This window comes from Actinocorallia populi (assembly GCF_002995495.1).
Classification (GTDB): Bacteria; Actinomycetota; Actinomycetes; order Streptosporangiales; family Streptosporangiaceae; genus Actinocorallia; species Actinocorallia populi.
On record NZ_PVZV01000005.1, the window covers coordinates 628,114 to 684,026 of the forward strand.

At 71.3% G+C, this 55,913-nt stretch carries 54 protein-coding genes and 2 pseudogenes (1 of these 56 running past the window's edge); 27 read left to right on the top strand and 29 right to left on the bottom strand.

From position 1 onward, the window contains the following. The first annotated feature begins 227 nt into the window (after positions 1-227). Complete coding sequence (locus C2865_RS23010) at positions 228-1,499, top strand: PucR family transcriptional regulator (protein ID WP_106400603.1); 1,272 nt, start codon at positions 228-230, stop codon at positions 1,497-1,499. Between the two features lie 36 nt (positions 1,500-1,535). Next, on the top strand, positions 1,536-2,123 hold the full coding sequence (locus C2865_RS23015) for a TetR/AcrR family transcriptional regulator (protein ID WP_232835762.1): 588 nt from the start codon (positions 1,536-1,538) through the stop codon (positions 2,121-2,123). 387 nt (positions 2,124-2,510) lie between these two features. Here C2865_RS23015 and C2865_RS23020 read toward each other — a convergent pair whose 3' ends face one another. Further along, a complete protein-coding gene (locus C2865_RS23020; RefSeq protein WP_106400604.1) occupies positions 2,511-3,569 on the bottom strand; it encodes an NAD(P)H-dependent amine dehydrogenase family protein in 1,059 nt (352 codons plus the stop codon). Positions 3,570-3,992: 423 nt separating this feature from the next. Here C2865_RS23020 and C2865_RS40910 point away from each other — a divergent pair, with 423 nt between their 5' ends. From C2865_RS40910 to C2865_RS23050, 5 genes are all read left to right on the top strand, one after another. Continuing rightward, positions 3,993-4,376 carry a hypothetical protein gene (locus tag C2865_RS40910; protein WP_106400606.1) on the top strand — a complete coding sequence of 128 codons (384 nt, stop codon included), beginning with the start codon at positions 3,993-3,995 and terminating at the stop codon, positions 4,374-4,376. Positions 4,377-4,380: 4 nt separating this feature from the next. Further along, a complete protein-coding gene (locus C2865_RS23035) occupies positions 4,381-5,061 on the top strand; it encodes a TetR/AcrR family transcriptional regulator (protein WP_106400607.1) in 681 nt (226 codons plus the stop codon). 132 nt (positions 5,062-5,193) lie between these two features. Then, entirely contained in the window at positions 5,194-6,006 is an 813-nt protein-coding gene (locus C2865_RS23040) for an SDR family NAD(P)-dependent oxidoreductase (RefSeq protein WP_106400608.1), read from the top strand. 151 nt (positions 6,007-6,157) lie between these two features. After that, a complete protein-coding gene (locus C2865_RS23045; protein WP_198653521.1) occupies positions 6,158-7,063 on the top strand; it encodes an LLM class F420-dependent oxidoreductase in 906 nt (301 codons plus the stop codon). A 54-nt stretch (positions 7,064-7,117) separates the two neighbouring features. After that, positions 7,118-7,747: an isochorismatase family protein gene (locus tag C2865_RS23050; RefSeq protein ID WP_198653522.1), complete on the top strand. Its 630-nt coding sequence runs from the start codon at positions 7,118-7,120 to the stop codon at positions 7,745-7,747. 521 nt (positions 7,748-8,268) lie between these two features. On the opposite strand, the gene C2865_RS41860 is transcribed toward C2865_RS23050, so the two are convergent. Then, positions 8,269-8,628: a transposase family protein gene (locus tag C2865_RS41860; protein ID WP_106400611.1), complete on the bottom strand. Its 360-nt coding sequence runs from the start codon at positions 8,626-8,628 to the stop codon at positions 8,269-8,271. Next, the gene (locus C2865_RS41985; protein ID WP_232835763.1) at positions 8,615-8,842 is read right to left on the bottom strand and encodes a hypothetical protein; all 228 of its coding nucleotides are present in this window, start codon (positions 8,840-8,842) and stop codon (positions 8,615-8,617) included. Before C2865_RS41985 ends, C2865_RS41860 begins: the two co-directional genes overlap by 14 nt. Positions 8,843-8,905: 63 nt before the next feature. Between C2865_RS41985 and C2865_RS41990 the strand changes: the two are divergent. Beyond that, positions 8,906-9,312, top strand: a pseudogene (locus tag C2865_RS41990) (IS30 family transposase); the annotation flags it as partial. A 382-nt stretch (positions 9,313-9,694) separates the two neighbouring features. On the opposite strand, the gene C2865_RS23070 reads toward C2865_RS41990, so the two are convergent. From C2865_RS23070 to C2865_RS23105, 10 genes are all read right to left on the bottom strand, one after another. Then, a complete protein-coding gene (locus C2865_RS23070; RefSeq protein ID WP_232835764.1) occupies positions 9,695-10,057 on the bottom strand; it encodes a nuclear transport factor 2 family protein in 363 nt (120 codons plus the stop codon). 210 nt (positions 10,058-10,267) lie between these two features. Then, complete coding sequence (locus tag C2865_RS40145) at positions 10,268-10,891, bottom strand: erythromycin esterase family protein (protein WP_198653523.1); 624 nt, start codon at positions 10,889-10,891, stop codon at positions 10,268-10,270. Then, the gene (locus tag C2865_RS40150; RefSeq protein ID WP_198653524.1) at positions 10,888-11,379 is read right to left on the bottom strand and encodes an erythromycin esterase family protein; all 492 of its coding nucleotides are present in this window, start codon (positions 11,377-11,379) and stop codon (positions 10,888-10,890) included. The genes C2865_RS40145 and C2865_RS40150 overlap by 4 nt, the downstream gene beginning before the upstream one ends. 556 nt (positions 11,380-11,935) lie before the next feature. Beyond that, positions 11,936-12,157: a hypothetical protein gene (locus C2865_RS23080; protein WP_106400613.1), complete on the bottom strand. Its 222-nt coding sequence runs from the start codon at positions 12,155-12,157 to the stop codon at positions 11,936-11,938. Further along, the gene (locus C2865_RS41505) at positions 12,154-12,279 is read right to left on the bottom strand and encodes a hypothetical protein (protein ID WP_269802738.1); all 126 of its coding nucleotides are present in this window, start codon (positions 12,277-12,279) and stop codon (positions 12,154-12,156) included. Before C2865_RS41505 ends, C2865_RS23080 begins: the two co-directional genes overlap by 4 nt. Beyond that, on the bottom strand, positions 12,272-12,838 hold the full coding sequence (locus C2865_RS23085) for an HAD domain-containing protein (protein ID WP_106400614.1): 567 nt from the start codon (positions 12,836-12,838) through the stop codon (positions 12,272-12,274). The genes C2865_RS41505 and C2865_RS23085 overlap by 8 nt, the downstream gene beginning before the upstream one ends. Beyond that, positions 12,831-13,193, bottom strand: coding sequence for a beta barrel domain-containing protein (locus C2865_RS23090; RefSeq protein WP_106400615.1), 363 nt, complete (start codon positions 13,191-13,193; stop codon positions 12,831-12,833). The genes C2865_RS23085 and C2865_RS23090 overlap by 8 nt, the downstream gene beginning before the upstream one ends. 354 nt (positions 13,194-13,547) lie before the next feature. Further along, on the bottom strand, positions 13,548-14,864 hold the full coding sequence (locus C2865_RS23095; RefSeq protein ID WP_232835765.1) for a vWA domain-containing protein: 1,317 nt from the start codon (positions 14,862-14,864) through the stop codon (positions 13,548-13,550). After that, positions 14,861-16,144 carry an AAA family ATPase gene (locus C2865_RS23100; RefSeq protein ID WP_106400712.1) on the bottom strand — a complete coding sequence of 428 codons (1,284 nt, stop codon included), beginning with the start codon at positions 16,142-16,144 and terminating at the stop codon, positions 14,861-14,863. Before C2865_RS23100 ends, C2865_RS23095 begins: the two co-directional genes overlap by 4 nt. A gap of 90 nt (positions 16,145-16,234) precedes the next feature. Then, positions 16,235-17,638 carry a hypothetical protein gene (locus C2865_RS23105; protein ID WP_106400714.1) on the bottom strand — a complete coding sequence of 468 codons (1,404 nt, stop codon included), beginning with the start codon at positions 17,636-17,638 and terminating at the stop codon, positions 16,235-16,237. Positions 17,639-17,905: 267 nt separating this feature from the next. Here C2865_RS23105 and C2865_RS23110 point away from each other — a divergent pair, with 267 nt between their 5' ends. Beyond that, positions 17,906-18,814: a polysaccharide deacetylase family protein gene (locus tag C2865_RS23110; protein WP_157963880.1), complete on the top strand. Its 909-nt coding sequence runs from the start codon at positions 17,906-17,908 to the stop codon at positions 18,812-18,814. 416 nt (positions 18,815-19,230) lie between these two features. Then, positions 19,231-22,050: a helix-turn-helix transcriptional regulator gene (locus tag C2865_RS23115; protein WP_106400617.1), complete on the top strand. Its 2,820-nt coding sequence runs from the start codon at positions 19,231-19,233 to the stop codon at positions 22,048-22,050. Between the two features lie 229 nt (positions 22,051-22,279). Here the strand turns inward: C2865_RS23115 and C2865_RS23120 are convergent, their stop codons facing one another. Next, positions 22,280-22,462: a hypothetical protein gene (locus C2865_RS23120; RefSeq protein ID WP_106400618.1), complete on the bottom strand. Its 183-nt coding sequence runs from the start codon at positions 22,460-22,462 to the stop codon at positions 22,280-22,282. Positions 22,463-22,569: 107 nt separating this feature from the next. Continuing rightward, positions 22,570-23,022: an STAS domain-containing protein gene (locus tag C2865_RS23125; protein ID WP_157963881.1), complete on the bottom strand. Its 453-nt coding sequence runs from the start codon at positions 23,020-23,022 to the stop codon at positions 22,570-22,572. Between the two features lie 222 nt (positions 23,023-23,244). Between C2865_RS23125 and C2865_RS23130 the strand changes: the two genes are divergently transcribed. Together C2865_RS23130 and C2865_RS41870 are read left to right on the top strand one after the other, a co-directional pair. Continuing rightward, positions 23,245-23,928, top strand: coding sequence for a sigma-70 family RNA polymerase sigma factor (locus tag C2865_RS23130; RefSeq protein ID WP_106400620.1), 684 nt, complete (start codon positions 23,245-23,247; stop codon positions 23,926-23,928). Between the two features lie 214 nt (positions 23,929-24,142). Next, positions 24,143-24,325, top strand: a pseudogene (locus tag C2865_RS41870) (helix-turn-helix domain-containing protein); the annotation flags it as partial. 160 nt (positions 24,326-24,485) lie between these two features. Here the strand turns inward: C2865_RS41870 and C2865_RS23140 are convergent. Beyond that, positions 24,486-24,737: a hexameric tyrosine-coordinated heme protein gene (locus tag C2865_RS23140; RefSeq protein WP_106400715.1), complete on the bottom strand. Its 252-nt coding sequence runs from the start codon at positions 24,735-24,737 to the stop codon at positions 24,486-24,488. Between the two features lie 277 nt (positions 24,738-25,014). On the opposite strand from C2865_RS23140, the gene C2865_RS23145 reads away from it, so the two are divergent. The 3 genes from C2865_RS23145 (at position 25,015) to C2865_RS23155 (ending at position 31,601) form a co-directional block, all read left to right on the top strand. Beyond that, positions 25,015-25,272, top strand: a complete 258-nt coding sequence (locus C2865_RS23145; RefSeq protein ID WP_106400621.1) for a helix-turn-helix domain-containing protein — start codon at positions 25,015-25,017, stop codon at positions 25,270-25,272. 442 nt (positions 25,273-25,714) lie between these two features. Continuing rightward, a complete protein-coding gene (locus C2865_RS23150; RefSeq protein WP_157963882.1) occupies positions 25,715-28,483 on the top strand; it encodes a helix-turn-helix transcriptional regulator in 2,769 nt (922 codons plus the stop codon). A 346-nt stretch (positions 28,484-28,829) separates the two neighbouring features. Continuing rightward, a complete protein-coding gene (locus C2865_RS23155) occupies positions 28,830-31,601 on the top strand; it encodes a helix-turn-helix transcriptional regulator (protein WP_106400623.1) in 2,772 nt (923 codons plus the stop codon). 15 nt (positions 31,602-31,616) lie between these two features. On the opposite strand, the gene C2865_RS23160 is transcribed toward C2865_RS23155, so the two are convergent. The 5 genes from C2865_RS23160 to C2865_RS23180 all read right to left on the bottom strand — a co-directional run bounded on the left by C2865_RS23160 (position 31,617) and on the right by C2865_RS23180 (position 39,436). After that, positions 31,617-33,350, bottom strand: coding sequence for an L-aspartate oxidase (locus C2865_RS23160; protein ID WP_106400624.1), 1,734 nt, complete (start codon positions 33,348-33,350; stop codon positions 31,617-31,619). Positions 33,351-33,368: 18 nt separating this feature from the next. Then, positions 33,369-34,067 (bottom strand): sigma-70 family RNA polymerase sigma factor, encoded by a 699-nt coding sequence (locus C2865_RS23165; RefSeq protein WP_232835766.1) that lies wholly within the window; start codon positions 34,065-34,067, stop codon positions 33,369-33,371. 130 nt (positions 34,068-34,197) lie between these two features. Next, entirely contained in the window at positions 34,198-35,001 is an 804-nt protein-coding gene (locus C2865_RS23170; protein WP_106400625.1) for an alpha/beta fold hydrolase, read from the bottom strand. A gap of 341 nt (positions 35,002-35,342) precedes the next feature. Beyond that, positions 35,343-38,111, bottom strand: coding sequence for a helix-turn-helix transcriptional regulator (locus C2865_RS23175; RefSeq protein WP_106400626.1), 2,769 nt, complete (start codon positions 38,109-38,111; stop codon positions 35,343-35,345). An 83-nt stretch (positions 38,112-38,194) separates the two neighbouring features. Next, positions 38,195-39,436 carry a low temperature requirement protein A gene (locus C2865_RS23180; protein ID WP_106400627.1) on the bottom strand — a complete coding sequence of 414 codons (1,242 nt, stop codon included), beginning with the start codon at positions 39,434-39,436 and terminating at the stop codon, positions 38,195-38,197. Positions 39,437-39,637: 201 nt separating this feature from the next. Here C2865_RS23180 and C2865_RS23185 point away from each other — a divergent pair, with 201 nt between their 5' ends. The 4 genes from C2865_RS23185 to C2865_RS23195 all read left to right on the top strand — a co-directional run bounded on the left by C2865_RS23185 (position 39,638) and on the right by C2865_RS23195 (position 41,857). After that, positions 39,638-40,381 carry an SDR family oxidoreductase gene (locus C2865_RS23185; protein ID WP_106400628.1) on the top strand — a complete coding sequence of 248 codons (744 nt, stop codon included), beginning with the start codon at positions 39,638-39,640 and terminating at the stop codon, positions 40,379-40,381. A gap of 75 nt (positions 40,382-40,456) precedes the next feature. Beyond that, positions 40,457-41,500 (top strand): class I SAM-dependent methyltransferase, encoded by a 1,044-nt coding sequence (locus C2865_RS23190; protein ID WP_157963883.1) that lies wholly within the window; start codon positions 40,457-40,459, stop codon positions 41,498-41,500. 13 nt (positions 41,501-41,513) lie between these two features. After that, complete coding sequence (locus tag C2865_RS40155; RefSeq protein ID WP_198653552.1) at positions 41,514-41,699, top strand: hypothetical protein; 186 nt, start codon at positions 41,514-41,516, stop codon at positions 41,697-41,699. Beyond that, a complete protein-coding gene (locus C2865_RS23195; protein ID WP_232835767.1) occupies positions 41,696-41,857 on the top strand; it encodes an alpha/beta fold hydrolase in 162 nt (53 codons plus the stop codon). The genes C2865_RS40155 and C2865_RS23195 overlap by 4 nt, the downstream gene beginning before the upstream one ends. 66 nt (positions 41,858-41,923) lie before the next feature. On the opposite strand, the gene C2865_RS23200 is transcribed toward C2865_RS23195, so the two are convergent. Next, positions 41,924-42,355 carry a nuclear transport factor 2 family protein gene (locus C2865_RS23200; RefSeq protein ID WP_106400630.1) on the bottom strand — a complete coding sequence of 144 codons (432 nt, stop codon included), beginning with the start codon at positions 42,353-42,355 and terminating at the stop codon, positions 41,924-41,926. Between the two features lie 9 nt (positions 42,356-42,364). Beyond that, a complete protein-coding gene (locus tag C2865_RS23205) occupies positions 42,365-43,432 on the bottom strand; it encodes an NAD(P)H-dependent amine dehydrogenase family protein (RefSeq protein ID WP_106400631.1) in 1,068 nt (355 codons plus the stop codon). A 120-nt stretch (positions 43,433-43,552) separates the two neighbouring features. Between C2865_RS23205 and C2865_RS23210 the strand changes: the two genes are divergently transcribed. From C2865_RS23210 to C2865_RS23225, 3 genes are all read left to right on the top strand, one after another. Further along, positions 43,553-44,284: a TetR/AcrR family transcriptional regulator gene (locus C2865_RS23210; protein WP_106400632.1), complete on the top strand. Its 732-nt coding sequence runs from the start codon at positions 43,553-43,555 to the stop codon at positions 44,282-44,284. Between the two features lie 828 nt (positions 44,285-45,112). Continuing rightward, positions 45,113-45,514, top strand: a complete 402-nt coding sequence (locus C2865_RS23220) for a VOC family protein (protein WP_106400633.1) — start codon at positions 45,113-45,115, stop codon at positions 45,512-45,514. Positions 45,515-45,815: 301 nt separating this feature from the next. Beyond that, positions 45,816-46,652, top strand: coding sequence for a class I SAM-dependent methyltransferase (locus C2865_RS23225; protein ID WP_106400634.1), 837 nt, complete (start codon positions 45,816-45,818; stop codon positions 46,650-46,652). 499 nt (positions 46,653-47,151) lie between these two features. On the opposite strand, the gene C2865_RS23230 is transcribed toward C2865_RS23225, so the two are convergent. After that, a complete protein-coding gene (locus C2865_RS23230; RefSeq protein WP_106400635.1) occupies positions 47,152-47,757 on the bottom strand; it encodes a TetR/AcrR family transcriptional regulator in 606 nt (201 codons plus the stop codon). 75 nt (positions 47,758-47,832) lie between these two features. Between C2865_RS23230 and C2865_RS39545 the strand changes: the two genes are divergently transcribed. Together C2865_RS39545 and C2865_RS23235 are read left to right on the top strand one after the other, a co-directional pair. After that, entirely contained in the window at positions 47,833-47,976 is a 144-nt protein-coding gene (locus C2865_RS39545; protein ID WP_157963884.1) for a hypothetical protein, read from the top strand. Positions 47,977-48,151: 175 nt separating this feature from the next. Then, on the top strand, positions 48,152-49,321 hold the full coding sequence (locus C2865_RS23235; protein WP_106400636.1) for an alpha/beta hydrolase: 1,170 nt from the start codon (positions 48,152-48,154) through the stop codon (positions 49,319-49,321). A 3-nt stretch (positions 49,322-49,324) separates the two neighbouring features. Here C2865_RS23235 and C2865_RS41750 read toward each other — a convergent pair whose 3' ends face one another. Then, on the bottom strand, positions 49,325-49,798 hold the full coding sequence (locus tag C2865_RS41750) for a Tn3 family transposase (protein WP_110554886.1): 474 nt from the start codon (positions 49,796-49,798) through the stop codon (positions 49,325-49,327). A 46-nt stretch (positions 49,799-49,844) separates the two neighbouring features. Beyond that, positions 49,845-50,423, bottom strand: coding sequence for an EF-hand domain-containing protein (locus C2865_RS23240; RefSeq protein WP_198653527.1), 579 nt, complete (start codon positions 50,421-50,423; stop codon positions 49,845-49,847). Between the two features lie 85 nt (positions 50,424-50,508). Between C2865_RS23240 and C2865_RS23245 the strand changes: the two genes are divergently transcribed. Both C2865_RS23245 and C2865_RS41995 read left to right on the top strand, forming a co-directional pair. Further along, positions 50,509-50,721: a hypothetical protein gene (locus tag C2865_RS23245; RefSeq protein ID WP_106400637.1), complete on the top strand. Its 213-nt coding sequence runs from the start codon at positions 50,509-50,511 to the stop codon at positions 50,719-50,721. Between the two features lie 519 nt (positions 50,722-51,240). Continuing rightward, a complete protein-coding gene (locus C2865_RS41995) occupies positions 51,241-51,780 on the top strand; it encodes a DNA-directed RNA polymerase subunit alpha C-terminal domain-containing protein (protein WP_198653528.1) in 540 nt (179 codons plus the stop codon). 151 nt (positions 51,781-51,931) lie between these two features. Here the strand turns inward: C2865_RS41995 and C2865_RS23255 are convergent, their stop codons facing one another. The 3 genes from C2865_RS23255 to C2865_RS23265 all read right to left on the bottom strand — a co-directional run bounded on the left by C2865_RS23255 (position 51,932) and on the right by C2865_RS23265 (position 55,088). Then, complete coding sequence (locus tag C2865_RS23255; protein ID WP_106400638.1) at positions 51,932-52,948, bottom strand: pentapeptide repeat-containing protein; 1,017 nt, start codon at positions 52,946-52,948, stop codon at positions 51,932-51,934. Between the two features lie 539 nt (positions 52,949-53,487). After that, the gene (locus tag C2865_RS23260; RefSeq protein ID WP_232835768.1) at positions 53,488-54,075 is read right to left on the bottom strand and encodes a transposase family protein; all 588 of its coding nucleotides are present in this window, start codon (positions 54,073-54,075) and stop codon (positions 53,488-53,490) included. A gap of 368 nt (positions 54,076-54,443) precedes the next feature. Next, a complete protein-coding gene (locus C2865_RS23265) occupies positions 54,444-55,088 on the bottom strand; it encodes a TetR/AcrR family transcriptional regulator (RefSeq protein WP_106400640.1) in 645 nt (214 codons plus the stop codon). Positions 55,089-55,233: 145 nt separating this feature from the next. Between C2865_RS23265 and C2865_RS23270 the strand changes: the two genes are divergently transcribed. Further along, positions 55,234-55,913, top strand: partial view of a glucose 1-dehydrogenase gene (locus C2865_RS23270; protein WP_106400641.1) — the 5' portion only. 100 nt of this gene lie beyond the right edge of the window; 680 of the gene's 780 nt are visible here — the first part of the coding sequence; it begins with the start codon at positions 55,234-55,236; its stop codon lies off the right edge, out of view.

Genomic DNA, 55,913 nt, shown 5'->3' on the forward strand with positions numbered 1-55,913 from the left:
TGCCGGGGACGGCGACGGTGCGGGGCGCACGTCCGCCGGGGAGGGGGCGGGAGGTCGCCTCCGGACACGGAGGTGATCCTCTGGTCTCCCGCCACCGCTCCTCCTCCCGCCGAGGTGGTTTCCGGCCAGGGGAAATCGTTCTGGAAGCGTGCCGAGCTGTTAAACGATCGGCTAGAAGTTTCTTAGCCGATCGTCTAGTCTCTGGGCTCGACATCGAGAGGACTCCCATGTTCGAGCATTGGAGCGACGTGGTGGACCCCGGCTCTGCGGGACTGGAGATCGCAGCCCTTCTGCACCCCGAACTGCCCGCTTTGGCAGAGGAGATCGTCCACGAGATCCGGGAGCAGATCCCCGAATACGCCGCCCCGCTGCGGGGAGCGCTCGGCGATACCGTTCGGATCGGCATCGAAAGGGGGCTGCACCAGTTCCTCGCGCAGTTCATCGCCGACTCGCCCATCGAAAACCAGCACGCCGAGTTCTACCGAGCCCTCGGTCGCGGTGAGTTCCGTGAGAACCGCAGCCTGGACGTCCTGCAGACCGCCTACCGGATCAGCGCCCGGCTCACCTGGCGGCGTTTCGCTCAGATCGGACACCAAGCCGGTATCGCTCCCGACCGGATGTACCTGCTGGCCGACAGCGTCCTCGCCTTCACCGAGGAGATGGCGGAACTGTCGGTCGGTGCGTTCAACGAGCTGAGCGCCCAGGCATCCGGGGCCTTCGAGCACATGCGGCGGCGGCTGCTGCACCTTCTGCTGACCGAGCCCGCCCGGACCGTGCGGACGCGGTTGACCGAACTCTCCCGGCAGGCGCGATGGCCGCTGCCCAACAGCGTGGCGTGCGTGGCGGTCGGCGAGGGCTACGACGCCCGCCGTGTGATCCCGCCAGCGCTGGATCCCGACGTCCTCGTCGATCTGGAGCGGCCGGATCCGTGCCTCCTCATCCCCTCGCACCCCTCGCCGGCCCGCTACCACCATCTGCGTCGTGCGTTCAAGGGCGTGGTGTTCGCCCTCGGGCCCACCGTCCCGCTGGAGGAGACGGCGCACTCCTTCGGCCTGGCCCGCCGAGCACTGGTCATGAAGTCCCAGGGCGTGCTCCCCGCCGAAGAGCACATCCGCTGCGAAGACCACCTCGCCACGATGCATCTGTTCAGTGACGACGCCTGCATGCGGATCCTCTGCCAACGCGCGCTGGCACCCTTCGCCGAACTCAACCACGACCAGCGCGACCTCCTGTGCGAGACGCTGCTCGCCTGGATCAGCACCGGCAACTCGGTCATCGAAACCGCGACCCTGCTCCGGGTCCACCCCCAGACGGTCCGCTATCGGATGCGCCGCATCGCAGAACTGTTCCCCGACCGCCTCAACGACCCGGACTGGCGCTTCGAGATGCAACTCGCCCTGCGCGCCCGCCAGCTGACGCTTCCCCGCCGAAGACGAAAGCAACGCAAGAACTCCGGTCCGCGAAAGCAGAAAGCAGCCACCGCCAGGTCCTTCGGGTGATGCCATTGACCGCACCGAGTTGCTAAGGTGCGGCAAATGGCCCGGAAGAACCCTGCGGGAACCGCACGAGAACGGCTGATCGAAGCCGCCATGGGCCTGTTCGCGCGGCGTGGCGTCAACGGCACCTCACTCCAGATGATCGCCGACGAGATCGGCGTCACCAAAGCAGCGGTCTACTACCACTTCCAGAACAAGGACGATCTCGTCGAGGCCGGGATCACCCCTTATCTCCGCTGCCTCGCCACCGTCGTCGAGGCCGCCGAAGGCCGACTCCGCCGGAAAGACCAAATCGACACCCTCCTGAACGGCGTCATCGACCTTCTCATCGACAACCGCGAACTCCTCATCGCCCTGCAGTTCGACCCGGTCATCCAGCAGCACCTGAAGACCAGGTCGGACATGCGCGACCTCCAGCAGCGCGTCGGCGTCCTCCTGATCGGCCCCCGTCCCCACACCCAAACCCTGGTCATCGCGCTCATCGTCAGCGGCGGCCTCGCCTTCGCCACCGCCAACCCCCTCCTGGCCGACCTCGAGGACACCGAGCTACGCCGCGAGCTGTACACCATCGCCCGTCGCATTCTGCGCATCAGAACCCCGATCCCCACCGCCCCGCACCCCGACTGAGCCTCCCCGCGGCAAGAACGCAGACCGGCCGTGCTCGCCTGGGCGTGTACCGAATACGAGGGGAACCGAACACGCCCCGCATGGCTCGGCCCTGCTGTGGCCGAACGCTCCGCATAAAGACCGTGAACGTCTCGGTGCGGCTCGGATGCGGGTCGAGCGGTCAGTGCGGTGACGGCTTCGGGACCGCTGTGTTTCCAGGCCGACGGAATCGGGTCGGGAGCGTCGTCGCCTGTCGTCGGACTGCCGCGTCGGGGTCCAGCGTCAGCTTTTGGAGCCGGGAACGGAGCTGTTCCCCGCTGTCGACGAGCCACCGGGGGCCGCTGGCCAAGGCTTCGCCGGACGGTGGCGGAGGACGTTTTCTGGCGCAGAAGGTGTCGGGGTTCTCGGTCAGGGGAGTACGGCGGAGGGGACGGGCAGGTCCGCGTAGGTGACGATGCCGGGCCGGGCCGCCACCACGTGCCGGATGGCGTGCACGACGGGCATCGCGGTGATGGTCATCCCGATGCCGTGCATGTCCTCGATGGTCAGGGTCTCCAGCGGCTGGTCGGGGAGGATGCCCAGCGTGAGGGTCACCTGCGGCGAGCCGTCGACCTCGATGCGGTAGCCGTGGTCGACGGGCATCGGGGGGTCGAGCTCGCGGTCCATCGCCCACCGCTGGTGGAGTTCGACGACCTCGCGGCCGTCGGCGATCCCGACGAAGCGGACGTCGATCCCGGCGACGGTGCCGCGGGCGATGGGACGTCCGGGCAGGTCGAGGTCGCGGACGGCCGCGCCGAAGCCGATCCGGCAGTCGACCCGGTCGAGCTCGAGGGCCAGGCAGTCGGCGAGCACGTGGACGCCGTCCTCGAAGACGGCGACGGCCGACCGCACGTCGTCGGCGTGGCCCTCGTCGCCGATCGGCCGGCCCCAGCCGAGGCCGTCCATGTTGGAGTCGGCGGCGAAGCCGCTCACGTCCACCGACTCGACCGACCTGACGTGCCGCACCTCCTGGCAGATCCCGGTCGCCACCGCGGCGAGCAGCTGCGCGTAGCCCGGGTTCATGCCGCTGCCGAAGAGGCTGGCGCCGCCTGCCCGCGCGGCCGCCTCCAGGCGCTCCCGCGCGCCGGGCAGGCTGTGGCCGGTCAGGAACTCGGCGGTCGTCACCACGTTGACGCCCGCTCCGAGCATCCGTTCGACGAGGTCGACGTCCATGTGCAGCGGGGTGTACACGACGCAGTCCGGCCGGGACTCCAGGAGCGCCTCGACGTCGTCGGTCGCCGTGACGCCGCACGGTTCGGGAAGGCGGCAGAGCTCCGCGGCGTCCCGGCCCACCTTGTCGGGACTCCAGGCGTAGCAGCCGACCAGCTCGAGGTCGGGCCGGCGGAGGATCGCGCGGACGGTCGCCCGCGCGACGTTCCCGGTCGTCCACTGGACGACGCGGACAGGGCGTTCGGGGAGGTGGGTCACGGCGTCATCTCCGGTTCAGGGTGGGGCGGTGACCGTTCACGGGCATCGCTGGACCAGGAACATAAAATATGCAATGTTTTGCCGGCAAGCCCGCGACAGGAGCGAGAGCATGGCACATCGCGTCATCCAGCTCTCCACCGGCAACGTCGGACGCGAGGCGCTGCGCATGATCATCGAGCGCCCCGACCTCGAACTCGTCGGCGTGCACGCCTCCTCGCCCGCCAAGGCCGGCCGGGACGCCGCCGAGCTCTGCGGCCTGTCCGAGCCCACAGGTATCGCCGCGACCGGCGACCGGGACGAGCTCGCGGCCCTCGGCGCGGACTGCGCCGTGTTCACCGCCCAGGCCGAGACCGGCCCCAGGAGGCTCTGGCCGACCTGTGCGCGTTCCTGCGCGCCGGCGTCAACGTCGTCTCGACGTCCCTGGTGTGGCTGGTCAACCCCCGCAGCGCCGACGCCTGGCTGGTCGAACCCCTCGAAGAGGCCTGCCGTGCAGGCGGCAGCTCGCTCTACGTCAACGGGATCGACCCCGGATACTCCGGCGACATCCTCGCGCTGGCGGCGTTGAGCCTCGCGGAGACGGCGACCCGTGTCGCGGTGCAGGAGATCTTCGACTACGGCGACTTCACCGGCGTCACCTTCGGCTTCGGGACGGCGCCGGAGGCCGGACCGGTCATGATGGCCCTGCCCGGCGTGGTGGCGTCCGCGGCGCGCGTCGTCAACGCGATCGAGGCGGTCTGCGCGGCCGAGCCGGGACTGCTCACGGTCGCCGACCTGCCTGCCGTGCTGGTGGGCCGTGTGATGCGCTGACGCCATGGAGAGACGACCGCCCGCCCCGCTCGGCCGCGCCCGTCCGACGCGACCCGGCACCGGTCGCCAGGCACGTGCGGAGGCCACCCGCGCGCACATCATCGACGAGACCGTCGCCTGCGTTCTGGAGCGAGGGTTCGGCGCCGCCAGCGCGCGGCACATCGCCGAACGCGCGGGTGTCACCTGGGGTGTCGTGCAGTACCACTTCGGCGACCGCGACGGCATCCTCGCGGCCGTGCTCGAGGCAGGGCTGCGCGAACTCGTCGCCGCGATGGGCTCGATCGACGTTCCCGACGTTCCCGACGGTCCGCCGCGCGCCCGCGTCGAGGCCCTGGTCGAGGCGGGCTGGCGCGCCTACACCACCCCGCTGTCCCGCGCGGGACCGGAGATCCACGTGGCGACTCGGACCGAACGCGGCCGCGTCCTCCAGACGCGGCTGGAACCGTTCGGGACCGAGGTGGCCCGCCTGGCCCGAGCCGTCTTCCCGGACGACGACGGCACCGCCGGACGTGTCCTGTTCCTCGCCCTGCGCGGCCTGGCCCTGGACCGGCTCCTGTTCCCCGCCGAGATCGACAGCCGCCGCGACCGCGCCGCCATCGTCGACGCGGTCCTCCGGCAACTCGGACCCGCGCCGAAGGACACCTCTCTGCCGGAGTCCGCCTGTATCCCTCCTGTGAATGATTAAATACAATATCCAATATGGTCATTCTTGAACGCGGGCCGTAAGCCGCGGAGGCCGCCGACCGGTTGAGCGCCCGGTCTGCCTCCAGGGTCGGCGGCCCTCGCCTTCGAACCCGCATACCAGGAGGAGCAGCTGATGGATCTCGGACTGGGCGGCGCGGCCGTCGTCGTCAACGGAGGGTCCAAGGGCATGGGCCGCGCCGCCGCTGAGGTCATGGCCGGGGAAGGCGCCCGCGTCGCGTTGCTGGCACGCGGTGCGCAGGCGTTGGCCGACACCGCCTCCGCGCTGGAGGCCCTCGGCTCGCCCGAAGTGCTGCAGCTCTCCACCGACCTCACCGACCGCGCCGGGGTCGACGCCGCGTTCGCCGAGATCGGTGCGCGCTGGGGCGAGATCAACGTCCTGGTCAACGCCGCAGGCCCTGTCGACGTCGGTGTCGGCCGCCGCTTCGACGAACTCGACGACGACGAATGGCAGGCGACCTTCGACATCGGCACTCTCAGCGCCGCACGGTGCGCCCGCGCCGCGCTCCCATGGCTGCGCAAGGCCGCGTGGGCGAGGATCGTCAACGTCTCGGCCCACTCGGTGCGGCGCCAGTCGGCAGGGTTGGTCGCCTACACCGCGGCCAAGGCGGCTCTCACCAGCTTCAGCAAGAACCTGTCCCTGACCCTCGCCGCCGAGGGCATCCTCGTCAACACCGTCTCTCCCGGCTCGTTCCTGTCCGAGGGCATGAAGGGCTATCTGGCGGCGCTCCCGCCCGAACGGCGCATCGACCTCGACGACCTCCATGCCGCGATGCGGATCATCGGCGAGGACTTCGGCCACCCCGCCCACCTCGGCCGCGTCGCCCGCCCTTCCGAGATCGGCCCGGTCATCGCCTTCGCCGCCTCCCGGGCCAACACCTACATGACCGGTGCCGACATCAACGTCGACGGGGGCTCCGACTTCTGAGCGCAGACGGCGCCGCACTCAGCGGGTCTCGTACGGCTCTCCGCCGAGAACCGATCGGCTGAGGACGGAATCCGCCTGCCGGTCTGCCGTGTTTCCGGCGTCTCTTGAAAGAAAGGTCCCCATCGTGCCGGCTCCCGCACCTCGTTTCTCCTTGGCGTTGCCGACCGACCGGGTGGACGCCGGGGCGGAGTTCGTGTCCGCTCCGGCGATCGCCGAGGTGGCCAGGGCCGCCGAGTCCGCCGGATTCTCCGCCTGCAACGTCACCGACCACCCGTTCCCGCCCGGGGCATGGGTCGACGGCGGTGGGCACCACGCCCTCGATCCGTGGGTGGCGCTCTCCTTCGCGGCGGCGGCGACCACCGTCCTGCGGCTGCACACGAACGTCCTGATCGCCGCCTACCGCAACCCCTTCCTCACCGCGAAGGCGGCGGCGACCCTCGACGCGCTCAGCGGCGGGCGCCTGATCCTCGGTGTCGGCGCCGGTTATCTCAAGGAGGAGTTCGCGGCACTCGGAGTGCCCTTCGAGAACCGCGGGCGCCGTCTGGACGCCACGCTGGAGGCCGTCGTCCGGGCATGGAGCGGCACACCGATCAGGTCCGAAGGCCCCGGCTGGTCCGCCGACGGCAACGTGATGCTGCCCATGCCCGAGTCCCTGCCGCACCCGCCGATCTGGATCGGCGGCAACTCCCCGGCGGCCCGCTCGCGCGTCGTGCGCCTCGGCCAGGGATGGATGCCCTTCCCGGCGGGGCGCGCGCTGGCCGCCGCCACCGGCACCACGCCGCTGCGCGATGTCGAGGAAGTGGCCCAGGCGATCGAAGGACTCAGATCCGAACTGTCCGAGGCGGGACGGACCGATCCCGTCGACGTGTGCTGCCCGCTGTTCACACAGCGTTTCTCCGACCGCGCCCCGATCGACCACGCCGCGGTACGGGACGAGGTGGCCCGCCTCGCCGCCGCAGGAGCGACGTGGATCACCGTCTTTCTCCCCGCTGCCGACCGCCGTGCGCTGCTCGGCGCCATCGCGGCCTTCGGCCGCGAGGTCATCTCCGCGCCCTGATCCTTCCGCGCCGGACAGCCGGGCGGACGAAGACGACTCCAGGAAGTGAGATCCATGAATCGTTCGAAGCAAGGGATGAGCGAACGCCTGCTCGGGGAGGTCGCTCTGGTGATCCAGGAGTGCCAGAAAGGGGTCATCGGCCCCGATTCGCTACTGCCGCTCCTCGCTGAGGCGGCCGCTCCCGTCGTACCGAACATCGCCGCGCTGGCGCACGGGGCACGTCAGGCCGGCATACCGGTCGTGCACGCGATCGCGACGACCCGGGAGGACGGCTACGGCGAGCCCCGCAACGCCCCCCTCTTCGCGATGGCCGCTCGCGCCGGGCGGCCGCTGCTGGCGGGCACGCCCGCCGCCGAGGTCCTCGACGAGATCGGCCTCGACGACCGCGACCTGGTCCTCCCGCGGCGAGGCGGCCTCAGCCCGATCCACGACACCGGGCTGGTCTCGCTCCTCCGCAACCTCGGGATCCGGACCGTCGTCGTCGCCGGGGTGTCGGTGAACGTCGCGATCCTCGACCTCGTCCTCGGAAGCGTCAACGCAGGCTTCTCCGTGACCGTGCCCCGCGACGCCGTCGCAGGAGTGCCTTCGTCCTACGCCGAATCCGTCATCGACAACACGTTCAAACTCCTGGCCGACGTCGTCCACACCAAGGACGTCCTCGCCACGTGGACGCGCAGGGAATGACGGGTTCCGGTAGCGATCGCGGACCATCCGACGAACCGAACGTTGACCTGCGTCTTCTCAACGGTTCGGAGGGCCAGCGGGGTCGCCGTTGCGCTGCGGGGCAGGTTCCGGTGGTGATGCGAGTCGCGAGCTCTTCGTCGGTGCGGGGGGCCTTCCGCCTCGGGCATCGGACCGCTTCCTGGCCGGCGTTCGATTGCAGTCTGAAATCTGGTGAACGGTCCTGATCGCTGCTTCTCGCCCTCACCCTTTGGATCGGCGGGTTCTGGGTCGTGAGGTGGTGCGGTCGGCCTGCCCCCGGCCTCGCTTAGAAATCTACAACGTAAAGGCTGCGGCTAGGGATCGTCCTTTCATGAGGCATGACATCGAAAATCCTCCGGTCTGGCCGGTATCTGGCGCTGGGTGGTGAGTGAGCCTTTTCATCCTCGGGCTGCTTCGCGGTTTGCCAGGACGGCGATGGTTTTGACGAGATGGCCGGTCTTGCCAGGGCTGCAGCGGAACTTGTGCAGGAGCTTCCAGCTCTTTCAGCCGGGCCATGGCACGTTCACCGGGGGCTCGGAGCTTGGCGTGGGAGCGGTTCGCCTGCTTCTGTGAGGCCGGCTTGCCTTGGTCTCGAGCAGTTCGGCGGCCCCGAGGCGGCCTTTGTCCGCCAGGACGAGCAAAGAACCCTGCACCAGGGTCCGCGGTATGCCCCAGATCCTGGTGGTTGTCAGGGCGTGGACGCTGCCGGGCATGGCCCCCGACGTCCAGACGATCGATCCGTCGGCACCTGCGATGACCTGGACGTTCATCCCATGGGCGCGGTGCTTTCCAGAGAAGCGGCATCGGTCTGCTCGTAGCCGGTCGGTTCGGGCAGGGCCCTTTTCGGCCTCAGAAGGGGGGATCGTGGGGGAGGTGGTCGTGGTCTTCCCCGGTCAGGGCGGCGGGGCCGTCCAGGATCTGTCCGGTCGTGGGGCGGATGGCGGGGTCCTTGGCCATGGCGGCGCCCACGAGGCGTCGCATGTGGGCGTGTCCCGGTTCGGTCGAGAGGACCGTCATGAGCTCGGACGTGTCGGGGGTCTCGGTGAAGGGGCGGCCGCCGCGGGCGCTGAAGGCCACGGCATGGCCCCAGGCGTAGACGTCGCTCTTCGAGCTCGGGAACGTCCCGCGGAAGAGTTCCGGCGTCCCCCCGAGGTCGAGGATCGAGTCGCTCCGGTCCACTGGGAGGGTGACCTCGTCATGGGCACACGTCCCTCGGCGGGCCTTGAGCATCCCTTCGCCGCTGCGTTCGTCCATGACCTGGGACTGCGGACGGGAGATGGCCGACCACCTGGCCTTCACCGCCGAGACTGGCATGCCGGTCTACTTCTGCGAAAGCCGAAGCCCTGGCAACGAGGCTCGAATGAGAACACGAACGGCCTCCTCCGCCACTACCTGCCCAAGTACCACGACCTCAGGAGGCTCATCCAGGCCGACCTCGATGCGATCGCTGCCGAACTCAACGGCCGGCCCCGCGAACCCACGGCTTCCTGTCACCCAGCGAGGTCTACTCTGACCTTTGCGGGCAAGCCGATGCATTGACCCGCTGAGGCGCCTTCTCATTCCGACACCCTCGTGAAGTGCCTCGGCGAATCACGACCTGCTTTGAGGTTGGGGACACCTTCGGAAGCGGAGGGCCGAGAAGGCCCAGAGTTCACGCGAACCGAAGGTTCTTCAGCGGGAACTCACGTGGGTTCGGCATCTCAAGGCCTGTTTGCTTCGTGGGTTCAGCGAATTGAACGTTGCCAAGAGGGTGTCTCTGATCCCTCTGGCTTTGATTTTTTCGTACATGGGCCGGAGCTGGGATACCGAGATCCAGTCCTTGACCTTGCCGGGATGGCCTGGCTTCCAGCGTCGGCCCCCCCCGGGGGGCGGTCGAACCTCGCCGGCGACCATCCGGCTGGCCGGTCGTCGGACAACGTGTCGGCTATGTCAATCGGTCGTGCTGGCGTGCACGGCGATGATTCGCCAGCCGTGCGTCTCGTCGTATAGCCAAGTACGGGTGTAGCGCATCCTGGCCGCGAACGGCGCACCGGAGACGGTCCCTTCGACGGTGCCGAGAAACCACGTCACCCCGGTGCGCCCCTCGGCGAAGACGGTCAACTCCTCCTCGGCCACCCTCGTCACCACCTGCGTCCGAGTGCGGTGCAGCTCCAGGTCGTCCGCCTTGGTCGCAACGTTCGCACCGAAGACAAAGATCAGCCGATCATCCAGCAGCCGATCCAGCGCCTCGACATCTCCAGCAAGCTGCGCGGCCTGGAGTCGGTGCTCGGCGTCCCGCAAGTCTTCCATCATGAGGTCCAACCTCCCAGCCAGCGCAGTATCCGCGCCAGGACGTTCACGCTCGGCTGATCTTTGCAGTCCGATCCAGGGACTGCGCACCGGTTCCAGCCCCGAGACTCGGCGAGGGCAGCGGCCGCCGCGCGGGCTGGATCTCACATGATCCTTGCTATGCCGTTGGAGGGGCGGGAGGCGTCTCCGATGCGGCTGTCCTCCGCTATACCGTCAATCGAGTGGGCGGGCCGGTGTCACGCGGCGGCGGTGGACGATGACGTCGAACCATTCGGCGGGTGAGCCGCCGGTCATGTGGTGGGCGGCGTCGTTGTCCGGGTCGTAGACGGGGCCGATGGCCCGGAACCTGGCTGTCCGGCCGAGTAGTTCGGTGACCGCGGCCGGCCGTTTCGCGCGCAGGTCGAGGAAGTAGTCGCCGAGGCCGTTCGCGCCGAGGATCGACTCGAAGAGTTCGGGCGCGGCGCCCGGTATGTGGAAGGTCTTCGATCCCGAGTAGGTGGTGAGTTCTCCTGCGTGGAAGGTGAGTCCGATCGAGGCGTAGCCGGCCCCGAGGCGTTCTCGCAGGAAGCCGCCCGCGTTGGGCAGCGCCTCTGGCGGCGCGGGCGGAAAGCTGATCGCTCTTCCCGGCCCGTTGGAGGAGTGCGAGCTGGACGTCCACCACAGGACCTTCTGCCCGGTGTGCTGGTGCCACCAGACGGTGTTCTCGGCGAAGGATCGCTCGAAGTAGGCCATGTTGTGCGGGTCGTGCGATGGGGCGTCATGGTCGTGGAGCTCGTAGAACTGGACGATCATCCGCGCGGTCTGCATCGCCCATGCGTCACCGGTGAGGCTCGTCACCAGGTTGTAGGCGGAGTGGGCGCGGTCGATCCAGATCTTCCTGTCGGGAAGGCTCCGGAAGCGGCCGATGTGGGCGTGGACGTCTGGTCCGGATGGTCTTGGTTGAAGTCACGCATCCACTCGAGAAGACCGAGTACCTCCTCGGTGGCGGCGAACGGCTCCGCCTCCTCCAGGAGTGCCCGCAGATTCCCCTCCCCTGTACGGACGCACTCGTCGAGCCGGACGCCCAACGTCCAGTCCTGATCGAGCGCGACGGCGCGAAAGCCGCCCTCTTCCACCAGAAGCCGTGCGATGCGCGCCTGCAGCGTGAACAACTCGTGCGCCCCACGTGTCCCGGCGCCGTAGCCGACGACCGACGCCTGACCGAGCATGCCGAGCAGCGGACGCAGGTCGTCCAGCGGCGCCGCCGGTTCCACCGTGGCCAAGGGGTAAGACGTCTTTTTGATCCACTCGAGCGTCGTCTCGCGTTCGGTTGCGGTGAAGATCATGAAGCGAGCATCCAACTTCAAGTGCACTTGAAGTCAAGCACGCGCTGCGGGGCCAGCACTCGTACCCGACCACGACACTCTGTTTCACAGACGATCGCTCGAGAAACGCAGCACCGCCCGGCGGCCAAGCAGAGGATCCGCTTCTGCGCGATGAGCTGATCTCTGGTCGAGATCTCCACGAGCATTGGGGCGAGAACATGCCGGTCTTCAGGAGCCGAGCGCGTCCTAGGAATCCAGCGCGCCCTTCTGGCAAGCGCTTCGCTGAGCGGAATCCAGGTCGGGGCCCGTACTGCTGGTGGGCGTGGGATGGCGCGGTGGGCGCGAAGCTGCTGCCCAAAGCGTCGGCCCAGGACGTGCATGGGTTGGTGGATCAAGCGTTGGCGCGCGTCGCAGAAGACTACTCTGACCAATTCCAGTCGGTTCCTCCGCGCGGGCCTTCGTCTTGGCTCCAGACCGACGGGCACTGGTGGCCGAAGCCGCCAGCGTCAACAGACTGAGCCAGCGAGTGCGGGTATGAGCGAGGACCCGCCGTAGCAGGGGCCTCGGCGGTGCAGGATCAACCAGGCAGCTCGTTGGGTTCCAAGCTGAAGAACAGCACCATGCGGTCGACGGGAGCGCGCTTGGCTCCGATCTGAGCGAGCGCGGTGTCAACAGCCATGGTGTAGAGCTCCTGACGGGTGGTTCCCGGCTCAGCCTTGATCAGGCCGTCGCACGTCTGGATCCGCTGGAGGCCCCGGTCTGGCACCTGGATGGTGATCACGAAGTGGTAGACGGTCACAAGTCCTCCTCCGCAAGGAAGTTGACTTCCTCGAGCGTCTTCAGCGCGGACAGGTGGGTGATCAGGGCGGGCAGGTCCCGGACGAGACGCTGGGCGTTGCGGCGGGCGATCGCGTCAGCCACCGGCCTGCTCCTTGGCATCGTGGCAACTGGCCGGCGTGCCGTTCTGCGCGAACCACTGCGCGGCCTTGGCGAGGTGGCGGTCGCGGAGCCCGGACTTCGGCGACACCTGGATCACGAGGTGCGCCCCCACCTCGCCGGCCTTGCGCCGCTTCTCCAGCTGGCTGGCGACGTTGTGCTCGTCGTCCAGCCACACGAACCGCCGCTGGAGTCCGGCCCAGGCGGCAACGTGCTGTGCCTTCCACGCCCCGATGCTGAGCACCGAGTCCGGACCCCGGCGGGGCAGCATCGGGATCGGGACGACCGGCAGCTCCGGCAACCCGATCACGGGGCCGATCATCGTGTTCGCGTCGTCGACCCAGGTGGTCGCCCACACCAGTTCGACACCGTTGGCGGCGGCGAACTCGAGCAGCATCGCCCCGTGGGCGGGGTTCAGCGCAACGCTCAAGGTCCGCGTCCAACCGGTCGGCTGGAGCTGGTGCACGGTGAAGCCGGCGCCGCGGTGGCGGCCGGGATTCAGGACCCCGTCGACGTCGATAAGGAGGGTGGGCCGCTCAGCCATCGGCCTTCTCCTTGAAGGTGTCGATGAGCGTGGCAATCTGCTCGAGCTGCTCGGTGGTGTAGGCGTGCCCATGCCGGGTGGTCGGACCGCGGTCTTCCAGCGCCCTGCGGGCCGCGGTCCCACGCTTCTCCATGGCGTCCTGGGCGAGGGGGCGGAAGCGGGTGGCGTACCCGTACGCGGGTTCGTTGAGCCGCTGAGTGTCCGGACGGAAGGTCGTGGTACGCGAACCCTGGCCGTGGCGCAAGTGGACGAGGGTCCGGCCGATCTCCTCAACGGTCGCACGGTAGCTGCTGAGCCCGTTCGCGTAGACGGCCACCTCGTCACCGGGCTTCAGCTCACTCTTCAGGTCGGCCATGGGGATCTCCTGTCGGGGGTTCCAGTGTGGCGGTTTGGGACGGTGCAAGTCCTGTGGTCTTGCGGACTGAACGGGGCCGGTGCGGGACCGGCCCCAACGGTCTCAGTAGGAGGAATTGGCCTGGTAGGCAGCGAAGACGGCGTTCCTACGGGTGCGGAACCTGAAGCGCTCCGGGTCTGATGGGGACTCGATTCCCTGAGAGGATCGAGTCATGGCACGTCTCTCCCCCCGACCCGCTTGAGCTTCGTGAGCGTGCGGTGCGCTGGGACGAGGTCGATGCCGGTCAGCGTCCGGGGACGGGCTCGGCGGAGGTCGAGGAGATCGAGAAGCTGCGAGCCGAGGCTTTGTCGTCTCTCACGCGATGGTGACGACGCGGGCCCAATGCGGTGGGGTTTCCGGGGTGTAGTCGGGGTCTTCCTCGTCCACCGGGCTTGCCGGGCGCGGGAAGAGGCCCACCACGGTGCGGCAGGAGGGTTGCTCGGAGGGCCAGGGGGTCTGGCCGTCCGTCAAGGCGACGATCACGTCCGGGCGGGGCCGGGAGCGGAGCGCCCGGGTGAAACCCGAGCGCAGATCCGTGCCTCCGCCACCGATCAGCTCGATGTTCTCGGCTCGGCAGAGGGGGACGGCGATCCCGGCCGTCGCGTCGCAGGAGATCACCGACACCAGGTCGCGCCGGCCGCCCACCGCCCGCGAGATCGCCGCCACCTCCAGCAGGGCGCTGCCCAGTTCGGCGTCGCTCACGGAGCCGGATGTGTCGATCACCACGCAGACCCGGGGCGGGCTCCGGCGCAGGCTCGGCAGGAGCACACCGGGGACAGAGGCCGAACGCCGGGACGGACGCCGATAACTGTGGTCTTCTCCTGCCCCCGGGGCTCCCGCCGCCGAGCGGACCGCCGCCCCCAGCAGCTGCCGCCACGGCTGAGGCGGATGGAACGCCTCGTCCGCCCAGCGGCGCCAGCCTTCCGGCGCGTCGCCCGGCCGGCCCTTGATCGCCTCGGCGACCCGGAAGCGCACCGCGTCCCGCTGCTGCCTGCTCAGACCGTGCGCCCCGTCGGGCCCCAGCTCCCACGGACGGTCCTGGCCGTCGGCACCGCTGCCGCAGTCCAGCCAGGCCAGGTCCGGGGTGAGCCCGGACAGGGAGGCCGTGCGCAGGTACTCCTCCATGAGCATCCCGTCGGACAGCCCCAGCATCGACGGCAGGACCGCCCCGGCGGGCAGGGGGAGACCGTCACCGTAGATGTCGTCGTTGATCTCGAAGTCGGCGGCGATGTTCCGCCGCAGCCGCTCGCCCGGTCCGTCCTTCCCCTGCTCTTTCGCGTACCGCTCCCCCCGTCCGTGATGGTCTCGGAGCAGATGGGACACCTCGTGCACCCAGACGCCCGCCAGCTCCTCCACCGGGGTGCGCGCGACGAAGCCGGGGGAGACGTAGCAGCGCCAGTGCGCGTCCACCGCCATCGTCGGCACTGAACGGTCCTCCACGACGTGCAGCGCGAAGAGCGCGCTCGCCAGGTAGGGGCGGACCTTCACCGCGTGCAGCCGAGCGGTCAGCAACTTCTCCAGGTCCAACGGGAGGCCGGGCTCGCCGGAGCCGCTTGGGCGTGCCGGAACGGAGGCCCGCACCCGGCGCGGCGGTGCGGGCCGGCCCATCGCAGACTTCGAGGTCCCCGTCATCGGCGCGCCACCGCCGTACGCCCGGCGTCGGCCGACCCCGTGGCCCGCCGTACCGACTGGTCCGCCCGCCTGGCGAGACCGATCACTCCGGCCAGCCGTTCCACCGCCTCCGGCACTTCCCAGTCGTCACGCCGCAGCGAGGCCAGGACCGTCGCCGGGGCGACCAGCAGGTCCGCGGCGCCGGTCTCCAGCGCCCGAACCAGTACCGCCCAGCCCGCCTCCCAGCGCTCCCGCTGCGGCCGTGCGCCCACGGCGGCCACCACCGCCTCCAGCGTCGCCTGACGTAGATCTCCCCGCACCGGCAGCTCGGCGGAAGCCGGATCGGCCAGCAGTGTCTCCGGGTCCGGCAGATCCATTCGGTCCAGATGGGCGAGAAGTTCGAGGCCGGGACCGTCCCCCACCGCACCCCGTATCAGCAGCGCCAGCACCTCCCGCGAGACGGACGCCGCCGTGCCGAAGGCCAGCAGGGTCAGCGCGGCCTCCCAGCTCCGGGGTGAGGGCCAGGCGCCGCCGCGTCGTGTCTCGGTGCTCGGCAGCCGATGGATGAGCGTCGGCCGCGCCTGCAGGAATCCACACACCGCGCGTCGGGCGTACGTCACCGCCTCTGGCAGCTTCTCCGGTTCCAGCCGGGGCAGCTGCGCCCGGGGCCAGACCCCGCCCAGTCCGCGCACCACCGTGTCCCGGTCGTGGACCCAGTACAGGTGCACGAACCGGTTGGCCAGCGGCGGGCTCAGCTCCCACCCGTCCGCCGCCGAGGCGCGCGGATTGGCGGCGGCCACGATCCGTACCGCCGGCGGCAGCTGCAACGCGCCGACTCTCCGCTCCAGGACGACCCTGAGCAGCGCGGCCTGGACGGCCGGAGTGGCGGTGGAGAGTTCGTCCAGGAAGAGCAGTCCCCGTCCGGCACGTACGAGGTCCACCGCCCACTGCGGCGGCGCCATGGGCACTCCTCGCGTCGCAGGGTCGTCGCCGACGATGGGCAGCCCGGAGAAGTCCGTCGGCTCGTGGACGCTGGCGATCACAGTCGTCAGCGGCAGGTCGAGCGAGGCGGCGAGCTGCGTCAGAGCCGCGGTCTTGCCGATGCCCGGTTCACCCCACAGCAGCACGGGCAGGTCGGCCGCCACGGCCAGGGTGAGCGCTTCGAGCTGCTCGTCGGGGCGCGTCTCGGTGGTGGTGGTTCGCAGCAGGGCCAGGAGGTCGTCGGCGAGGGCGAGTTGCGGGTCGGTTCCGGCCGCGTCGGCGGTCAGGGCCGGGTGGGGCAGAAGGGCACTGGGGATCATGGGCATCACCTGGGGTCATCGGAAGGGACGGCATGGCCGGAAGACGGAGGGCCATGCCCGTGCGGAACGGATGGTTCGAGCGCGGGACGGTCAGCTTGCCCGTGCTGGGCCGGTACGGAGTCGCGCCCGGCCGCGCCGTTCGGGACGCGTCGCGGCGGGGTGTACGGGGCGCAGCCCGGAGCGGAAGAATCCGTGGTCGAGACGGCGGGCCGCAGCCGACTCCAGCGCCTCCCGTAGCGGCCCGTCGCGCAGGACCGCACCAGGACCGAGCAGGCCTTCGACCACGGCCAGTGCCCCCGAGACATCGCCGTGGCCGAGCCGCTCCCGGACGGCGGGCAGTGCCTGCGGGTCGCGGTGCACCGCGTCGATCGCCCGAAGACACGGCAACGCGGGGCCACCGAGCGCCACGAGCAGCTCTTCCCGGCGCAGCTGCGCCGCGTCGTGGTCGATCGCCGTCAGTACCCCGTCCCGCAGCGCGATCCGGTGGATGTCGCCCCGGCACTCCACTCTGTGGGGGTCGCCGGGCTGCGGCTCGGGGGCAGGAGCGGGTTCCGCTCCGGACGCCGACAACGCCTCGGCTACGAGCGGATGCAGGCGGTCGGCGGTGATCAGCCCGGCACGCAGCAACGCCAGATCCGGAAGAATCCGGGCCGCCGCTTCCGGTAGCACCGGCAGCGCCGCGACCACCTGAGGCGGCAGCACCTCTCGAAGCGGTCGGAACGTCGGGGCATGGCTGTCATCGGGGGCGACGAGTTCGAGCACCCTGCGGTCGCGTGCGCCGAGCCTGACGGTGAAGGCCCCGCGAGGACGGCCCTCCGCCTTCAGCAACAGCTCGGCCTCGGCGGCCCACCGTGCCGACGCCCACAAGTGATCATCGACATTGGAGGAATCGGGCCGGACCGGACCGTTCGGCCAGGCGAGCGAGCGAGGCGGGTCGGGGGGCGCCGGGACCGGCACGGCGTCCGCACCGCAGCGCCATGCCAGTTCGCCGCACCGGCTGGAGTCCCATAGATGCCGGTGCAGGTCGAGCCGAAAGCGCCGGGAGGGACGCGGGTGCGGATGGTGCCTCGGGGCGCCGCCGTCGTGCCCCTCCCAGAGAGCCAGGGACATCCGTTGGCCGGCGTCCGCCCAAGCCGGCGGCGTCCGCACCACCAGCTGCAACGGCATGGTGCCGTAACGGCTGAGAGAGATGGTCAGGCCGGGTCTGATCCGCCCGTCGGGAGCGATGCGGGGCATGTGCCAGCGAAGCAGATCCGGTGCCAACCGACGCAGATCCGCTCTGAGGCGGGTGGCGAACTCGGTGCCGTGGCGGTCGCGCACGGCGTGCAGATCGAAATCGATGTCGATCCGAGCGGCGGCGCAGGCACCCGCCCAGTCACCGACCGCACGCCGTGCGGTCGCGGTTTCGATCATGGACAGTGGTACGGCGTACTCACGCACGCGCTGCCACATCAGCAGATGGGCCGGAGTCACATTCGCGAGGTGGGGTGCCATCAGCACTCACCTTGCGCGAACGATTCCCCCGATCTGTATGAGGAGTTGTTCTTCATCCCGGACATCATAAGCACCTGAACGTGGATCTGTCAGTCCGGCCCTTGCCCGATCAGCCCAGCGTGCAAAGAGCGTCTGAGGTGCCCCGAAGGTCGTCCGGACCCTTCGGGGTCGACGCCTTGATGGGCGACTTCGCCGCCTGGCCTAGAGTCTTCGGTGCGCGGAGACCGATGCGGAGCAAGCCGCCCGCATTCCTGAGAGAGGATCGCAGTGACCGAAAGCAACTTGCAGGCAGCAGGGTCCGGGCTGACCGTCTGTCTCTCCTTCGACTTCGACGCGCTGAGCGGCTGGGTCGCCGGTTCCAGGAACCCCGCCGACGTCTCCCGTGGGGAGTTCGCCGCCGTCGCGGTGCCCCGTGTCCTTGACCTCCTCGACCGGCACGGCATCGAGGCGACCTTCTTCGTCCCCGGCCACACCGCGCTGGCCTACCCCGCGCAGGTGCTGGACATTCAGCGTCGCGGGCACGAGATCGGGCACCACGGGTGGGCCCACGAGGCCGCGGGGGAATTCAGCGACGAAGAGCAGCGCGAGATATTCCGCAAGGGAATCGAGGCTCTGGAGAAGGTGACGGGAGAGCGCCCGGTCGGCTACCGAGCGCCTCGGGGAAGCTACAGCACGACGTCGATCGACATCCTTGTGGAGCACGGCTTCCTCTACAACTCGCATTTCAGCGCGTCAGATTTCCGCCCTTACTATCTGCGGCAGGGCGACCAGTGGTCCGATGCCGGTGAGTACGTTTTCGGGCGTACCGTCGATCTCGTCGAGATGCCTTTCGCGTGGCACATGGACGACTTCGTGCACTTCGAGTTCTACCCGGGCTTGGCCAACACGCTCAACGCGCCGTCGGCGGTACGGGAGGTCTGGCAGGGTGAGTTCGACTACGCCTACCTGCACGAGCCCGGGGGAGTCGTGGTGATCTGCATGCACCCCGAGGTGATCGGACGCGGCTCGCGCATCTCGATGCTCGACGAGTTGATCGGCCATATGAAGAGCCGTCCGGGCGTGCGCTTCGCCCGAATGCGCGACCATGCCGCCGCATGGCGGGAGGCCACCCCGGTCGAGGCCTGGCTGGCCTCCGACTCACCGCTGGTGCCCAGACCCTTCGAGAGCCGGCCCTGACCAGGCGGCGCGCGTCGTCGATGGGCACGAACCGGCCGGGACCACCGTCGGCACGGTGACGCCGAGCCGCAGGCCGGTGCGCCGCATGAGGTCGAGGTCCGCAGGCGGCCGGCCGAGCCGAGGCCGGTCGGCGCGGGCCACCGGGTGGCGGCGCGGCGGCCGCGACGGTCTCGGTGAGGACCCGGCTGAGGCCCATGGCCGACAGCATCGAGGCGGCACGCCAGCGCCAGGGCGGCGCCGAATCCCCGCACAGGGAGGGAGGCCGGGAAGAGCAGCGGTCCGGTGGGCGATCAGGGTGGTGATGGCGAACGTGGTGGGTCGTTTTGCGCCTGGCAGGTCGCTCTGCGAGAATTTTTAGTCAATTGGTAATCACCTCCTTACGCAGTGCTCGCACGACGACATCGGCGTCCGGCGGCATGCCGTATGACCTCAGGGAAGGCCACACATGCCGTCGCCGTCACGGGTGCGCCGCTTTGGTTGACACTCACCTCTCGCGGACGAGGTTCCTCGATCGCAGCGATGAGCGGGACACGCTGGATCGACTGGTCGCGGGGGTTCGCGCGGGCCGGAGCGGAGTGCTGGTCCTGCGCGGCGAGGCCGGAATCGGCAAGACGGCGCTGCTCGGTTATCTGTCGGCCTGTGCGGAAGGATGCCGGATCGTCCGGGTGGCGGGCGTCGAGTCCGAGATGGAGCTCGCATTCGCCGGGTTGCACGCATTGTGCACACCGGTGCTCGACCATCTCGATCAGCTGCCCGTCCCCCAGCGCGCCGCGCTGCGCACGGCGTTCGGCATGAGCGCCGGTCCGCCTCCCGATCGTTTCCTGGTCGGCTTGGCGGTCCTGAGCCTGCTGGCCGACGCGGCGGAGGAGCAGCCTCTGGTCTGCATCATCGACGACGTGCAGTGGCTCGATCAGGTGTCGGTGCAGACCTTCGCGTTCGTGGCGCGCCGCCTGTTCGCCGAACGGGTCGGACTGGTGTTCGCGCTGCGCGCCTCCGGTGAGGGACATCTCCTCGAAGGGCTGCCGGAGCTGGTGATCGAGGGCCTGCCCGCCGCGGACGCCGGTCAGCTGCTCGACGCCGTGGTCCCCGGACGGCTCGACGTGCCGGTGCGTGATCAGATACTCGGAGAGGCCTGCGGCAACCCGCTCGCTCTGGTCGAGCTGGCGCGCAGCGGGAAGTCGATCCTGGCCGCGGGCGGATTCGGTCTGCCGGTGGATATGCCTCTGACGAGCCGGATCGAGCAGGGCTTCGTCGACCAGCTGGAGCCGCTCCTCGCGGAGACCCGGCTCCTGCTCCTGCTGGCGGCGGTGGAGCCCGTCGGCGACGTGACGCTGCTGTGGCGCGCGGCCGAACGGCTCGGCATCGGGCCGGGGGCGGCCGAACCGGCAGAGGCGATCGGCCTTGTCGAGATCGGCACGCGCGTGCGGTTTCGTCATCCGCTCGTCCGTTCGGCGGTCTACCGCGCAGCGACCGCGTCCGAGCGGCGCGAGGCGCACCGAGCGCTCGCCCATGTGATCGACGCGCGCTTTGACCCCGACCGCCGGGCCTGGCACCGGGCTCGCGCGGCCGCCGGCCCCGACGAGAGCGTGGCCGGTGAACTGGAGCGGTCCGCGGACCGGGCGAGTTCACGGGGCGGGCTGTCGGCGGCCGCGGCGTTCCTGCAGCGGGCCGCCGTGCTGACGCCCGACCCCGCGTTGCGGGCCGAGCGCTCGCTCGCCGCGGCCCAGGCGAAGCTCGACGTCGCCGACACGGCGGCCGCCTCGAACCTCCTGGCGGCCGCGAGCGCCGGACCGGCGGACCCGCTCCGGATCGCTCGCGTGGAGCGGCTGCGAGCGCGGATCGTGTTCGACGAGCAGCGGGGTCGTGATGCGCCGCCGCTGCTGCTCGAGGCGGCCAGGCGACTGGATCCCCTCGATCCCGCGATGGCCCGGGAGACCTACCTCGAGGCGATGGCGGCGTCCATGTACGCCGGGCGCCTGGGCACCGGACCTGACGAGCGGGAGGTGGCCGAGGCGGCGCGCACGGCGGGCCATGCGCTGGGGCCGGGCGCGGCCGACCAGCTCTTCGGCGCCCTGGTGATGCGCTTCACCGACGGGTACGAGGCGGCGGCCGAGCCCCTCAGGCTGGCCCTGCGCATGTTCGGCGAACCCGACGCCGGCGGCCCGGACCGGCGGTGGACGTGGCTGGCGTGCCGCTTGGCCGAGGATCTGTGGGATGACGATCTCTGGCACGCGATCGCGACCTGCGGCGCCCGCGTGGCGCGCGAGACCGGCGCGCTGAACCTGCTCCCGAACGTGCTGAACCACCTCGCCGCGCTCCACGTCCACTGCGGGGCACTGGAGACCGCGGCGTCGCTGGTCGAAGAGGTCGACTCGATCACCGAGGCGACCGGAATGCCGCCGCTCAAGTTCGGGGCGTCCATGCTGGCCGCCGTGCGGGGCGATCGGCGCCAGGCGCTGGCCTTGCTCGACTGGGGGAGGCGCAACGTGACGGAGCGGGGCGAAGGCTCGGCGGTCAGCAGGATCTGGTGGCTCACCGCACTGCTGCACAACTCGCACGCAGACTACGGCGAGGCGCTCACCGCCGCCCGGCGGGCCGGTGAGCACGAGGACCCCATCCTGCACAGCTGGGCCCGGGTCGAGCTCATCGAGGCCTGCGCCCGCGGCGGCGGGCCGCTGGAGGAGGCGAACACGGCGCTGGAGCGCCTGACCCGGGTCACCCGGGCGAGCGGCACCCCGTGGGCGCTGGGGATCGCGGCGCGCTGCCGTGCGTTGGTGACCGACGACGAGGCGCTCTACCAGGAGTCCATCGAACGGCTCGGCCGCAGCCGCGCGGTGGTCGACCTCGGGCGCAGCCATCTCGTCTACGGCGAGTGGCTCCGCCGCGAGAACCGCCGGATGGACGCGCGTGGGCACCTGCGCACCGCCCACGAGACGTTCAGCCGGATCGGAGCGATCGCGTTCGCCGAGCGTGCTCGGCGCGAACTGTCGGCCACCGGCGAGACAGCGCGCAAGCCGGCGAAGGAGGCCTTCAGCGAGCTCACCGCCCAGGAAACTCAGATCGCCCGCCTCGCCGCGCAGGGACACACGAACCCCGAGATCGCCGCGCAGCTGTTCATCAGCCCGCGTACCGTGGAGTACCACCTCGGCAAAGTGTTCCCCAAGCTGGGCATCAGCTCGCGCAGACAACTACGCACAGTGCTCTCCGGAACGGAGGACGCCGCCGCGTTCAGCTGAACGACGGAGCCTCTCATCGCGTTCACCACAGCGAGACAAGCCGTTCGCTGCGGGTCGCTGGTGCACCTTCACCGGGGCCTTCTCCATCGGCACCGCAGCCGCAAACGGGCATCGGGCGGCCCGGTCACCGAGGACGGCCTGGTCCGCCGCGGCTTCCACGTCGACGCGCCCGTCGTCCTGTGGATCACCCACCAGGAGATGCCGCCCGGGAAAGCCCGTCCTCAGCCACTCACCGCGCAGCCCGGCGGTCGGCCTCATCCGGGGCCGACCGGCTCTCGCCAAGCTCCATGAAGCGCTCTTCGATCGCATCGAGAGGCGGCTGCCGGCCGGCGTCCGCGCCCCGACCGTACAAGTTGCGGCGGATGATCGTGGTGCTGATGTCCGCGCAAGGACGGCCGGCCTCGGCGATCAAGCAGTCGATGCGGGCAGGGCGGTCGCCGTCCGCGGGTGGTGGGAGAGGCAGCGAGTGCCCGTCTTCTCCTTGCCGCCGCCGGCGTCCGAGCAGACGTGCCGGACACGTCATGCCGTCAGCGGCCAGGGGGTGCGGTCGGGGAACGCCAGGACGGCAAAGGGGCGGGCGGGGTTCGTGTGGGCGGGCGCCGGGGTTCCGGCGGACGGCCGTCTGGGGACGGACAACAGGCCCGGGATGGTGTCCCAGCCGAGGAGCCGCAGGACTTTGGCGAGATGGGGGGACAGGGAGCAGAGCACGAGTTCGCGGCCCTGCCGGCCCAGGCGCTGGGCGGTGAGGGCGAAGAGGCGCAGGCCCTCGATGCCGCAGTAGTCCACCCCGGCGAGGTCGAGGTAGATCTCCGGGGCATCGGAGCGGATGGCGTCGGCCAGCGCGCTGGTGGCCCGGTCGATCGTGTAGAGGTCGATCTCGCCGATGAGACGCAGTCCGGGCTGCTCGGTCAGCGGGGTGATGGTGAGTACGGCGTCCATCGCGCTCGGTGTGGTCATCGCAGTCTCGCTCATGTGGACATTCTGTGAGCGCCGGGTGAGGCGCGGCATCACCCGAATGCTTGATCCTTCAACGGTCAGGTGAAGGAGGCGGCGGCGTAGGCGACCGGTACCGCGTGGCCACGGGTGTGCTCGGCCAGTGGCTCGACTCGTGATTCGACCCGGGATTTCACGGGCGCGATGGGTGGCCGCTTTCGGTGACGGTGGTGCGGACCACCGTCAGCGAGGGAGATCGTCATGCGTTTGGCCGAAGTCGATGCCGTGGCGGAGCCGGGGGCGTCGTGCCCGGGAGCAGCCGGGTGCACGGGGACCGCCGTCCCCGGCATCGGGTCCGAGGCGGTGGCGGAGTTCGAGTCCGTGCGGGACCTGCTGTTCCGGATCGCCCATCGGACCCTGGGGCATGCCGCGGACGCCGAGGACGTGGTGCAGGACGTCTGGGTGCGCTGGCAGGGTGTGGATCGGACACGGGTACGTGACCGGGTGGCGTTTCTCGTGACCATCACGACCAGGTCCGCGCTCAACGCCGCGACCTCCGCCAGAGCCCGCCGTGAGGTCAGCACCGGAGCCTGGGGCGCCGGGGTTCCGTGCGCGTCCGTCGATCCGGAACGGGAGGCCGAACGCGGGGAGGAGATGGAGTTCGCGATCCGGCTCCTGGTCGAGCGGCTGCCTCCGGTCGAACGCGCCGTGTACGTGCTGCGCGAGGCGTTCGAGTACCCGTTCCGCGAGATCGCCGACCTCCTCGGGCTCAGCGAGGCCAACGCGCGGCAGCTGGCGGTCCGGGCACGCCGGCGCGTCGCCGTCCGGCGGCACGGCCCGGTCGTACCGGGGGAGCGGGAGCAGCTGCTGGAGGCGTTCCGTGACGCGGCGCGGAACGGCGACCTGGCGTCCCTCACCGAGTTCCTGCTGAGGGGACTCCGATGATGTCCTCGGCGGTCCCGTGGTCACCGGTGGCCGACGTCACGGGCGTCAGCGATCTGGTTGATCGTTCGTACTATGCGCGTCGGTGCATGATGAGGCGCACCCGCTTCGATCGCGGGCTTTGCCCCTTTGGCCTGTGTGGTGGCGGACGACGCCCAGTGGCTCGACCGGGCCTCCGCGCAGACGCCGGCCTTCGCCGAACGCCCGTCGCGAGCTCATGACCACCGGGGAGACGATCCGGCAGCGCGCGGTCGACGTGCGCGATGCGCTGACCGCGCAGGAGGCGCAGATCGCCCGGCTGGCCGTCGTCGGCAAGACGAACTCCGAGATCGGCGCGGAGTCGTTCCTCAGCCTGCGCACCGTCGAATGGCACCTCCGCAAGGTCTTGGCCGAGTTCGACGTCAACTCCCGCAACAAGCCGGGCGGGGCGCCGGCCGCCCCTGACCCGCACGCCGCACCCGGCCCTCCCGCGGGAGCCTCTCTACCGGCTCTTCTCCCTTCCGGCCGGGAACCGCAGGACGGGAAACGGCCGCTCGGGAGAGCGCCGTTCGGGCGGCGGATCAGCGCCAGTAGTGGTTGGCGGCCGCGATGGTCTGGAACTCGAGGGAGACGACCTGGACGGCGGCGATCAGCTTCGCCGCGTCGCCGGCGTACTGCGGCCGCCCGGCCTGGAGCACCTCCAGCTCGGGCTGGAGGGTGTGGACGGTGTTGCGGGCGATCGCTATGGCCAGTGCGCGGCCCTCTTCGGGGGTCTCGGTGATGAGGGTGCCACCGGGCACCAGGACGAGCGCCTCGTCCGGAACGCGAGTCATGTCGCTGCCTCTCTCCAGGGTGTCGCGGGAGATGCCATCGTCGCCCTGGCGCCGCCGGCCGCGCATCGCGCAGACGACTGATGTTCGCGCCACACCCCCGGATCACCCCCACTCGGCCGGGGCCGTACCCCGGTCGTCGCCGCACGTCGCGGCGGGATGCCTAGGGATGTGACGGATGCGAACGCGGAGTGCCGGGCGGGATCCTGGGCGGCACGCGCTCGCACCCGGTCTCCAGACCTTCGTCCGGGGCGGCGGAAACGAAAGGGGCTGGCGGGCGATGACCGAACTGGACTACGCGTGGCATCTTCGCGAGGTCATGGCGGAGCGCGGCATGCACTCCACGGCGGGGCTGCGTCCCCTGCTGGCCTCCCGCGGCGTCGATCTGTCGCCCAGCCAGGTGTACCGCCTTGTCGTCGACAAGCCCGAGCGGCTGCGCCTCCGCACCCTGATGGCGCTGCTGGACATCCTCGACTGTGCGATGGACGACCTGATCGAGCCGCTGTCCACCCGCGGCGTCCGCGGCACCCGCGATTAGCCCGGCGCCCGCCGTGCCGCGGGCCGCCCGTCTGCCAGGCCTCGTCCGTCGTCCTCCCCGGCGCCGTGTTCCCGGACCACCGTGCCCGGTCGGCGAGTGCACGACCAGGGATTCCCCGGTCCCGGGACCGGCGCCGCGTGCTCGACGCCCGGTGCCGGGCGGGCCGACGTGGTGCGCGGTGCCTTCCCATGTGAGGGCGCCGTCCGAGGTCGACGGATGCCCGGGGCCGCGTGCCGCCCGGGTGCCGGTGGGGGACCAGGGGACACACGGGGGCCACGGGCCCTCCGGCAGGGCGTCCCCGGGGATGCGGCCCGGGTGTTCCCCGATGCGACGAGAGAACCGGCCCGGCCACAGTGAGCAGTGATCGGCGGGGCGTCCGCCGGCGGGGTGAGACGGAGGGGCTGTGCCGGAGAAGGAGACGAAGCGGAAGCGGCGGGCCGGCATGAGGCGCGTTCCCTGGACGTCGGGCGGCGGATCGCCGCTGCGCGGCCGCGAGGCCGAATCGGCGGCGCTGGCCGACAGGCTCGCCGCGCTGAGCCGGGGGAGGGGCGGCGTCGTGGTGGTCGAGGGGCCGCCGGGGTCGGGCAGGACGCGGCTGCTCGCCGAGGTCCACGCGCGCGCCGTCGCGGCCGGGCTGCCCTGCCTGCGCGGATCGGCGGCGCTCGACCGGCTCGCGGTCCCGTTCGGGCCGCTGCTGGAGGCCCTGTGCAACGGGCCCGCACCGCTGCTCGACGCCTCGGAGCCCCGCCTCGTCCGCCCGGCGGGCCTGCGGTCCTGGACGCTGCAGGAGGCCCGTGCACGGCTCGCGGGTGCGGCGGCGCGCGGCCCCCTCGTCGTCTGCCTCGACGACGTGCAGTGGTGCGACTCCGCGACCCTGGCGGCGCTGCCGGTGCTCCTCGCCGACCTGGCGGACGCTCCGATCCTGTGGGTCCTGTCGGTGGGCCCGCCACCCGGTGCGGTCGCCGCGCGGGTGGAGGCGCTGTGCCGCGGCGGGGACCGGATCGTCCTCGGCCCGCTCACCGCCCGCGCCGTCGCGGAGCTGGCCGCCGACCTGCTCGGGGCCGAGCCGGGTATCGCCGTGCTGCGCGCGGCCGGACGGGCGCAGGGCGCACCGCGCCTGCTCGTCGAACTGCTCCGGGGCCTGGCGGAGGAGGGTCGGATCACCGTGCGGGACGGGATCGCCACGACCGACGGCGACGCGGTGCCGCGCAGGCTCTGCGAGCTGGTCCGGGGCCGGCTCGACCAGGTGTCGCCGTCGGCCCGCCAGTGCGTCCGGGTCGCCTCGGTGTTCGACCGGGCCTTCACCGCGGCGGAACTGGCCGGGCTCACCGGCGTGCCGGTCGGCGAGATCGCGGTGGTGGTGGAGGAGGCGGGCGGCGCGGGCTTCCTCGCGGGTTCGGACGGTCTCCTCGGCTTCCGGCACGACCTGGTCCGGCAGGCGATCTCCGCGATGCTCCCCTCCGCGCTGCGCCGGTGCCTGCGCCGCCAGGCGGTCGACGTCAGGCTCGCGCACGGGGGACGGGCGGTGGACGTCGCCGCCGAGCTCGCCGAGACGGCGGCGCCCGGCGACCACCGGGCCGTGGACCTGCTTCGCCGGGCGGCCGAGGACCTCGCGGCGACCGCGCCGGCGCGGGCCGTGGCACTGAGCCGCAGGGCACTGGACCTCGCCGGACCGGACGGACCGCACACCGCGCAGATCGTCGCCGAGACCGTCGAGCTGCTGTGGCGCGACGGACGGTACGCCGAGGCCAGGCAGCGGGCCGAGGCCGCGCTCGAAGGCTTCCTCACGCCGGAGGCCGAGGCCCGGCTCCGCTGGGTGATGGCCCGGCTCGTGGGCCACGCGTCCCCCGCCGAGGCGGTCCGGCAGTGCCGGGCGGGCCTGGCGGTCGCGGGAGTCTCCGCCGGGCTGCGTGCCAGCCTCGTCGCCACCGAGGCGCTGCACCTGTCCAGGAGCGGCTACACGACACGGGCCATCGCCGTGGCGGGCCGCGTCGCCGTGGACGCCGACGCCGCCGCGGGCGCGACGGCGCTCGCGGCGCTCGCACGGGCCGAGCTGGCCCGGCTGAACCCGTCCCGCGCCCTCGCGTTCCAGGACGAGGCCGAGGCGCGCGTCGCCCGCGCGAGCAGGCCCCGGGCCCTCGAGGACTGCGCGCGGGCGTTCACCCTCACGGCCTCGGGGCAGATCGACGAGGCGCTCCGGGAGGCGGACGAGGGCGTCGGCGCGGCCCGTCAGGCCGGGCACCGACCGGCGGAGGCACTGTGGACGATGAGCCGAGCCCGGGTCCTGCTGGACGCGGGCCGGCTCGCGGCCGCACGCGCCGCGGCCGACGCCGCCCTGTCGGCCGCGGGCGACCTGGGTTCGGGGGACTTCGCGGACACCACCGCCCGCTATGCCTTCGGCAGGGCGGCGGTGCACATGGGCGACGAGGAGGGCGTCCGGCGCTGCGCCGCCGAGGGCGCGCGGATGGCGTCCGCCGAGGCGCCCGCGGTCCGCCGCACCGGGAACTGGCTCGCCGCCCTCGCGGCCGACGCGGCGGGCGACACCGCGCGCGTCGCCGAACTCATCGAGCTCGCCTGGGCGGACTCCGGCGCCCCGGGGATGACGCCCGACCCCGCCGACCTCGTGGTGCTCGCCCGCCTCGCGCTGCGGGCGGAGCTGCCCGGCCTCGCCGCCGAGGCCGCCGGGCGGGCCGCGGAGCTCGACGCGGAGATCCCCTTCCTGCGCGGCGTCGCCGACCATACGCGGGGTCTGCTCACGGACGACCCGGACCTGCTGCTGCAGGCCGTCAAGCTGCTGGGGGAGGCCGAGCGGCCCCTGGTGCGCGCCTCGGCGGCCGAGGACGCGGGCCGTGTGCTCGGTGCCGCGGGCGATCCCGCCGCCCGGGAGCTGCTGGACTCCGCGCTGGACCTCTACGAGGAGTGCGGGGCAGTGCGCGACGCGGCCCGGGTGCGGCGCCGCCTGCGCGCGCTGGGCGTCCGACGCGCCGCGCGTTTCAGCGGCGGCGCCGGCGGCGGCAGGTGGGGCCTGACCGCCGCCGAGGTGAAGGTGGCGCTCCTGGTCGCCCAGGGCGCGACCAACCGCCAGGTCGCCGAACGCCTCTTCCTGTCCAGCCACACCGTGGGCTCCCATCTCCGCCACATCTTCACCAAGTGGAACATCACCTCCCGCGTGGACCTCACCCGGCGGGTCCTGGAGCGTGAGGCGGCCTGACCTCACGAACCTCGTCGCCTCGTGCATCCCGTCCCTGCCGGAGACCGGTACTTTTTGCGCCCTGCCCGGCCGCTGTGCGCCGCGGTCTCGGGTGACCCGGCCGTGGGCCTGCTCTCTTTCCGCGGTGAGCGCGCCGGGCTATTTCAGGTGTTATATACCGCGATGTGCCCTATGTGCCACTTCGTGCTTTCAGGGCTCGGTGAGTCGTCAGTGGCGGTCCAGGAGGAAACGCGTGATTTTTAGCGACGGGTTCGCTGACCGGGGGTTCCGAGTGGGATATTGCATCTGATGAAAGTTCGGTCCTGGTGACCGGCGGTGCGGGAACTCCAGGGCGGGAGCGGCTGAGATGGCGAATGCGGGCCGGTGGGCGGCGGTCGGAAGGCCTCGCCGGGGGGAACTGCTGGGCCGGACCGCCGAGTGCGCGACCCTGGAGGGGCTGCTGTCGGACGTCCGCGGCGGCGAGAGCCGGGTGCTGGTCCTGCGCGGTGAGGCCGGGGTCGGCAAGTCGGCGCTCCTGGAGCACCTGGTCGACCGGGCGGCCGGATGCCGGGTCGCCACGGCGACCGGCGTCCAGTCGGAGATGGAGCTGGCCTTCGCCGCGGTCCACCAGCTGTGCCTGCCGATGCTGGAATTCCTCGACACCCTGCCCGAACCGCAGCAGGACGCGCTCGGCACCGCCTTCGGCCTGCGTTCGGGCCACGCCCCCGACCAGTTCCTCATCAGCCTCGCCGTGCTCAACCTGCTGGCCGCGGCCGCCGAGGAGTGTCCGCTCGTGTGCGTGGTCGACGACGCGCAGTGGCTCGACCGGGCCTCGGCCCAGGTCCTGATGTTCGTGGCCCGCCGCCTCATGGCCGAGCGGGTGGCCTGCGTTTTCTCCGTTCGCGAGTCCGGTCCCGAGTACGCGCTGCCGGGCCTGCCCGTGCTGGAGGTCGGCGGCCTCGGCGACGCCGAGTCGCGCGCCCTCGTGCGGCGCGTCGTTCCCGGGCCGATGGACGAGGAGGTGCGCGACCGCATCGTCACCGAGGCCCGCGGCAACCCGCTCGCCCTGTTGGAGCTGCCCCGTGAGGACGCGGCGAGCGGACTGTTCGCCGCGGAGGGGGCGGGGCAGTCGCTGTCGGGCCGGCTGGAGGACGGTTTCCGGCGGCGGCTGGCCGGCGTGTCCGCCGACACGCGGACGATGCTGCTGCTGGCCGCCGCCGAGCCGATCGGCGATCCGGCCCTGCTGTGGCGGGCCGCCGGGGTGCTCGGCGTGGAGGCCGCGGCGGCGGACGAGGCGGAAGAGCTGATCGACTTCAGTGAACGGGTGCGGTTCCGCCACCCGCTCGTGCGCTCCGCCGTGTACAACGCGGCCGCGCCCAGGGAGCGCAGGCAGGCCCACCGCGCGCTGGCCGAGGCCACCGACGCCGAGACCGACCCGGACCGGCGGGCCTGGCACCGCGCGCAGGGCACCGCGCACCTGGACGAGGAGATCGCCGCGGAGCTGGAGCGCTCGGCCGGGCGCGCCCTGGCCCGCGGCGGGCTGGTCGCCGCCGCGGCGTTCCTGGAGCGGGCCGTCGGCCTCACCCCGGACGCCCGAGTCCGGGCGGACCGCGCTCTGGAGGCGGCGCGGGCCAAGCACATGGCGGGCGCGGCCGAGCCCGCGCTGGCCCTGCTGGCCTCGGCCGAGGCGGGGCCGCCGGACGAGTTGCGCCGCGCCAAGGCCGACGTGCTGCGCGCCGAGATCGCCCTGACCTCCAACCGGGGCAGCTCCGTCCCGGTGATGCTGCTGAAGGTCGCCGAGCAGCTGGAGGCACTGGACGTCGCCCTGTCCCGCGACACCCACCTCCAGGCGCTGATGGCGGCGATCGGCGTCCTGCCCGACTGGGAGGGCATCGCCGCGGTCGCCGAGGCCGCTCTCGCGGCACCTCCCGTATCAGGGGAGATCCGCGCCACCGACCTCGTCCTCGACGCGCTCGCCCTGCTGTACGCCCGGGACTCCGAAGCGGCGGGCCCCGCGCTGAGGGAGGCCCTGTCCGTCATCCTGGGAGAGGAGACGGGCCCGGGTGAGCGGCTGAGGTGGGCCTGGATCGCCAACTTCTTCGCGATGGCACTGTGGGACTCCGAGCTGTGCCATGACGTGGCCGAGGACTACCTTCGGCTCGTCCGCGGCTCCGGTGCCTTCGCGCTGCTCCCCCTCCTCCTCAGCATCACCACGATGCAGCGCCTGTTCGAGGGCGACCTGGCCGACGCCGCCACCCTGAACGAGGAGGCGAAGGCGCAGGCGCTCGCCGCCGACGTGTGGACGACCTCGGGGGCCATGGTGCAGACCGGGGGAGACCTCGGCCTCGCCGCCTGGCGGGGCGACGCGGAGACCACGGAGGACCTGGCGGAGGCCATCGTCAAGGAGAGCCTGGTCCGCGGGGAGGGACGGACTCTCGACGTCTGCCGCTGGGTCAGGTCCGTCCTCTACAACGGGCTCGGCCACTACGACAGGGCGCTGGAGGCCGTCCTTCCGATCATGAACGAGAGGGCGCCCGTCGGCAGCGGGGTGCACTGGGCGCCGATGGAGCTCATCGAGGCGGCCGTGCGCACCGGCCGCGACGACGTCGCCGCGCACGCGCTGGAGCGGTTCGCCCTGTCGGCACGCAGAGGGGGCGCCGACTGGGGCCTGGGCCTGGAGGCGCGGTGCCGGGCGCTGCTGTCGGAGGGCGAGGAGGCGGACCGGCTCTACCGCGAGGCGATCGAGCGGCTAGGTCGGACCCGCATGCGCCCCGACCTCGCCCGCGCCCATCTCCTGTACGGCGAATGGCTGCGCCGCGAACGCCGCCGCACCGAGGCCCGCGAGCAGCTGCGCACCGCCTTCGAGCTGTTCACCGGCATCGGCATGCGGGCGTTCGCCGCCCGCGCCGAACGCGAACTGCTCGCCACCGGCGAGACCGTCCGCAAGCGCAACGTCGAGACGACAGGGGAGCTCACCCCGCAGGAGGAGCAGGTCGCCCGGCTGGCCCGCACCGGCCTGACCAACAAGGAGATCGCCGCCCGCCTGTACGTCAGCCCCCGCACCGTCGAATACCACCTGGGCAAGGTCTTCACCAAGCTCGGTGTCACCTCCCGCCACCAGCTCGTCGGCCTTCCCTGACGGGCGCCCCGGGCGTCACTCGACGAGCTTGTGGGAGCTCGTGTCGACCTCGCGCATGAGGGAGGCGATCTCGTCGGGGACCGGGGGGATCGCCTCGCGTTCGATCTGGCCGGGACCGGACCACACCAGATTGACGCGCAGGGACGGGTCGAGAGCGGGGAAGTCGGAGCGGTTGTGGCAGCCGCGGGTCTCGCGGCGTTCCAGAGCGGCCTCCAGGGTGGCGCGGGCCGCGAGCGCGGTTCCCCGGAGGTCGAAGGCGTGCGCGAGGTCCTGGTGGCCGGCGATGTCCGGGTGGACGCCGAGTCCGGCGAACCTCTCCTCGACCTCGTCGAGTTCGAGGAGGCCCTGCAGCAGGCCGGCCTCGTCGCGGACGACGCCCGCGTGCTCGGTCATGATGTCGCGCACCGCGCGCTGGAGGACCCGGACGTTCTCCCGGCCGTCGCGCGCGAGCAGCTCGTCGACCTCCCGCCGCGCCTCCTCGACCGCCCGCGCGGACCGCTGCTGCGCGGAGAGGGAGGCGGAGTACTCGGCGGCGGCACGGCCGGTGATCCTCCCGTACACCAGCAGTTCGATGAGGGAGTTGCCGCCGAGGCGGTTCGCCCCGTGCAGGCCGCTGGCCGCCTCGCCGATGGCGAACAGCCCTTCGACGTCGGTGCCGTGGTCCTCAGGGCGGACCCAGACACCGCCCATCGAGTAGTGCGCCGTCGGGGCGATCTCGATCGGCTTCTCGGTGATGTCGAGCATCTGCAGCTCCAGCAGCGTCTGGTGGACGCGCGGGAGCCGTTCCATGATCGTCTCGCGGGGGAGGTGTGACACGTCCAGCCAGACGCCGCCCTTCGGGGTGCCGCGCCCGGCCCTGATCTCGGTGAACGCGGCCAGAGCCACCCGGTCCCGGGTCGACAGCTCCATGCGTTCGGGGTCGTAGCGCCGCATGAACCGCTCGCCGTCGGCGTTGCGGAGGTGACCGCCCTCACCGCGCGCCGCCTCCGACACGAGTGTGCCCGCCGCGTCCTCCGGGTCGAGCAGCCCGGACGGGTGGAACTGGACGAGCTCGGGGTCGCGGATGCGGGCGCCGGCCAGGACGGCGAGGCGGAAGGTGTCGCCGGTGTTCTCGTCGCGCCGGGAGGAGGTGCGCCGCCAGATCCGGGTGTGCCCGCCGGTCGCCAGGACCACCGCGTCGGCGTGGATGACATGGCGGGTGCCGTCGTCCAGGTCGAACCCGTACGCGCCGAACACGACGTTGTCGCGCACGAGCAGCCGCGTGATGTAGAGGCCGTCGAGGATGGGGACGGCCAGCTCCGCCGCCCGGCGGACGAGGGTCCGCTGGATCTCCAGGCCGGTGTAGTCACCGCTGAAGGCGGTGCGCCGCCAGGTGTGCGCGCCGAAGAACCGCTGGGAGATCCGCCCGTCGGCCTCGCGCGCGAACGGCATCCCGTACCGGACGAGGTCGTCGATCCCGCGCCCGGCGTTCTCGGTGACGATCCGCACGATGTCGGGATGGGCGAGGAGATAGCTCTCCTTGATCGTGTCGGCCGCGTGCTGGAGCGGGCTGTCCTCGGGGTCCATCGTGCCGAGGGCGGCGTTGATGCCGCCCGCCGCCATCGTCGTGTGCGCGTCGGTCTTCGGCCGTTTGCCGACGGCGAGCACGCCGACGCCGCGCTCGGCCAGCTCGATCGACGCGCGCAGCCCGGCGCCGCCGGTACCGATGACCAGGACGGGGGTGGAGAGCCGCCGCTCGGGGGCGTTCATGGTGGTGCTCCTTGGAGGTCAGGCCGCCTTGGGCGCGGCGGGGACGGCCGCGGGGGAGGCGGTCCCGCGGAGGGGGGTGACGGGAGAGGGCGGGGCCAGGAGGGATTCCAGGGGGGCGAGGTCGCCGGTCTGTGCGGCGGTGCGGAAGGCGGCGAGGAGGGGATGGGGGTCGGGCGGGGCGGCGGCGGCACGGCGGGCGGTCGTCAGGCGCTTGCGGGCGCGGCTGACGAGCTGGCGGGTGGTCGGCCCGGAGAGGCGGAGGATCGCGGCGATGTCGGCGTAGGGGTAGTCGAAGGCCTCGCGCAGGATGTAGGCAGCGCGCTCGTTGGGGGACAGGCGCTCCAGGATGAGGACGACGGCGGTCTCCAGCGCCTCGGCGCGTTCGGCGCCCAGGTGGGGGTCGCCGGCGGTGTCGACCGGGTCGGGCAGCCAGGGCCCGATGTAGGTCTCGCGGCGGAGCCGGGCGGACCGGGCGGTGTTGATGGACAGCCGGGTCGTGGCCGTCGCGAGGAAGGCGGCGGGATTGGCGACGGCGGATCTGTCGCAGGACTGCCAGCGCAGCCAGGCGTCCTGGACGACGTCCTCGGCCTCCTGGACGCTGCCCAGCATGCGGTAGGCGATGCCGAAGAGGCGCGGGCGGATCTCGTCGAAGATCCGCACGGCGTGCTGGAGGTCGTCGTGCCCGGCGTCTTCCCTGACGGGTTCGGCGTGCGCCACGGTCGCTTCCCTTTCCGAGGTCTGTGCGTGAACGGGTACGGCCCGGATCGGGCGCGGAGGGGCCTGCTCGTCCCCGCCCCAGAGCCGGGGACGAGCAGATGCGGGTCGCCGGCGGAGCGGGCCCGCAGGTTCAGCGGGCGGCCTTCTCGATGACGTCGGCGACGGCGCCCGGACGGGTCAGGAACGCGGAGTGCGAGGCGTCGACCTCGACGGCGCGGGCTCCGGCGCGGGCCGTCATGAAGCGCTGGGCCGCGGCGGGGATCGCCTGGTCGGTCTTGGAGATCACGACCCAGGACGGAAGCCGCCTCCAGGCGGGGTCGGCCGTGGCGGGCTCGGTCAGCGCGGTGTAGGCGATCGGGCGCTGGGTGGCCGCGAGGAGGCGGAGGGTGGAGGCGGGGACACCGGGGCCGAAGACCTTCCCGAAGGTCTCGGCGCGCAGGTAGACGTCTTCACCGGACGGCAGGGGGACGGTCCGGATCGTCTCTGGGGTGATCTGGCTGCCGGGGAAGCGGCCGGCGATGCCGAAGGCGGTCTCGCCCTCCTCCGGCAGGAAGGCCGACACGTAGACGAGCGCCTTCACGTCGGGGTCGGGGGCGGTCTCGGTGATGACCGCACCCCCGTAGGAGTGGCCGACAAGGACGACCGGGCCCTCGATGCCGTCGATGAAGGAGTCCAGGTAGGCGGCGTCGGAGGCGAGGCCGCGCAGCGGGTTGGCGACGGCGAGGGCGGTGTAGCCGTGCCGCTGGAGGCGTTCGATGACTCCGCTCCAGCCGGAGGAGTCGGCGAAGGAGCCGTGCACGAGCACGATGGTCGGCTTGGCGGCCTTCGGGCCGACGCCGACGGCGGGCGCGGCGGGGAAGGACAGGGACGCGGCGGTCAGCGCGAGCCCGGTGAGGATGCCGGCGAGGCGCAGGGGAGAGCGGGAGAAGCGCATGAGGATTCCTTGTCTCGGATGGTGGACGCGGTTCAGTCGTGGACGAGGACCGCGGGAGTGCCCGAACCGTGGTCCGCATAGGAGAGGTCGATCGCCTTGCCGTTCTCTTCGCCGACTTTCACGTAGGGCAATTCCTTCTCCTTCGGCTCGGGTGCTTTCACTCGGGCATTCCGGGTCTGTCACCCCACCATCCCGTGTCGGGTGGAAAAGGGCATGACGTGAATGAATGAGATAACCCGCCGCAGTTCGGGAGTCCCGTACCGCTCGTGGGATGCCTGATCACGGGCATGCGAAAGGCCGGGGCCGTCCGCGGGAATGGCCCCGGTCCTCATGAGCGAACGTCAGCCGGCGGTCCCTCCGCGCTCCGCATAGGCACGCGCGAGCTCGACGCGGGAATTCACGCCGATCTTGTGGAAGATGTGCATCACATGGGTGCCGACGGTGGCGGGGGACAGGAACAGCCGTTCGGCGGCCTGGCGGTTGGTCGCGCCCTCGGCCACGAGTGAGAGGACCCGGTGTTCGGCGGGGGTGAGCGCGGCCCAGCCCCGCTCCGCGCGGCGCCGCTTCTTCCGCTGCCGGTGCCCGGCAGCGGCCAGCGCTCGCCGCACCCGCGCGGCCTCGGCCTCGGCGCCCGTGCGGGTGTAGCCGGCCTCGGCCAGAGTGAGCCGCCGGACGGCAGCGGTCCGGTCGGATGCCAGGAGCAGGCTCCCGGCGTCCTCCAGCGCGGCCGCGTACGCGAGCGGGAACGGGAGCGCCTCGAGGAGCACGGCGGCCCGCAGTACTGCGTCGGCGTCCCGGTGGAGGAGGCCGCGGACGTGCGCGGCGACGGCGGCGAACACCGGGATCTCCGGGTTGAGGGCGGCTCGGCGCTCGGCCTTGGCGGTGACGGCGGCCGCCCGGTCCGGTCGGTCTCCGGCCAGGAATGCGCGCACGAGCCGGGGGTCGTCCGACGGATCCGCGGGGAAGCCCGCCGGAGTCGGCGGTCCGCAGGCGGTGTCGGCCTCGTCGAGGAGCGCACAGCAGTCGTCGGCCGCGGTGAGTCGCGCGGCGGCCCGCAGGCACGCCCGGCGCAGCGGCCCGGCCCCGGCGCCGCGCAGCCGCCCGGCCGCGTGCTGCACCGCGGCGTGGTCGCCGGTCAGCGCGGCCACATGGCCGAGGACGGCGAGGGCGTCGAAGACGACCGCCTCACCGGCTCCCGACTCCCCGGTCGCGAGCGCCGCTTCGGCCTCCGCGCGCGCCTCGCCCAGCCGGCCCGCCGCGAGCAGCAACCGGGCACGGACGGTGAGCCAGAGGCCGAGGCCGTGCGCGCCGCCCGGTCGGCGTGCCGCTGCCGCACCCCCCTCGGCCGCCCGCAGTCCCTCCTCGACGCGGCCCGTGAGACCGTGCAGCGCGGCGAGCCATACCGGCGCGACGAACAGCGCCGGGTCCGCCGCCCCGACGGCTTTCGCGGCCAGGTCACCGGCCGCCCCGAAGTCCAGCCGGAACGCCCGCACCAGGGACTCCGCCGTTCCCCGCAACGCCTGAGCCACCCCGTCGTCCGAGAGGGAGGCACCGGCGGCGAGGAGGCGTTCGGCGCCGGGGATGTCACCGGTCAGGGCGGCGGCGAGGCAATGGAGGGCGGTGAGGCGGGTGCGGACGTCTTCAGGAGCGCCGGGAAGGGCGGCTCCGGCGCGGGCGTGCCGCAGGGCGTTGCCGGGTGACCCGTACAGGGCCGTCATGGCGGCGCCGAGCCGGACCCGAGCCTCGACGGGTGGGGGAGGCGCGCCGTCCAGGACGGACTCCACAAGGGCGAGTCCCTCGGCGCCGTGGCCGGTCCGCGCGAGGAGGGGGAGGGCGTCCGCGACGGCCTCGGCCCGTTCGGCCGAGCCCGCGACCGCGAACTCGACGGCCTGCCGGGCGATCTGCACGGCGGCCTCGGGAGTGCTCTCGGCGGCTTGGGCGAGCGCCCGGCGCAGCAGCGCGGCCGCCTCGGCGTCGCCGGGCTCGGCGGCCTCGGCCATGGCCAGGGCGACCTGTCCGAGGGGTACGCCCCGCGCCAGGTCGAAGTCGGCGGCCTGCCTGCGCAGAGCCCGGCGCAGCGGGACGGGCACGGTCTCCCGGACCGCCGCGCGGACGAGGTCGTGGCGGAACGTCAGAGGGTCTGTGGGCCGGACGAGGTCGGCGTCGACGGTCTCCTGGAGCGCGGTGACCACTTCGGCGATGGTGCGCCCGCCGAGTTCGGCGATCCGGTCGGGCGCCAGGTCCCGGCCGAGTACCGAGGCGAGCCGGAGCACCTCCCGGGCGAGCGGCGACAGGTGCCCCAGGAGGCGCTGCGCCGAGCCGTAGGAGTGGATCGGCGAGTGCGCCCCGCTCACATGGGCGACCGCGTCCGACCGGGTGACGGCACCCTCGCCGACGAGCCCCCGGATGGTCTCGGTCACCTGGAGCGGGTTGCCTCCGGCCAGGTCGAGGAGGGCCAGGAGCCCGGCGTCGGGCGCGGCGCCGAGCAGGTCGCCGGCGATCAGCGCCACCGCCCCCTCGGACAGCGGACCGAGACGGAGGGAGCGGGCTCCGGCGTCGGCGAGCCGGGTGACGGTGGCCCGTACGTCGGGGTCGGCCGAACCGGTCCGGACGGTGCAGAGCCAGAGGACCGGATGCGCGCAGAGCCGTTCGGGCAGGGTGCGCAGTGCCAGGAGCGTCCCGGCGTCGCACCACTGGAGGTCGTCCATGACGAGGAGCAGCGGCCGGTCGAGCGCCGCCCGCCCCAGCTGGTCCTGCACCTCCTGGAACAGCCAGAACCGCTGGTCGGCGGCCTCGGAGAGGCCGCGCAGGGTGCCCACGTCGACGACGGGCCGCCCGTCGGACACCAGCGCCTGGAGCAGCGCGCCGAACGGGACCGTCTGACGGCCGCGCTCACCCGTCCCGTGCAGGACCCGGGCACCCGCCTCCTCGGCGAGCCTCAGCGCCTCCCGCGCGAAGCGGCTCTTGCCGGCTCCCGGCGGGCCGTCGGCGAGTACGACACCGCCGGACCCGTGGCGCAGCCGCGTGATCAGCCCTGCCAGGACGGCGGTCTCCGCGTCGCGCCCCCTGAACGCGGGCTCCCGGAGAGCCACTTCCTCCACCGACCGCATGCGGCCTTCCTCTCTTCTGCCGTCCGCGGGCGCGGCACCGCGCCGCCCCGGTCCTGCGCCCTGCCGCCGCCGGCGGCGCGGGATCACTCGAGAACCTCGTCCCAGCGGGAGGTCCGGGCGCCGAAGCAGAACCGGGACACGGCGGGGAGCGAGATGAAGACGATGAGCACTGCCGCGCCCGCGAGCGCGGCGACGACGAAGGCCACCCCCGCGCCCGGCGCGGCCAGCGGGATCAGCAGGACGGCCGCGGCCCCGCCCAACGCGGCGAGCGGCGGGAGGCCGCGGGAACCGAGGAGCGGAAGGTGGGTGAGCCAAAGCAGTACGACGAACACCGCGGTGGGGACGGCGACGGCGTAGGCGATCGCGAGGGAGGAGGCCGCGATGTCGTGCCCGGTCTGCTCGACCGCGACCTCCAGCCCCGCACCCAGGGCGCCGAGCGCGGCGAAGACGCCGAAATGCCCGTAGCCCCACAGGTAGGAGACGTGCCTGCGAGAGCTCAGCCCCTGCCCGGAGGGCAGCAGGGAGTACAGCCACCACAACGCGAACAGCAGCACGAGCCCGGAGACCGCGACGATCACGAGACCGCCGCTCACGTGCGACGCCTCGAGGGCTCCGCGCACGCCGTCGGACACGGCGAGCACGCTCTCGCCGAACAGGATGATCGTGAACAGGGCGTAGCGCTCGGCGATGTGGTGGGGGTGCCAGGTCGTCTCCCGCTCGCGCTCGGCCCACCACGGCACGGTGAGCTCCAGCGCGGCGAGCAGCGCGAACGAGGGGAGCTGCGCCGCGGGCGGCAGCCCTCCCGCCTCGGCGAGCAGGAGGCGGAGGCCCCAGCCGACCTCGAGCAGCCCGATGCCGCCGGCGTACCGGAGCGCGGTGCGGCGGCTCTCCGGGTGCTCGGAGGCGACCCGCAGCCACTGCGCGACGAGCGCGGCGCGCATGATGAGGTACCCGACCGTGATGAGCAGGTAGTCGCCGTGGTCGGACGCGGCGGGCACACCCGCGGCGAGGACGAGCACGCCGGCCATCTGCACCATCGTCAGCAGCCGGTAGGCGGCGTCGTCGGTGTCATAGGACGAGGCGAACCAGGTGAAGTTCATCCACGCCCACCACACGGCGAAGAACACCTGGAGGAACGGCAGGAGCCCGCTCAGCGCATGCCCTTCGGCCACGTGGTGCGCGAACTGCGCGGTGACCGCCGCCACCGCGACCACGAACGTCAGGTCGAAGAGCAGTTCAAGCTGGCTCGCGCTGCGGTGCGGCTCGTCGACGGCACGCGCGGTCATGCGCACCCGGATCCGGTACTCGGCGCCTGCCGGCGGCATGGGTGGCTCCTTCCGTCCGCGGAGCTCCCTCGGAGACCCCGTATGCCGAGAAGACAAGACGGCGTCCGCTGATGTGACACCCGGTGCGGATCCGGAGGAATCGAAAAGTGTTTCCGGAGGATCTGTCACAGCCGCCCGGAGTGCCCGGTCATAGCTGGCGACCGGGCGACGACGAGGCCCCGGCGGACAGAAGGGCCACACATGAAGATCGTGATCATCGGGGGCACCGGGCTGATCGGGTCCAAGCTCGTGGCGAAGCTCGGCGAGCACGGGCACGAGGCCGTCGCAGCCGCGCCGAACACCGGGGTGAACACGCTCACGGGGGAAGGGCTCGCGGAGGTCATGAAGGGCACGGACGTCGTGATCGACGTCTCCAACTCGCCGTCCTTCGAGGACGCCGCCGTCCTGGAGTTCTTCACGACCTCCACCGGCAACCTGCTGGCGGCGGAGAAGAAGGCCGGGGTCGGCCACCACGTCGCACTCTCGGTGGTGGGAACCGGCAGGCGCCCCGACATCGGCTACTTCGCGGCGAAGATCGCCCAAGAGGAGCTCATCAAGGAGTCGGGTATCCCCTACTCGATCGTCCACGCCACCCAGTTCTTCGAGTTCGGTCCGCGGATCGCCGACGGCGCCACCACGGGCGGCGAGGTGCACATCGCCCCCGTGGCGTTCCAGCCGATCGCCGGCGACGACGTCGCCCGGAACGTCGGCCGGACCGCGGCGGGCACACCGCTGAACGGCGCGATCGAGATCGCCGGTCCGAAGCGGTGCCGGATGGACGAGTTCTTCCGCGGCGCGCTGGCGGCCTGGGGCGACCCGCGCCAGGTCGTCACCGACCCGCACGCGCACTACTTCGGCGCCGAGCTCACCGAACTGGACCTCGTCCCCGGCGATGGCGCGGTCCTCGGCGGGACCACCTACGAGGACTGGCTGAAGACCGCCTGATCCCCCCTGCCGAAGCCCGAGAACCCCATGGCCCGCCCGCGCGGCGGCGCCGCAGACCGGAGGAAAGCCCCCGTCATGACCGCACTGGCGATGGAAGCCGAGTTCGACGACGTCGCGGGCTGGACCGCCGACGCCGTCGCACAGCTGGGGGAGCGCTACGCGATCCCGGCGGCCTGCCGCGGCAGCGCGAGCCCCGCCGCGCTGGCCTGGCTGGCCGAGGCGTGCGAACTGTCACCCGGGACCGTCCTGCTCGACGTGGGCGCGGGCGCCGGCGGCCCGGCGGCCTGGGCCGCCCGGCGGTTCGGCGTCCGGCCGATCCTGGTCGAGCCGATGCCCGCCGCGTGCCGTGCCGCGTCCCGGATGTTCGGCCTGCCCGTCATCAAGGCGGACGGCCGCAGCATGCCCCTGCCCTCCGCGTCGATCGACGCGGCCTGGTGCCTGGGCGTGCTGGACACCGTCGAGGACAAGGCGGCGCTGCTCCGCGAGATCCACCGGGTGCTGAAGCCCGGGGCGTCGCTGGGGCTGCTGGTGGTCGTGGCCCGCGACCGGCGGATCTCCCCGGTGCCCGAAGGCAACCACTTCCCCACCCAGGCCGAGCTCGCCGCCGTCCTCGCCGAGACCGGCTTCGACCTGGTCGAGCAGGTCCAACGGCCGAACGACGCGCCGCTGTCGTGGTCGCGGCGCGCGGCCCGGGTCGCCGAGGTCGTCGCGCTCCGGCACCGGGCCGAGCGCGCCTACGAGCTGGCGGCCCACCAGAGTGCGAGCTTCACCCGCCTGTTCGCGTCCGGACAGGCCTCGATCCAGCTGGTCCACGCGGTGCCGAGCCCGGCCCGCCGGACCCGACCCCCTCAGGGAGGACAGATGAGCACCCCGCCCGGTGACGGCGAGGTCGAGTTCGACCTCGAAATCGAGGTGCGGAGGGAACTCCGCGCGGCTCGGGCGAGCTGCGCGGAGGAACTCCTGGCGCAGTCGCCTGCGCAGTGGCTGTTCGACCCGGCCGAGGAGCAGGCCTACGAGGTCGAGCTGCGCGGCCTTCTCGGCGCGATACAGGAGCTGAAGCACGGCGCGGAGCCCTCGCCGACGGACCTGTCGGCGCACCCCGATCCCTTCGACCGGTGAAACGAGACCTCCGTTGCCCGACGGCGACGGCATGACGGCCGGACCGACGTTCGACTACGTCTTCGTCCACGGCGCCTGTGCCGAGTCCGCGAGCTGGAACGGCGTCATCCGGTGCCTGCACGAGTGCGGACACCGCTCGGTCGCGGTGGCCGACCCGTTGCGAGGCCTCGAGGGGACGCCGCCTACGTCCGCGACGTGATCAACGGCCTCGGCCGTCCGGTCGTCCTCGTCGGCCACTCCTACGGCGGCATGGTCATCACCGAGGCCGCCGCGGGGGTCCCTGGTCTACGTCGGGCGTTCGCCCCCGAGATCGGGGAGAGCGCCTTCGAGTCCAGTGGCTTCTTCAGCGCGGCGTAGTGCTCAGCCCGCCGCCCGTGAAGAGATCGGGATCCGCGCGGCGGCGGAAGACCCGCGGTTCGTCGTTCACGTGGAACCGCCGGGTCCCGGGGCGGCCGGTTCGGTGAGGTCCAGGCGCAGGCGGGTCAGTGTCGAGGTCTTGATCCGCCAGACGCCGCCGGTCTTGTCGTAGGTCTCGTGGTAGTGGCCGAACCCGAGGAGTTCGCGGCCGTCGGCCCAGCGGATGCGGTCCTCCATGGCCCAGATCCCGGTGGCCTCGGACGGGGAGATGATGGTGATCTCGGGGGTGTGGCAGTGGTGCACGCTCACGACGTCGGCCAAGGCCTGGCGGAGAAAGGCCATGAACGCGTCGGCGCCGGTGACCGTGCCGCCGCCCGAACCCGTGGTGTCCACCACGACGTCGTCGGTGAACAGTCGCCGCATGGCGTCCCAGTCCTTGGTGTCCAGGGTGCGGCAGTAGCGGGCCTTGAGCTGTTTGACGGCTTCCAGATCGTCCACGGGACCCCTTCAGCGACGGACGGCGTGGACGGAGGACTGGGTGGGCAGATCGGCGTAGGTGACGATGCCCGGACGCGCGGCGATGACGGCGGGGATGGCGTTGACCACGGGCATGGCCGTGATGAGCGAGCCGATGGCGAGCATGTCCTCCAGGCTCATCGACGCCATGTCCTGCGGCAGCACCTCCACTCGCAGGTTGACCTGCGGGTGGCCGCGGATCTCGATGAGGTAGGCCATGGCGATCTCCCACGCCGGGTCGAGATCGGCGGTCACGGTCCAGCGCACGTGCGCCTCGGCGACGTCCACGCCGCCGGAGGAGCCGATCCACCTGACGTCCAGTCCGGCGACGGTCCCCGCCTTGACGGAGCGTCCGGGAAGGTCCAGGTCCTTGGTCGCGTGGGCGAACCCGACCTCGCAGCGCACGTCGTCGACCGTGGTGTCGAGCAGTTCGGCCAGGGCCTCTACGGCGTCGCCGAAGGGCGCCGTCGCCTCGGCGACGTCTTCGGCGTGCCCGGCGTCTCCGGCCGGACGGCCCCAGCCGAGTCCGTCCTGGTTGGCGTCCCCCGCCCACATGCCGATGTCGAACGACTCGAAGACCTTGACGTGGTCGACGTGGCGGCAGACGCCCGAGGCGACCGCGGCCAGCTGGTCGGCGTAACCGGGGTTGACACCGCTCCCGAACAGGCTGGCGCCCCCCGCCAGGGCCGCCTCCTCCAGAGCCGACCGCGCCGCCTCGCCGTAGGCGCGCCCGGTGATGAAGGACGCGGTCGTGAGCACGTTGATGCCCGCCCGCAGCAGCCGCGCCAGATGCTCCACGTCGGGATGCAGCGGCATGTACAGGACGCAGTCGGGCGCCAGAGCGATGATCTCCTCGATGTCGTCGGTGGCGCGCACCCCCAGCGGCCGGCCGTAGCCGGCGAGCTCGCCTGCGTCCCGGCCCGCCTTCTCCTTGCTGTGGGCGTACACGCCGACGAGCTCCAGATCCGGACGCTCCACGACGGCTGCGAGCGCCTGGCGTGCGACGTTTCCCGTCGTCCACTGCACGACGCGGATGGGCCGCTCGGACGTGGTCTCCACTGTGCCTCCCTGCCGAAGGATCACCAGGGCCCGTCATGCCCGGGTGCCGCCGAGCCTAAGGTGAAAAATTGACCAGGGTCAACAATCTTCGATGCCGGGATTTCGGTAACATCTGCGGTTGTGAACGAGAGCAGGTCGAAGAAGAATGGGCGATCGCATGCTGACCAGGGTCAGCGTCGGGCGAGCCTGGCGCAGGCGCGCTCCCGCGAGACCAAGCACGCGCTCCTGCAGGCGGCGATCGCGCTGTGGCGCACCAAGGGCTTCGCCGAGACCACGGTCGCCGACATCTGCAAGGCCGCGGGGGTCTCCAAAGCGCTGTTCTACTTCTACTTCCCGCGCAAGGAGGACGCCCTCCTGGAAGCGGGGTTCCTGTCCACCCGAGACGCCCGGCACGCATGGCGCGACCTGGTCGCCCAGCCCTACGACCTGTCCGACGTGATCTACGAGGTCCTGGCGGCCCTGGAGCGGACCATGCGTCGCAACCCCCCCGAGCTGCTCATCCACGCCACCCTGGAGGGGTACCGCGCAGAGCAGCGCGCCCTGGCCGAAGACCTCTCCGACCGGCACCACACGACCAGGTTCCTCTTCCTCGGCCTGCTGGAACACGCCCAAGCCGACGGCCGGCTCCCCGCCGGCCTGGACGTGCTCCACCTCGCCCGCGTGATCCAGTCACTCCTGGAGACCGGCACCCGGCACTGGGCCGCCGGCGAATACGGCGACCGCACCTTCACAGAGGTCGTCGGCCACGACATCAACGCCTTCATCACCGGCTACAGCTCTGCCCGCACGGTGCGGGAAAGCAGGGAGACCATCTCCCTGCACGGGGATAGTCCCGATCTGGAGCGCCGCTGAGGAGCGTCCGGTTTTCAGTGCTGTCCCGTAGCCGGTACCGCCAAAGGCCCCGCGGACTGGTTCACCGGTGACATCGACGCCGTCGCCGCGGTGCTCGCCCCGTCCCGGGTCACCGTCGGCCTGGTGCACTTCATGCCCGGGGCGCGCATCCACTGGCACCGCCACGTGGTGGGTCGGGACGTTGTAAAACAATCTTGGGCCCAGGGGATCAATGATCTTGGTCATTGTGGAGGTGCGGTGCGGGACTACGGGTTCTCGGCAGAGCGGCAGCAGGAGCCGTGGCGACGGTGGAAGGACGGGGGAGCCGCTGGGAGCCATCGCTCGGGCGCCGGGGGCGGCGCCGCAACATGTGCAGCGGTTCCTCGAGTAGACGGGCGGGCTGCGGGTGCCGGCGCCGTGCGGTTCGCTGCGGGCCTGTCGGCCAGGGCGATCGCCCGGCACCTGGGGCCGCAGTGCCTCGACCGTCCGTCGGGAGATCGGCCGCAACGGGGGCTGGGAGCGCCACCGCGCTTGCTCGGCCGAGAACGCAGCGCTCCAGCGTGCCCGGCGGCATCAAGTCCCACCAGATCCGCCCCACCTGACCCGCGCCGCTCGGCGACCTGGGACCGCGGACGGGAGATGGCCGAGCACCCGCCTTTCACCGCGCAGACCGGCATGCCCGTCCACTTCTGCAAACGCCTGGCTACACAACCGATAACGAGAGCCACTCGTCGATCTCTTCCGCTGGGGGATGTCAGCGAGTCCGAGAGCCGCCTGGGCCGCTCGTGACAAAGCAGCCGAGGAGCCGGGGGCGAACATCAGAACCCGAAGTCCCGTTAGCCTGCCCTCGTGCACCTCGACCTCGTGACGCTCATCGTCGACGACTACGATCCGGCGATCGCGTTCTTCACCGGCGTTCTGGGGTTCGATCTCGCCGAGGACGCCCCTTCCCGCACCAACGACGGCCGTCCCAAACGCTGGGTCGTGGTCCGTCCACCCGCCGCACGCACGGGTTTCGTCCTGGCCCGCGCCGACGGACCCCGCCAGTCCGCCGCCGTCGGCGACCAGGCCGCGGGCCGTGTCGCGTTCTTCCTGCGCGTCGACGACTTCACCGCATTCCACGCCCGCCTGACCGCCGCGGGAGTTCCCTTCGTCGTCCCGCCCCGCGACGAACCCTACGGCCGCATCGCCGTCTTCACCGACCCCTGGGGCAACCGCTGGGACCTCCTCGGCCCTCCGCCACGCTCCTGACGCGACCCGAAGACCGACCGTCACGCAACCACCCCGAAAACCCTTCTCCGCCAGGCACGAACCACAAGCCCAGAGGCATCAGAACGATCCATCGGCTTCCAAGGACCAAGGAGCTCTAGCCCGGCTCGGTGGCTCTCGATCTCAACGATCGGACCCGCCGGATGCACGGGTTCAAGACCGCGAACGAGGTCTACGCTGACCTCTGCGGTCAGGCTGATGCGTTGACCCCCTGAGACCGCCACCGATTCTCAACACCGCCAGGTGTCGGCGTTCGCTCGATTCGGCCCGCCAGACTGTGGGCATGAACGGAAACTCTCCCGATGACGGGCTCGCCGCGAATCGCGCCCTTTGGGATGCTCGTGCCCAGGCACACGGCACGACCCCCAACGACATGCTGTACGACGTCGATTCGTTTCTGGCAGGTCGGCAGACGCTCTACGGGATCGAGCTGGAGTTGGCCGGTGATGTGACCGGCCAGGACGTGCTGCATCTGCAGTGTCACTTCGGCATGGACACCCTCAACTGGGCGCGTCTGGGTGCCAGGGTCACCGGTGTCGATTTCTCGTCGGCGGCGATCGTCCGGGCACGCGAGCTGGCCGAACTCGCCGGGCTGACCGCCGATTTCGTCGAGGCGGACACACAGAATCTACCGTCCTACCTGGCGGGCGGGTTCGATCTGGTGATCGCCACCTACGGGGTGCTGTGCTGGATCGCCGACCTTGACGCGTGGATGCGCGGTGCGGCGATGGCGCTGCGGCCGGGTGGAAGGCTGGTGCTGGTCGACCTGCATCCCGCCTACCAGACCCTCGCCAGCTACGAGCCGTTCGTTGCCGACTGGCCCTACGGCGGAGGAGAGCCCCAGCGCGAGGTCGTCACGGGCACGTATGCGGACCCGGACCTGCCGATGACCGCGCAGGAGGTGGTCCAGTACCCGCACTCGGTGGGCGAGATCGTGACAGCGGCCGCCGGAGCGGGACTGGTCATCGACCGGCTCGACGAGCACACCGAGGTCGAATTCCCCGGAAGCCGCATCCTGCCCGAAGGCCCCGACGGCACCCGCCGCTTCCCGTTCGGCGACACCTACCTCCCGATCCTCTACTCGCTGCGGGCGAGATCACCCCGAACGGCCACTACGTAACCGCCCGCAGCACGGTGCCCCGCCCACGCCGACTGGAGGACGAGCACGAGCTTGGACGGCGTCCGCACCATCACCCACGGTGTTCACCGACGCCATGGCTCTGTCAGTGAGTTCGGGACCGTGTGTCTGCGGACAGGAGAGCCGGTCTGTTCACGGACGAAGCGGTGTCGTTGTCCAGGACGGCAGAGATGAAGCAGCTGGACACACGGTTCCAGTTCAACATCACCGGAGTGGTATGTGGACGCCTCCGTTGCGGGACCCACGGTCGAACGGGGCCATCCCGGTTCGGCGGATATCAGTATTACGCTGCCCTCCGCGGACTTCCCGCAGCTTCGCAAGGACTCCGACCGCTCCGGTCAGCAGCCACATCGTTGGATTCACGGCTGTTGCTACCGAGACCCCTCCAAGGGCGAAGTGGTGACTACTCCGCAGGTCGACGCGCCGTGACGACGTGGCCGCGTGACGTTGTTCGGGTCGGGTGGCGCGTCGTAGGGAGTTCTCAGGCCACGAAGATCCGCCGGTAGAGCGCCGACAGGTGGTCGACGAGTTGCCGGCGGGTCCACTGCCGCTCGTTGAGGAGCAGGTCGATCACGTCGAACGAGCTGAGCGCGAGGAGCATGTCCGCCCCCGTCGTGATCGTCCACTGCGGGGCCAGCCGGCCCTCGTCCGCCAGCAACTCGATGGCTCGCCGGCACCCGTCGTAGCGGGACGCGGTGGCCAGCTCCCAGTGCTGGACGGCGTCCGGGTCGTGGCGGGTCGCCTGCTGGATGGCGCGGGCGGTCGGCATGATGCGCGGAAGGAAGTCGGCCGCCACCTGGGCGCGCGCGTCCAGCGCCGCGATCCCGTCTGTCGCCTCCCAAAGGGGCCGGAAGGCGGCGTCGCGGTCCTCGACCTCGTTGAGGTAGTCGAACAGTGCTGCCAGGAGGTCGCTGCGCGAGGAGAAATGCAGGTAGACGGCCCGTCGGGAGACTCCGGCGCGTTCGGCCACCGCCGCCATCGTGGCCGCCGCCGGGCCCTGCTGCTCGATCAGCTCCCGGGCGGCCTTGAGCAGTGCCTGGGAGGTGTGGCGGCTCCGTGCGTTCCGTGGGGTCTCGATGGCGGCCATGTCGACAGTCTAGCCAAAACTTCACATGGTGTGTAATTTATGAAGTGCACACCATGTGAAGTTAGGAGCATCGTGATGTCGAATCTCACCTCCCGCCGACTGATCACGGCAGGCGTCGCGGTCCGGGCGGCCACCAAGGGCGTGGGCCCCGGCCTGAAGCAGCCCGCCAGCGGCTCCGGGTCCCCGCCGACCTGCCGGTCGGCGCGGCGACTGCGCTGATCGGCTGGGGGTGTGCCGGCCCTGCTGGAACGACCCGCCACACGGCCCGACCGGCTCGGACTGGTCCTGCTGCACCTGGCGGTAGGGGCCGTGATCATCCCTGCCCCGGCCGTCACGACCCGTCGCGCCAGCTGAACCACTTGCCGCCCTCTGGGCCGCGAACTTGGAGGTTTTCATGCCCGTCGGCTATCTGATCCCTGTGGTGCTTGTCGCGCTCGGCACGCTGTTCGCGCTGCGGCCGGTGCCGTTCGAGCGGCCGCTCGGCCGTCCGAGCTACTACTTCGGCCTGGCCGCGAACGAACTGCCGTTCGCGGCCTTCTTCTGGATGCTGCTGCTCCCGACGGCGCTGGCGTTCGCCCAAGGCGACATCGACTCGGCGGGCGGCTGGGCGATCGTCGCCCTGGCCGCCGTGACCACGCCCGGGCTCGTGGTCATCGCCCATCGCGCGCTCGGCGACCGCGCGCGGATCACCCGCGCCTTGGACCAAGGGCTGGGCGCCGGATGGCGTGCCGCCCTCGACGCCGACCTCGCCGAAAAGCTGCGGCGCCGGCCGCCGCTGGCCCGCATCCTGTTCCTGCCCATCCTCAAGCGCCGGCCGGATGTGCGGCGCGTGGCCGACCTCGCCTACGGCGACGCCGGCCGCCGCAACCTGCTCGACCTCTACCACCACCGCTCACGCCCGCAGGCCGCGCCCGTCATGATCCACCTGCACGGCGGTCACTACGACAGCGGCCACAAGAACAGCCAGTCGCTTCCCCTGCTCTACCACCTCGCGAGCCAGGGCTGGGTGTGCGTCAGCGCCAACTACCGGCTACGGCCCCAAGCCCAGCATCCCGACCACCTGATCGACCTCAAGAAGATCATCGCCTGGGTCCGCGAGCACGCCCACGAGTACGGCGCCGACCCCTCCACGCTGTTCGTCGCGGGCAGTTCGGCGGGCGGCCACATGGCGGCGCTGGCCGCGCTCACCCAGGGCGACCCCGCCCTCCAGCCGGGCTTCGAAGACGCCGACACCTCCGTGACCGGCGCCGTCTACCTGAACGGCTGGTACGGCCCCTACTTCAACGGCGAACCCGGATCCTCGCCCCTCGACCACATCGGACCGGACGCCCCGCCGTTCTTCGTGGCACACGGCGACCTCGACCCGATGGTGCCCGTGACCGACGCGCGGAACTTCACCGACCGGCTACGCCAGGCCTCGAACGCCCCCGTCGTCTACGCCGAACTGCGCGGCGGCAACCACGCCTTCGACCTGTACCACTCCTTCCGCTTCGAGGCGCTCATCGACGCCATCGAGGCGTTCACCGCTCAGGTGAGATCGCAGAACAAGGTCCCCCGGCCTTAGCGCTCAACCTGCCCAGGCCGGCGACACAGACCAGTTCTGTCGGCGCGTGTCCAAGACGCCGGCACGGGGCTTGACGAACAACGGTGCCGGTGACGACCTCCCGCCCAGCCCGGCGCCCTGGTCATTGATCATGTTGAGCCGGGCGACGCCCCGCTTGCGGCCGAAGTGGCGGCGGTCGGGGCGGGTGCAGATCGACGGAACCGGGACGACGAACCGCATCCCGTCGATCGCCGCGACCGGCCCGCCCGCCGAGCGCAGAGGCGAAGCCGATCCGGGCCTGGCGTTCGATGAGCGGCGCGTTCGCGGCGGTGTAGGTCTCGGCCGACAGGTAGTTCCGGGCGACGTGGGGGAGCCGTCCGCGCTCCAGCGCCGCTTTAAAGCCTGGGCGGCCTGCCACTTCGCGCCGCCCAGGAGCCGGCCGCGCGGATCCTTGGGTGGCACGGACCCGAGCGGGGCCCCTTGGCCGCCGGGCGGCATCGGTTCGTCGGATGCCGCCCGGCAGCCGGTCAAGCTGCCCGGTGCGTCATCGGCTGAGGCGGCCGAAGAACAGGCTGCCCGGGGTGTCGAGGTCGGAGGAGTAGAAGAACTCCCGAATCGCGCGGATGAACTCGTGGCGGCTGATCTCCCCGTTGCCGTCGGTGTCGAGTTCGGTGAACGCATCCATGGCACTGGGGTCGGAGATCGCCCACACGTCGAGGTACTGCTTGAACTCCGTCTTGCTGATGGCGTTGTCGCCGTTGGTGTCCATGACGTCGAAGATGGCGTGCGCAAGGCCTTCGACCATGTTGAAGCGGCTGGTGTCGACGCTGGCCGCGCGGTTGGCCTGGCGGAACTGCTCCTTGCTCAGGCGCTCCTGGCCATCGGCGTGACGCAGCAGCTCCATCCAGTACATCTGGTAGCCGATCGTCAGCGCCTGCGCCCTGCGGTCGTTCCTGTCGATCTTGTAGGAGGACAGGTAGCGGTCGACGATCCGCTGGTAGTCGCTCCACCCGACGTAGCCGTCACGGTCGGTGTCGGTCGCGGTGAACAGCTGGTCCAGCTTCAACGCGATCGGGTCGGTGGTGGCGGTCATGGTCATGGTCGTCCCTCGCTCTCGTGACATGGTGTGCGCCTGCGAACCCTGCAGGTGCGCTGGGTATCTGGTCTATCACTCTGTGCGATCAAGGGGGGTGCCGGGGTGTCGGCGGATGCATGAGCACTTCTCCCTGGAGGCGGGGGAGGTCCTGGTGGAGACCAACGACCCCCGGACCCGGACGCTGACGATCCGGCCGGAGAAGGCCGCCACTTCCAGCCGCGCGAAGCCGTCACAGTGGCGGTTCCTGCCCGGTGTCCCGCACACGCGCGCCGCCGAGTTCGACGGCTCGCCCTACGAGGTGATTCCCAACGGCTCCACGTGCTGACTCCATCCGTGCGGGCGGTTCCGGACCGGCTCATCGACGCCGGCCCGGGACCGCTGCCACCTCGCGGTGCTACGTCACCGAGGCGAGACCATGGCCACCGCAATCCTAGGAGGAGGCCAAAGACTCTCAGCTGCCGAATGGCCAGCCACTCGGGCCGAGCGACAAGTGCTGGTTTCGTGCCACCATCGGGCGGGCGTACAGCACCGCTTCATCTCCACCTTCACGTTGCTCAACGGCACATGGCTCGGCTGGCGCCGTTCGTGCACTCCCACCTGGGCGTCCATGGGACTTGCACCTTCGCCCTGCCCGACCTCGCGCCCGGCGCCATCCGCGACCTGCGTGATCCCGACGGTGTCGAAGAGGGGTCCCAGTGGCAATCGCGGAAAAGCCAACGGACCTACCTCTGACCCGCCTCGATGGCCTGGAGGCCTGAAGCCATGGCGAGCCGCGAGGTAGCCTGGGATCTTCCCCCGCCGCCAGGTCCGACAGACGCCTCGTGAGGCGCGGAAGGCGGGTGCCGTGACGCAGGAGCAGGATGGGTTCGCCGAGCACGCGGAGCCGCCCTGGACGTCGCCCGGGGAGATCTCGGTCCGGGAGCTGCCGCTGCCCGCGCGCGTCCGGGACGCCCTCGAGCGGGCCGGGCTGGGCCGCGCCGCCGCGGCCGACGGATACGGCGCCGCCGACCTGATGCTTCAGGCACCGCTCCTCACCCCGCAGGCCGCGCAGGCGGTGAAGGCGGTCCTCGATCTCCTAGCCGCGATGGCCGGCGACGACGACCTGATCGGGGAGCATCACTGCACCGCGGGCAGCCCTCCAACGCTCTACGAACTCGCGGCGCTCCCCATCGAGGAACTCGACCTGCCCGTGCGCCCCTACAACCTGCTCAAGCGAGCGGGCCTGCACTCCCTCGGCGACCTCTGGGAGGTGCGCGGCCCGCGGCTGGCCGAAGCGGTCCCGCTCCTGGACCCGGATGGCCTCGCCACGATCGAGGGCGCACTCGTCCGCATGGACGCCGACCGGCGCGCAGGCGGCGGCCCTGGCGGAACCGCAACACCCTGACCTGCAAGAACGTCCGGCTACGCACCGAACGGGGGAACCTCAGGCCGGCCACCTGGTCAAGGCGATCGCCGTCCTGCAGAACCACCGAACCACTCAAGGCGCCCGAGGATGAAAGACGCTCAAGGTCCGTGCCCGTCGAACGGGGGCGACATCAATCGCGTACGGCCTCGTCCTCCGCGGCCGTGCCGCCCAGGCGTGCGCCCCGCAGGTTCGCTCCCGTCAGATCCGCCCCGACGAGGTCCGCGTGCTCCAGGAGAGCGCCTCGCAGGTCCGCCCCGCTCAGATCCGCGTTCCCCAGGCGAGCCCTGCTCAGGGCGGCCCCGGGTAGGCTCGCGCCCGCCAGTCGCACGCCGCGCATGTCATGTCCCAGCTCGGCCCCGTCCAGTCGCGCCTCCGCCAGGTCCGCTCCGGTCAGGTTCGCCCCGAACAGGTGGGCCCCGTTCAGTCCGGCGCACCGGAGGTCCGTCCCCTCCAGCCCGGCGTTGCTCAGACTCGCCCCTTCCAGCCGGGCGTCGCGCAGGTTCGCCTCCCGCAGTTCTGCGCCTCCCAGGTCCGCCCCACTCAGGTTCGCGCGCCGCAGGTCCGCTCCGCCCAGATTCGTGCCGTCCAGGTCCGCCCCTCTCAGATCCGCCTTCCTCAGATCTGCTCCCCGCAGGTCGGAGCCGCCCAGCCGGGCCCCGCACAGGTCGGCTCCACACAGGTTCGCTCCGCGCAGGTCCGTCCCGCCCAGGAGGGCTCCCCGCAGTCTCGCCCCGCTCAGATCCGCGCCGTCCAGCCTCGCCCCCGTCAGGTCGATGCCTCTCAGCAGGGCCCTCGCGAGGAAGGCGCCGCTCAGTACCGCATGGGGAAGAACCGCGCCGGACAGGTCGACGAGGCGGGTGTCGAGCCCGGTGTCCCGCCGTGCCAGGGCGGTGAGTGCCGCCTGCAGGTCGGGACCCACGCCGGTTCGTCGGCGCGGACGGAGAGGGCGAGACGGGACGGCCGGCGCCTCATGCGCCCGCTCGTGGACGAAGGCGATGAGAACGGCCATGATCGCGGGCTGTTCCCGGGGGTGCTCCCGTGCGACGCGCTCCAGCGCGACGACGCCTTCCAGCCGCGCGCCCGGCTCGGCGGACCTCAGCCGCTCCGCCAAGGCGGAGCGGAGCTCGGACAGATCGTGATCGGACATGCGAGATGAGATCTCGTAAAGACCGCAGGAGTTCCCGTGGAGGCGGAGAAACCGCCGCGGCGCGGCTCCGATCCGTTCAGGCCCCGGAGTCCTCCGACCGGCCTTGCCGCGGCCCAAGAGGAAATGAGTCCATACTCCGTCTCTCCGACCATTGCCGCATTTAATCCCCGGGAAACAGTCGCGTCTTACAGTGCGGGAATGACGGTTCCTTTCATGCTCGACCTCGACCGGGTCTTCACCGCTCCCGAACCCTGGGCGGCGCTCGCGGCCGAGGGGGAGAAGGGGTGGATCGCGGAAAGCCCCTTCGGCATGCACGTCCTGGGGTTCGACGCGGCCGTGGAGGTCCTGCGGGATCGCCGCTTCGAGATCGACGTGACGACCGTGCTCGACGGCGCCGGGGTCTCCGATCCGGAGATCCGCGCCTTGTGGGTGTCGGCGCTGCTGGGATCGCCGCCCGAGGTGCACGACCGGCTCCGCCGGATCGTCGCGCCCTATTTCTCGCGCCGGGTGGTGGCCTATCGAGGTTTTCCCAGCGGGTTTCAGCTGATCATGCGGTGTTCGAAATGGGTGAGGACGAGGGCCGCGGCGACCAGGTCGCCGAGTCTGCCGGGGCTGAGGCTGGTGTGTTTCAACGCGGTCCAGCGTTCGACCAGGAGGACGAAACCGCGTTCTCCCAGGCAGCGCAGAGAGCGTTGCAGCGCATTGCGGGTGCGGTTGGTGTGGGATAGGACGTTGCCGTCGGTGGGCTGGGCGAACGGGATGATGACGCCGTGGCCTGCGCCTTGGTAGCCGGGGTCGGCCAGGACGGGCAGAACGCCGGCCAGCGGGTAGAGGGCGGGCAGAACGTGCCGGCGGGCGGCTTCGATATCGACGACGCCGCCGGGCTCGACCGGACTGGTCCACAGCAGCAGCCCGTCAGGGCGGGCGAGGCCTTGGACGTTGCCGCCGAAGCCGCCGGTCTTTCCCGAATACCAGGCGTCGATCGTCTGGCCTTGCACGGAGGTGGTGGTGATGCGGCACCGGTCGGTGGCGAAGACCTTGCCGTCCAGCACCAGGTGCGGCCATCCGTCCGCGACCGCCCGTTCCAGGGCCTCGTGCAGGTCGGGGGCCTGGTCCGGCCAGGACATCGACGACCTCGTGGAGGTAGCGGTAGGCGGTCGGCTGCGAGGAGCAGTACCGAGCCTCACACGACGCCGGCTGTCCCATCTCACCGCAGCTGGCCGTGCTGCGGGGGGAACCTCAGCCTGCTTCCAGCAGGTCAGCGCTCTGCTTCCCGTCGGCGTTCCGACCGCGCGGCGCTCTTGGCGCAGCAGTGCCGAGACGTAGCGAACCAGGTCCCTGGAGACGTCGAGCATGGCAGGATGGGCGATCACGTGCGGCCTTTCGGGCGGGAAGCAGTTTGTGGTGAACCACTTCCTACCGAGGGCCCCATTCTTGTTTCAGGCGTTTCCCATAGGTGCCGAACCCACCGCTATGCCCACTACGTCACCACAGGTCAGATCACTTCCCCTGGGAAAACCTCAGTCGCGACGTACCGGGCGGCGATGGTGCGGACGGCCTCGTCGACTACCTGAGCGACGCGTTCGGCGCTCACCTCCCAGTCCGGCACTAGGAGTGTTGGCCAGAAGACGTAGTTGGAGATCATGCCCAGGAATTGGGTGGCTGCGAGGTCCACGTCCTCGACCCGCACCGTTCCCGCCTCGTGCTCAGCCAGGAGGTAGCTGCGTACGGACTCGAAGTAGGGCATCTTCCCGTGCGAGAACTGCGCATGGGCCAGTTCCGGGAACCGCGGCAGCTCGGCGATGACGATCCGGAACAGGTCGGTCATCTGGGGCTGGCTCAACAGCTCGGCGTAACGGCGACCGATGGCGCTGAGCCCGTCGACGACGTTGCCTGCCGGCGGAGGTTCTTCCTCGTCAGCGGTTGCCCAGGACTCGGTGACGATGGCGTCGAACAGGGCGGCCTTGCTCGGAAATTGCTTGAACAAGGTGGCCCGCGAGACACCCGAGCGCTCTGCGATCCGCGCCAGCGACGTCCGGTCATAGCCCAACTCGAGGAACAGTGCGGTCGCGGCCGTCACGATCAGCGCGCGCTTTTCCTGGGCGACGCGCTGGTGGTACGTCGGTATAACCCCGCTCATGGACCGAGTATACGAGGTGAGTGGCTTGACTCGCCACTGTCGCCGACCTAGTGTCAAGGCAGTGGTGAGTCACTCGGCTCGCCATCGGCCGGCCGTTCATCGCCGATGATCCCGGTCAGTCACCCACGTACCGAAGGAACATCTGATGAACCGCTTCGACAACCAGACCGTGCTCGTGACCGGGGGGACCGGTGGCCAGGGATCGAGCCACGTACGCGCCTTTCACTCGGAGGGAGCGAACGTGGTGATCGGTGACATCGACACCGAACGCGGCGCCGCTCTCGCCGACGAGCTCGGGACCCGCGCTCACTTCACCCGCCTCGACGTCACCGACGAGAGTTCGTGGTCCGCCGCTGTGCTAGCCGCCGAGAGCGCCTTCGGCGCCCTGAACGTGCTCGTCAACAACGCGGGCGTCCAGAACCCGCCAGCGCCGATCGAGAACACGGACCAGACCACGTGGTCTCGTATCCTCGACATCAACCTCACAGGAACCTTCCTCGGCATCAAGGTCGCCGCCCCCGCTCTGCGCCGCGCAACAGGGGGAGCCATCGTCAACATCGCCTCGACGATGGGCCTGGGCGGCACGGCGCACTACGCGCCGTACGTCGTCAGCAAGTGGGCCGTGCGAGGCCTTACCCGAACGGCAGCGCTCGAGCTCGGCCGGGACCACATCCGCGTGAACACCATCCACCCCGGCGTGATCGCGACCCCCTTCATCCACGAACCAGCAGCCGGCGCCACCGCGGCAATCGCCGACTTCTACTCACCCGAGCCGTTCGCCATCCCCCGACTTGGAGAGCCGACCGACGTCACCCGGCTTCTCCT

Coding starts and splice junctions, on each gene's coding strand:
- C2865_RS23010 (WP_106400603.1), top strand. CDS start 228: ATGTTCGAGCATTGGAGCGACGTGGTGGACCCCGGCTCTGCGGGACTG.
- C2865_RS23015 (WP_232835762.1), top strand. CDS start 1,536: ATGGCCCGGAAGAACCCTGCGGGAACCGCACGAGAACGGCTGATCGAA.
- C2865_RS23035 (WP_106400607.1), top strand. CDS start 4,381: ATGGAGAGACGACCGCCCGCCCCGCTCGGCCGCGCCCGTCCGACGCGA.
- C2865_RS23040 (WP_106400608.1), top strand. CDS start 5,194: ATGGATCTCGGACTGGGCGGCGCGGCCGTCGTCGTCAACGGAGGGTCC.
- C2865_RS23050 (WP_198653522.1), top strand. CDS start 7,118: ATGAATCGTTCGAAGCAAGGGATGAGCGAACGCCTGCTCGGGGAGGTC.
- C2865_RS23070 (WP_232835764.1), bottom strand. CDS start 10,057: ATGATGGAAGACTTGCGGGACGCCGAGCACCGACTCCAGGCCGCGCAG.
- C2865_RS40150 (WP_198653524.1), bottom strand. CDS start 11,379: ATGATCTTCACCGCAACCGAACGCGAGACGACGCTCGAGTGGATCAAA.
- C2865_RS23085 (WP_106400614.1), bottom strand. CDS start 12,838: ATGGCTGAGCGGCCCACCCTCCTTATCGACGTCGACGGGGTCCTGAAT.
- C2865_RS23090 (WP_106400615.1), bottom strand. CDS start 13,193: ATGGCCGACCTGAAGAGTGAGCTGAAGCCCGGTGACGAGGTGGCCGTC.
- C2865_RS23095 (WP_232835765.1), bottom strand. CDS start 14,864: ATGACGGGGACCTCGAAGTCTGCGATGGGCCGGCCCGCACCGCCGCGC.
- C2865_RS23100 (WP_106400712.1), bottom strand. CDS start 16,144: ATGATCCCCAGTGCCCTTCTGCCCCACCCGGCCCTGACCGCCGACGCG.
- C2865_RS23105 (WP_106400714.1), bottom strand. CDS start 17,638: ATGGCACCCCACCTCGCGAATGTGACTCCGGCCCATCTGCTGATGTGG.
- C2865_RS23115 (WP_106400617.1), top strand. CDS start 19,231: ATGCCGTATGACCTCAGGGAAGGCCACACATGCCGTCGCCGTCACGGG.
- C2865_RS23125 (WP_157963881.1), bottom strand. CDS start 23,022: ATGAGCGAGACTGCGATGACCACACCGAGCGCGATGGACGCCGTACTC.
- C2865_RS23130 (WP_106400620.1), top strand. CDS start 23,245: ATGCGTTTGGCCGAAGTCGATGCCGTGGCGGAGCCGGGGGCGTCGTGC.
- C2865_RS23140 (WP_106400715.1), bottom strand. CDS start 24,737: ATGACTCGCGTTCCGGACGAGGCGCTCGTCCTGGTGCCCGGTGGCACC.
- C2865_RS23145 (WP_106400621.1), top strand. CDS start 25,015: ATGACCGAACTGGACTACGCGTGGCATCTTCGCGAGGTCATGGCGGAG.
- C2865_RS23150 (WP_157963882.1), top strand. CDS start 25,715: ATGAGGCGCGTTCCCTGGACGTCGGGCGGCGGATCGCCGCTGCGCGGC.
- C2865_RS23155 (WP_106400623.1), top strand. CDS start 28,830: ATGGCGAATGCGGGCCGGTGGGCGGCGGTCGGAAGGCCTCGCCGGGGG.
- C2865_RS23160 (WP_106400624.1), bottom strand. CDS start 33,350: ATGAACGCCCCCGAGCGGCGGCTCTCCACCCCCGTCCTGGTCATCGGT.
- C2865_RS23170 (WP_106400625.1), bottom strand. CDS start 35,001: ATGCGCTTCTCCCGCTCTCCCCTGCGCCTCGCCGGCATCCTCACCGGG.
- C2865_RS23175 (WP_106400626.1), bottom strand. CDS start 38,111: ATGCGGTCGGTGGAGGAAGTGGCTCTCCGGGAGCCCGCGTTCAGGGGG.
- C2865_RS23180 (WP_106400627.1), bottom strand. CDS start 39,436: ATGCCGCCGGCAGGCGCCGAGTACCGGATCCGGGTGCGCATGACCGCG.
- C2865_RS23185 (WP_106400628.1), top strand. CDS start 39,638: ATGAAGATCGTGATCATCGGGGGCACCGGGCTGATCGGGTCCAAGCTC.
- C2865_RS23190 (WP_157963883.1), top strand. CDS start 40,457: ATGACCGCACTGGCGATGGAAGCCGAGTTCGACGACGTCGCGGGCTGG.
- C2865_RS23225 (WP_106400634.1), top strand. CDS start 45,816: ATGAACGGAAACTCTCCCGATGACGGGCTCGCCGCGAATCGCGCCCTT.
- C2865_RS23230 (WP_106400635.1), bottom strand. CDS start 47,757: ATGGCCGCCATCGAGACCCCACGGAACGCACGGAGCCGCCACACCTCC.
- C2865_RS39545 (WP_157963884.1), top strand. CDS start 47,833: ATGTCGAATCTCACCTCCCGCCGACTGATCACGGCAGGCGTCGCGGTC.
- C2865_RS23235 (WP_106400636.1), top strand. CDS start 48,152: ATGCCCGTCGGCTATCTGATCCCTGTGGTGCTTGTCGCGCTCGGCACG.
- C2865_RS41750 (WP_110554886.1), bottom strand. CDS start 49,798: ATGCCGCCCGGCGGCCAAGGGGCCCCGCTCGGGTCCGTGCCACCCAAG.
- C2865_RS23240 (WP_198653527.1), bottom strand. CDS start 50,423: ATGTCACGAGAGCGAGGGACGACCATGACCATGACCGCCACCACCGAC.
- C2865_RS23245 (WP_106400637.1), top strand. CDS start 50,509: ATGCATGAGCACTTCTCCCTGGAGGCGGGGGAGGTCCTGGTGGAGACC.
- C2865_RS23255 (WP_106400638.1), bottom strand. CDS start 52,948: ATGTCCGATCACGATCTGTCCGAGCTCCGCTCCGCCTTGGCGGAGCGG.
- C2865_RS23260 (WP_232835768.1), bottom strand. CDS start 54,075: ATGTCCTGGCCGGACCAGGCCCCCGACCTGCACGAGGCCCTGGAACGG.
- C2865_RS23265 (WP_106400640.1), bottom strand. CDS start 55,088: ATGAGCGGGGTTATACCGACGTACCACCAGCGCGTCGCCCAGGAAAAG.